Here is a 55610-nt window from a genome sequence, read left to right as displayed (position 1 = left end):
ACCTGATCAGGCTTTTGGAATGCGTTTGATCTCGTGGTCGGATATTTCAATTAGCCGGTCTTTGTACAACGCGCCAATCGTCTTTTTAAAGGCCTTTTTACTGATTTTCAATCTTTTGTAGATCTCAGTGGGAGAACTTTTATCGCCAAGGTCGAGACTACCGCCGTTTTCGTCGAGTTTAGCTAAAATGACTTCCTTTGAATCGAGAATGTGAGAATATCCTATCGGATTCAGGCTTAGATCAATTTTATTCCCTTCTCTGATCTTTTTGATATAGCCTTTCCTGATTTCACCATGGTTCAAATGTTCATAGAGTTCGTTATGGTATAACAAACCTGCGAATTTCTTATTGACAATCGCATTATACCCCAGATCACCCGGATCAGTAATATATAGCTCTACTTCATCGCCAACTTCAAAATCAACTTCACCTTCATCAATGAAAGGGGCCAGCCGCGAACTTGCTTCTATTCTGTTGTTGTGTTCGTTCAGGTAAATGTAAACTACATACTTTTCGCCTTTACGCATCGGGCGCTTCTGCTCGCGAAGCGGAACGAACACATCTTTTTCAATCCCTAAGTCCAAAAAGGAGCCATCGTCGTTTTGATCAATTACTTCGAGCACGGCAAACTCACCTACGCAGGCGAAAGGAGTTTTTAAAGTGGCCATTAAGCGACCATCGCTGTTCATATATACAAAAGCGTGAATTGGCTCAGCAGTATTTACATCGCCGGTAACTGATGGAAAAGGAAGTAAGACTTCATATCCGGGTTCGCCTAAAACAAGTCCCAGAGACGTTTTTCTAATAAATTCAAGCTCGTTAATTTTCCCAGTCTGGATCATAAATACCGTTGCCCTTTAGTGGCGAAATGAAAGGCAAAGATAGATTAAAATTTTTCAGGCACTATGATGGATTTCGATAAGTGCTGAAATCTGCCCCGTGTTTGAAGCAAACAGCCAGGCTTCACCTGAAATGACTAGCTTTTATCTATTTCCTGTTGCATCGATTATGCTAACACTTACGATGGATGCTACCAGTTTTAATCAAACACCTGCTTTCGTTACATAAAAGTTAAAAGAGTATTTTTATTTTTACAAACATTTCAAAATATATTTCCTTTACTGATTTAAACAATAATTATGAAAAAATTACAGATCCTTGCCCTGGCAACTGCAATGTTCGCTATGAGTGCCTGCGGCGAAAAAACTGATGTAGTTGAATCCGGAACGTACAGCGGCACGATTCAAGAAGTAGAAGCCGACAAATCAGAGATTTATGTAAAAACCGACGACGGAAAAGTACTGGAATTATACTTTACCGACTCGACCAGCCTTACCCAAAATGCAGAAACCGTTGCTTTTGATCAATTAGCCGAAGGCAAAAAAGTGGAAGTTGAAGTCGAAAAAGTTGGAAACAGACTAGATCCTAAAGCGGTAAGAATTTTAGAATAGATGTCCCAATCATCCATCTGGCGCGAGGAAATATGGCACCCTCTATCGGTACACTTTCCAATCGCCCTGCTGTTGTTTGCTACAATGATTAGTGCCGTGTCTCTTTTCGTAAAAAAAGAGACACGCAATACCTGGCAATTTGCTGGAAGCCTGTTACTTTTTACAGGCTCCCTGGCTGCCTGGCTTGCGATCTATACCGGCGGCATAGCTGATGGAGCAGTTGCCCGCACTATCTGTGATCCAACGATTTTGAAAGACCACGAAAATGCGTCGTACACTATGGCTTATCTTTTTTCGGCCGCGGCCTTTATTAATCTCATCCTTATTTTTATGAAGCTGCAGGAGACGTTCGCCACTTTTCTGAAATACGGAATGGTATTAGTAATGCTCACAGGCTCAGGATACCTGGTTTACACATCGCACGTGGGCGCTACCCTGGTTTACCAACAGGGAGCAGGTGTGCATAAGCCTTCTGCAGACTGTAAAGGTTTTTGAAGCATTAAACTCTTAATGCTTCTTTTTCTTATTCATTTTCGCCTTTAAGCCCGAGCTGTAATTGTAATCCTTCGCATTGCTGGCTTTCTTTTCATGAAAAGCAGCTCCGCGTTCTTCCGTTTCTTTCGGTGCCTTATGTGTTTGAACCTTCCTTTCGGGATCTCTTTGCTCCACATCAACAATTAAATCCTCTGGCAAATCGGCAACCGGCATTTTCTGCCCGATAGCCTGCTCTATCCTTCTTACCACAGGTAACTCAAAATCGGTAGAGAGGGTTATGGCAAGCACCTCTTCGCCCCCAGAATCGGAATTAATAATCCGGCTGATAAACGTTTGTTTGTCTTCCGGAAGCTCCGCATGAATAATAAAAGGAAGACCCTGAAGATCCAGGTTCCCCTGCAACTCGTCGGCAATAATTAACACACGAACGGTATCACTCTCATAAAATTCGTCAATACTCTCCAGGCCGGCAGATTCGAAGAAAACCGGGTTTAAAATAGCAATCTCTCCTTTCAACCTTACTTTCAAGTGATTATAAACTTTTTCAGCAGTTAGCCTGGTATTCACAAATACTACTGTCTTAGTAAAGATCTCGGCATCGTCCAAAAGCAGACTCAACAGATTCAATTTCGTCCGGAAATTAGGCAATTGATATAGTAACTGAGGATGAGTAGACACGGTAGTTTCGCCCAGCTCTTCAACTTCAATAAGCACCGGCTGCCGCATAAAGGGATCGATCATTTTCTCGAGCCTCTCATGTATCACTTCCGAAAATACCAGATGCTGGCATTTTTGGATACTGTTAGCCAACTCCACAACCGGTAGTTGCAGACCTTGCTTTACAATCAGCTCCGCATCGTCTACCACAAACATCAAAATCTTGTTCAGGTTCAGGGCCAGCTTCAGGTAAATAGCCCTCGCCCTGTCGGGAGTAGCCACCACAATATCACATCCATCCGCCAGAGCATTTAGCTGACTCTCTATGGCAGGGGCAGCATATAATCCCACCACACGGATAGTCTTATTTTTATTCAGGCGTTCAATTTCTGCCATTACTTCCTCTACCCTTTCCTTATCCGGAACCAGGATCAAAGCCCTGGGAGCGTCCTCAAACCCCTGTTTCAATTTATTGAGCACTCCCAAAATATAAGTACTGGTTTTACCGCAGCCCTCGGGGCCTATTCCAATAATATCCTGTCCGCCAACAATACGGGTCAGCGTTCTGGCCTGCATTTCTTTAGGACTTATGAATCCCTCATCAGTTATCGAGCGGACCAACGACTTATTAAGCTTTAATTTTTCTAACCACACAGCAGCAAAAATGAAATTTGGCGCAAATTACGGATAGATGTTCGGGAATCCAGTATTTTATTTCCGTCTGATGAAGTTTAAGCCATAAATTACGGTGCTCTGTTTTTTGAAAACCATCCGGGCTGCGGCTATCCTCTTCCGCCCTGCTGTTCGCGCCAAGCCGTCCCGAACCTAAAGCCTGGCTGCCGTCTTTCTGCTGCCATCAGGTTTAGGGTGAAAGGCCGGTGCCCTGTTGGAAGCAAAAGTCAATGGTCAAGGCCCACAAAATTTGCACGCCATAAGCATAACCTTTCTGACATGCCACCGTAAAACCTGATCTGAACAAATATTTCTGTTCACAACTTTGATTTCGAAAACCAATTCCCCCTTGTATGCCGATTAATGGTAAAATATTTCAGGTCTCGTATAAAAGGTTCAGCACAATAGTATCGGCAGCCATATATCTTCTATTATTTGTTGCAACAATACCGATAACCCTGGCTCAGGAGATGAAGTTTAATCGAAAGACCTCAAGAAACGGACTATCTCAAAGCTTTGTCAGAAGTATTACCAGCGATAAAAATGGTTTTATCTGGATCGGGACCTCAGACGGGTTAAACAAGTATGACGGGTACACCTTCAAAATTTATCAGAGCAACGCAGGGAAGAAAGGGAGCTTAAGTACAAGCACAATTTTATATACCTATACCGACAAAAAAGGTGTGCTTTATGTAGCCACAGAAAATGGTGGCTTAAATGTATATAACTCTTCGACAGACAATTTTACTGTATATAAAAACAATCCAAAGGATCCGAACAGCATCGCCAGCAATAGGGTTACCACCATATATGAAGACTCAAGGGGTATTCTATGGGTAGCCCTTGAAGATAAAGGTCTGCATATATTCGATCGCAAAACACAACGGTTCAAAAAAGGGTTTACCGCCAATTCGAATGGGAAGGGATTAGTTAGTAACTACGTCAGAGCTATTTCGGAAGATAAACAAGGCAGACTTTGGATTGGAACTGATAATGGCATCAGCGTTTTAAGCCGCGACCGGAAAACCTTTAAAAATTATTTTAGCACCTCCCAACCCAATAGTCTAAGTACCGGCGTTATCCGAAGTATTTTTACAGATTCAGATGGCGACGTCTGGATAGGAACAGCCTTCGGCGGACTGAATCTCTACGACAAGAACAACGATGGTTTTATAAAATTCAAGCACACCAGTAATCCAAATAGTCTTTTAGGCGACTACGTACCAGGAATATGCGAGGCCAAAGACGGAAAAATATGGGTGGCCACAAACTGGGGAATGAGCGTTTATAACAAGCAATCAAAAACCTTCGTAAACTACACCAATGATCCATTCGACGTTAATTCGCTGGTGGATAACGGGCTGAACACCGTGTACGCGGATAAGGAAGGAAATATCTGGATAGGAAGTATCGCGGGCTTATCGATAAAGGAAGCCCTTGACTCGAAATTTCCAAATTATGCCAACAAGCCGGGAGATACTAACAGTCTGGGCAGCAAAGAGGCGTTCAGATTTTATGAGGATTCGCAAAACCGACTCTGGATCGGGCTGAGAGAGGGTTTCGACCAGTATAACAGGCAAACCGGGACTTTTCTACATCATAGAAAACGAAAAGATGGAAAACGTATTGGCACGGTATTATCCTTTTATGAAGACAGCAGAAAAAACTTTTGGATTGGTACGTTTGATGAAGGGATTTACAAATACAACGCCGCCAATGATACCTATCAGAATTTCGAAGGTATTGATCCTCTAAACAATCAAAAAATAATTTTAAGAGACATCTGGTTCATCCAGGAAGACGCAGAGCAAAATTTATATATCGCTTCATATTCAACCGGTATCTATAAGTTCGACAATCAGCGAAATGCGTTCTACCGCTTTTTATGGGAGGGGCGGACAATTCCGCTGGCGGGCATAACGGCCTTTTATATCGACAAAGGTTCCAATCTTTGGATTGGTTCAAACGTAGAGGGCCTTATTAAAGTAAATAAAGAAAAAGGCATTTACCAAACATTTAAAAACAACCCCTCAAATAATAACACTATTACAAGCAACGATATATCGACTATTGTTGAAGACAGAAATGGAAATCTTTTAATCGGAACTAAAGGCGGTTTAAGTCACCTGAGCATTAAAAGCAACGTCTTTAGCAATTATACTGACGCCGATGGCTTAAACAGTAACCAGATCAATGCTATTTTGGAAGACGCATCCGGAAACGTCTGGCTAAGTACACACAAAGGAATTTCGAAGTATGATATAAGATCCAGATCGTTCAGAAATTATAGCATCAATAATGGCTTCGAGTTTAACGAATTCCTCCAGAGATCCGCATTGAGGCTTTCCAGCGGGGATTTGGTATTTGGCGGACTAAACGGATTTAACCTATTTAATCCTCAAAAGCTCGTTTTAAACAGCGCTATTCCGGAAGTTCATATTATCGACTTTGAACTGTTTAATAAATCGGTTTCCGTCCACGGTGAAAATACTGTTTTAAATAAGGTCATTTTAGAGACTGATGAGATCAATCTTTCATATAAGCAAAATGTATTTTCGTTTGAATTTATAGCAGGCAACCTGTCGCGGACTAAAGAAAACCAATATGCTTACAAACTTGAAGGATTTGACAAGGACTGGAACTATGTAGGAACAACCCGGAAAGCCTCGTACACGAATATCCCTCCGGGCGAATATACTTTTATCGTAAAGGCCTCTAATAATGATGGTGTCTGGAACAAAAAAGGCCGTTCTATAAAAATTTACATCAAGCCACCTTTCTGGATGACCTGGTGGTTTAGGATACTGACTGTATTAACAATTGCAGGTGGGGCCATTGCTTATTACCGGCATCGGATAAACATCATCAAAGCGCAAAAAGAGGCATTGGAAAAGGAGGTACAGCTACGTACAGCCGAAGTAGTACATCAGTCTGAGGAATTAAGGGTACAATCCGAAAACCTTATCAATGTAAATGAGGAATTACAAGTCCAATCTGAGGAACTTCAGCAGATGAATGAAGAACTTCAGGCCCAATCTGAAGAGCTTCAGTCGCAGACCGACAACCTGTTTACCCTAAATCAGGAGCTTGCCATGGAGCGCCAAAAGGCAGATAAAGCAAATCAGGCAAAGAGTGTTTTCCTTGCCACCATGAGTCATGAAATCCGCACTCCAATGAATGGCGTTATTGGTATGGCCTCACTCCTTGCCGAAACCAAGCTTTCCAATGAACAGGAAGATTATGTGAATGTGATCCGCACAAGCGGAGATGCCCTTTTAACCGTTATCAACGATATTCTTGATTTCTCGAAAATTGAATCGGGAAATCTGGAATTGGAGCACCACGACTTCGACCTTCGCCAATGTATTGAACAGGTTATGGACGTTTTTGCAGGCAGAGCCGCTGCACAAGGATTGGACCTGGTTTATCAAATTGATAATATGGTGCCCATTCAGGTGATCGGCGATAATATGCGGCTCAGACAGATTCTCCTCAACCTGGTGAGTAACGCCATGAAATTCACCCACGAAGGCGAGGTATTTTTAAATGTACAGCTCTCTAAGGCGGCAAATGACGATATAGAAATCAGCTTTGACGTGCGGGACAGCGGTATCGGGATCCCGAAAGAAAAGATTGGCCGCTTATTTAAGGCTTTCTCTCAGGTAGACTCTTCTACCACCAGAAAATACGGTGGTACAGGTTTAGGCCTCGTGATTAGCGAGCGTCTGGTAAAATTGATGGGGGGTGAAATTACGGTCGAGAGTGAAGTAGGAAGAGGTACAACCTTTAGCTTTACCATCCAGTGTAAGGTTGGTAAGGTTTCAAGGAAACAATATGCCAATTTCAATACTGCCGGTAATGAAGGAAAAAAGGTACTGATTATTGACGATAACGAAACTAACCTTTCTATCCTGAAAGCACAGCTCGAACTATGGAAACTGGTTCCAACATTAGCATCATCAGGAAAAGAAGCAATAGAACTTGTTGAATCGGGTGAAAAATTCCAGCTGATTATTACCGACATGCAAATGCCGGTGATGGATGGTGTTGGGCTCGCCGAAGCACTTAAAGCGATTATTCCGCAGGTTCCCATTATATTACTAAGCTCTGTTGGCGACGAAAGCCGGAGTAAATATCCTCATCTATTTAACTCAGTGTTAACCAAACCGGTAAAACAAGCGCAGCTCTTTAATTTGGTTCAGTCTGAACTTAAACCCGGTAAGCCTCCCGTTCAGGAAGAAAAAGTAAACCAAAACGTTTTATCCGAAGATTTCGCTAAGCTGTATCCGCTTGATATTCTTTTAGCCGAAGACAACCTCATTAACCAAAAACTTGCTATGAAAGTGCTTAGCAAGCTGGGCTACCTTCCCGAACTCGCCAATAATGGTCGAGAAGCTGTAGATATGCTCAAAATCAAAGCGTTTCATGTTATTTTAATGGATATGCTCATGCCTGAAATGGATGGACTCGAAGCCACCGCATACATCAGAAAAAATAGTATTCATCAGCCTGCAATTATTGCAATGACGGCAAATGCTTTACCAGAAGATCGCGAAGCCTGTCTCAAAGCTGGAATGAACGACTATATAACGAAACCTATCAGTCTGGAAATCCTGGTACAGGCCTTAAAACAAGTAGCCGAAAATTATTACGAAACTCAGAATATCTAGTACCCCCCGAGAGGCTTCTATTGTGGAAGTTTTTGTGTTAATGATTCTGAAAGTTCAGAATCCGGTCAGGATTTTTGCTGGCGAAAGTATGTACCAGGTTTCGGATATAATCATTTGACGGGTATGGCTGGATGACGTTTTTAAGCGAACCAAGATCTTCCAGAGGAACATTTTTCATCACGTATCCCATGCCCTGTAAATGCCCGCCCTCCATCAAAATTACACTTTGCTCCTCGTCATTACGCCCTTGATCGAGCAAGGCAAATGAAGGAAGATTGGATTTGAGTTTAGCGATAGCCTGCTGAACGCGAATATTATACAACACACGGCTCTCGCTACCTTTACAGGCGCCTTTGCAAGGCTTATTCTCAACTCCTATACACTCATCCTGGTTTCGCTGAATAAAACAAAGTTTGGGGCAAAGTTCAAATTCTTCCATCAACTGTCTTAATAAACTATGTCCCTCAAACACCTGATTAAAACTATATACCGGCACCGATCCTTTTCGCTTCTTGTCAATCAACAGCCTGAGGTAGCCTCGCTGATCCTCATAGGTAAAAAGACCATAGGCTTGTTCAAAACGCTTCAACGCCCGGTTATTCTCCGGCCACAACCGCTTTATCTCAGTAGCTTCTAAAATAAAAGCCATCAGCTCTGTGCCGCATTCCTGGAAGTTAATCGAGTGAATGTCGCGCATAAAATCCTGGCGCTGCTTATTGGCGTTGTTTCCGGTAAAGTGCGAACTGACACGCTTTTTCAGATTCTTTGCTTTTCCTACATACAAAACCTTGCCTTTCTGGTTATTGAAATAGTAAACTCCCGGTGTATTTGGCAGACGATCAAAATCGGCGCGTTTTACGTTGGGAGGTAAAAGCTGTTCTTTAGAATTGCGGTTTAGCGATTGGCTGATATGCCCTGCTTCATCATGCTCAAGCAGCATCGAAAATAAGACAGCGGTCGCCTCTGCATCGCCCCCGGCCCGGTGATGATTGCACAGGTCTATCTTTAACTGCTTGCACAATTTACCCAAGCTGTACGATATTAAACCGGGGAAAACTTTCCGGCTTAGCCGCACCGTACAAAGTTTTTTGCATTGCAGTTCATATCCGCAAGCCGACAGATGATATTTTAAAAAAGAATAATCGAAGTTAACGTTGTGCGCAATAAAAATCTTGTCGTGGAGCAGGCTGAATATTTCGGCAGCAACCTCTGAAAACAAGGGCGCCCGCGCTACCATTTCATTGCTGATACCGGTCAAGGCAGAAATGTACACCGGGATATTTCGCTGCGGGTTTATAAGTGTTTCGTACCTCCTTATTACCTTAGCGCCATCGTGAATAATAACGGCGATTTCGGTAATCCCGTTTGCAGAAGCATGCCCTCCCGTCGTTTCTATATCCACAATTGCGTACATAATACAAACTTAAGTTAAATACTAACATCTTTAGTATATTCTTTTCACAAAAATTCCGTTCTTATTTGGACTAATTATAAACAATACGTAGATTTGCAGGAGAGTTATAGATGAAGGATAATAATTGTATCAAGATAGTGGAAGTTTTTAGAACCGAAAATGGTTCTGTTTCTCAGTGCAATAAAACGAATTCGTATATATTAGAATTCGGAGGTACTACTTGCTCATTTAAAGCCAGCGACTTTATCGACTTTACAAAACGTGTAAATTCCCTCGATCTTGTGGGCATGATACTATCTTCCTCGTCGGTTACCGATGTTACTGTTTTAATGCCTCCCTATTCAGAACGCTGCTTCGTATTAACGCTTACAGACGTACTCAACTTAAAGGAATTACTTGGCGGGGCTAAATTTTCTCTGCACCTTAACAGTGTTATCTGGGAGTGTCTGCGCCCGCATCTATATAGTATTTAGATTAAATCTGTATTAGATTTACTACATTACTTTTCCTTTTAATTATTGTTATAATCGTAAATTAGAATTAAAATTTCTTTTACAGGAATTGTTTGCAGGGTGGACCACCATCGCCTTTTGTGCGATAGTTTTTACCGGCTACTGTAGTACGACTTAAATAAAAACAACATGAAAGACCTTCTCAGATTAAGGACTTCCCTTTCGGAAGAAATTGAACTCCTTTTAAACGAACAAATAAAAACCGAAGCATATTCATCTGCGGTATATTTAGCTATGGCATCTTACTGCAATCGTAATGGCTTCGATTATAGTGCAGGATATCTTGAAAATCAATCGAACGAAGAGCGTGGACATATGCTTAAGATCTTTAAATACATCAACGATCTTGGCGGAAGGGCCATCTCCCCTGAAGTTGTTAATATTCCTCAGGAGTTCGAGTCATTTAAAGGCGTTTTCGAGCTTGCACTTCAACAGGAAATTAAGGTGACAAGTCAGCTGAACCGGATCGCAGATCAGTGCATGCGACTGAAAGACTATACCACGTTCGAATTCATACAGTGGTTCCTTAAAGAGCAAATTGAAGAAGAATATGTAGCCCGCAGAATTCTTGAATTATTCGACGTAATTGGTGAAGAAGGAACCGGCCGCTGGCAAATTGACAAGCAGATCCCCAAAGTTAGCTACGGCGAGAGCGCCGGAGAAGAATAATTCTTTTAACAGTATGTCAGGCCATCCAATAATATGGGTGGCTTTTTTCGTTTAAAACTTCATGGTGGTAGCATTAACAGTCATCAGGTATTCAAAACCTAAAATTCCTTTTGCTTTTCTGGCTATGGCAATTCATCGGCTACCATTAGCACTGAACAAGGACTGCAAATTTTGGAAACTCATGGGAAGCGGCAAAAACGGAACATTTGACAAACAAGCAGATTTACAGCAATGGGCACTTTTAACCGTATGGGATTCACATGAAGGTTTTGAAAGTTTCAGGCTGAAATCTTTTGTTTCCTCCTGGTGGAAAACTTTTGCTCTTGAAACCTATACTATTCTGTGCGCGCCGTTGAGCAGCCATGGCAAGTGGGATGGTTCGGAACCCTTCGGACCTGTTCAGAATACTGTATACGACGGTCCAGTGGCCGTCCTCACCCGGGCCACTATCCGGTTTAACCGCCTTAAAAACTTTTGGGCCAATGTAGATAAAACAGCAAAGCTGATGTTAGGTTCAAAGGGCTATATCACATCATTTGGAATTGGGGAAGCCCCTTTGTACCGGCAGGCAACTTTTTCGGTGTGGGAAAGCATTGAAGATGTAAAAGCCTTCGCTTACGAATCTGCAGAGCACCGGGAAGTAATTCGTAAAACACGCGAAGAGAACTGGTACAGCGAAGAACTTTTTGCAAGATTTAAACCTATCGCTAGCTTTGGTACATTAAAAGGCTCAGACCCACTTCAACATATCTTTAAAAAGCACTGATGAGAGTAGTAGCAGAATTACCGCGTCCCGACTGTAAGATCACCATATTTTCCATGAACATGAAATACATTGTAAAATTTGAGCAAGGGATTCTTGAGCAAACATACAAGCTTTCAGAAATTGATATGCTGGATGGTGTGAATAGTGTATTTCAAATTTTGGACGAAGAATTTATCGCCACAGTAATCGCCAGGTTCAGGTTAATGTCAGAAGATTTCAGAGCAGCTTATCAGCGTCACGAATATTAGTATCTTTGCAGTCACAGGCGGTTCTATCGCTCTCCGCCAGCCGGCGGAGAGAGGAAAGTCCGGGCAACACAGAGCATCTCGCTTCCTAACGGGAAGGATTCCGGTTTAACCGGGAGACGGAAAGTGCCACAGAAAATAAACTATCCGCCAGCTGGCGGACAAAGGTGAAAACGTGAGGTAAGAGCTCACGGCCTTGTATGGCGACATGCATTGCGGTAAACCCCGGGAGTTGAAAGGCCAAATAAGTTCCGAACCAGGAGTTGCTCGCTCCTTAAAGGCGAAAGTCTTTTTTCGGAATGGGTAGGCCGTTAGATTGTGCCGGCAACGGTACAGCCAGATAAATGATAGAAACTCCGGTATTGGAGAACAGAACCCGGCTTACAAGCCTGTGAAACTTATTAGCTCTTCCTGTACGGAAGAGCTTCTTTTTTCCAAGAGCGCCTTCTCGTCATTTTCAAAACTGTATATATTTGTATACAAAATTCAAACAATTATAAGCACCTTGCGTTTGAAAGCTGAAGAATCACTATGGCAAAAATTCTAATTGTTGACGACGAGCGCGCTATACGCAATACACTGCGTGAGATACTTGAATATGAAGATTATGAGGTTGAAGATGTAGATAACGGTATCGATGGACTGGAAAAAATCAAGAACAACGATTTTGATTTAGTTCTTTGCGACATAAAAATGAATAAGATGGATGGAATGGAAGTGCTTTCTGAAGCGCTTGCAGTCAAACCAGACATCCCATTCATCATGATTTCTGGCCACGGAACGATAGAAACAGCTGTTGAGGCCAGCAAAAAGGGGGCATACGACTTTATATCGAAACCGCCAGACCTTAACAGATTATTAATCACCGTTAGAAACGCCCTTGAACGCGGAAACCTGGTTACAGAAACCAAGGTTTTAAAGCGAAAAGTGAGCAAGGTACGGGATATGCTTGGCGACTCGCCTGCTATCTCTAAAATAAAAGATACTATTGACCGGGTAGCTCCTACCGACGCCAGAGTGTTGGTAACGGGTGCTAACGGTAGCGGTAAAGAATTGGTTGCCCGCTGGTTGCATGAAAAATCGAACCGCTCCGGCGGACCAATTATCGAAGTTAACTGTGCAGCCATTCCCTCAGAACTAATAGAGAGTGAACTTTTCGGACATGAGAAAGGCTCCTTTACTTCTGCAGTAAAACAGCGGATCGGAAAATTTGAACAAGCCAATGGCGGCACTTTGTTCCTTGATGAGATTGGCGACATGAGTCTTTCGGCTCAGGCCAAAGTATTACGTGCGCTTCAGGAAAATAAAATAACACGCGTTGGCGGCGAAAAAGAAATAGATGTAGATGTACGTGTGGTTGCCGCCACCAATAAAGACCTGCTAAAAGAGATTGAAGACGGTAATTTCCGGATGGACTTGTTCCATCGCTTAAGCGTTATCCTCATTCACGTCCCGTCTCTTGCTGAACGTAAAGACGACATACCGCTTATCGCGGAAAGCTTTTGCGAGGAGATTTGCAACGAGTATGGAATGCCTACTAAAAAATTCAGTGAGGGAGCAATAGAAACATTAAAAGCTCTTCCCTGGACCGGCAATATTCGCGAGCTGCGTAATATGGTCGAACGACTTATCATATTAAGTGATAAAGTAATCACTGAAAATGACGTTCGTACCTTTGCTAATCCGTCGGCAGCGCAACCAGTTAGTCATGCTACCGGAACTACCCCTTCTCAAGCTTCAACTTCGACTAATTACGATCAGTTCGCCAGTTTTCAGGAATATAAAGATTACGCCGAGAAAGAGTATATTAAATATAAACTTGAGAAAAACAACTGGAATGTCTCAAAAACAGCTGATGACATCGATATTCAACGAAGTCACCTCTACAGCAAAATTGAGAAATACGGATTGAAAAGAAACGAACAATAACCTTTATTCCCGGCGAAGAATCTGAGACTCTGTCGCCGGGATTATATCTTCACTCTAGAACACTTTAACTAAGGTGTTTTTGTAAAAACGGTTAAAATCGTTTTCAAAATTATAGAACCCCCCGTAGCTATATTCGATTGCATCAATTGAATTATGCCCCTCTCCCATATAACTAAGCATCTGTTTCAACGTGTTAGGATTCTTTTTTATCAGATAATAAATAACAGCATAAGATATATCGTACAGGACCGGAGTTTGTGCTTTCTCGCCCCAGCGATTAGAATTAAAAAATTCCCGTAGTTTAAGCGGTTGGCCTTTTACTGTATGAACAACAGAATTAATACGGGACCTCTGAGCAGAAAAAACTATTTTATTATCCTCAATGGTTAATGTTTCGCAAAACTCTGCCATACCTTCCTGCAGCCATCTCGGGGCCCTGCTGAAGTTATGGGCTAGCATACAATGACTTATTTCATGTACCACGGTTTGAAGATATTCGGGCCGTTTATACAGAAAAGATTCGTTTAATCTATGGCTGTAAAACCCGTTGGTGCCATGGCCTTTACCCCCAGTTTCATTTAGGAATACACCTCTGTATTCATCCGGATTACCGAAAACGGTCACTTTAATATGGAGGGAGTCGTTACTCCTGGTATTGAACAGGTTGTTGTACAACGCTGATTCAAACCGTACTATCCTTTCTACATAACTTATATCTTTTGAGGATATCCGGCAACCCACATTTTTAAATTCAACAACCTGTGATACAGCCCCGGCACAGTAGAAAAGGAAGAAGAAAGAAATAAGACGGTATTTGATCATATTGTTCCGGTATCGTTAAACACACCAAAAGGGTCAAGACCCGAGTAACTCATCAACTAGTTTAGGAACGGCCTCGCCGGCTTTCTCCGGAATTATTCTCCATTTACCACTGCCTGCACTGGAGCTGTTAGGATCAACCAATACTTTTTCTGCACGGAATGGAACAAAATCAACCAATCCGGCAGCGGGATACACAGCTAGTGATGTACCAATCAAAATGAATATATCTGCAGAAGATGCAATTTTAGCGGCCGGCTCGATCATGGGGACAGCTTCGCCAAACCAGACAACATGCGGGCGAAGTTGTGAGCCATATTCACAAGTTTCTCCCATTTTTAATTCCCAGCCGTCGATATCATATACTGCCTCTGGATCTATGCAGGACTGCGATTTAGTAATGATGCCATGCAAATGAAGAATGTTTGAAGAACCAGCCCGCTCATGCAAATTGTCTACATTTTGGGTGATGATCTGCACATCAAAGCCCTTTTCGAGCTTTTTTAGTGCGATATGTGCAGCGTTGGGTGAAGCCTCGAGAACCGCCTTCCGGCGCATATTGTAAAACTCCTGAACAAGCACCGGATTACGTTGCCAGGCTTCGGGAGTGGCTACATCGTAAATATCATATCCCTCCCACAACCCGTCAGAATCTCTAAAGGTTTGCAAGCCGCTTTCAGCAGAAATTCCTGCTCCGGTTAACACCACTATCCTCTTTTTCTCAGACATTGCAGGGTAAATATACATATCAGCAACAATTACTGTCTTTTTGGTGTTTAATTAAAATGGAAGAGAGCCAACAATCACCCCAAGCCCGCAAAACCGGTCAGCCTTTTTTCGTCGAGGCAGCCATCAGCGAAAGCGGCCCCAAGTTATTGAAAATCGTTCCATCATACCATCAGTACCTTGTTTATTTAGATGATGAGATGTGTGCATGTATCCAATGCAACGAAGATGGTGAATGGGAGCAAATTGAGGGAAATTTCACAAACGGCGTAGTTGGTCTTATTGGCCTCGAAATTATAAGAAACCGGCCGTTATAATTGATCAATTTCCTGATTTTTCAATATCTTGCTGAATGAAAACTAATCAATCAGACCGGAGAGCCTTTATCAATAAAGTTGCATTAGGAGGCCTGGCAGCTATCAGCATCCCCGAAATCGTATTTTCAGCCACATCCGAAAAGCCCGGAAAAAAAATCAATCTTAACAAAAACGACACCATCCTTTTTCAGGGAGATTCTATAACCGACGCGGGCAGACTGCGCACCGATCCCGATTTCAATACTCAGAAAGGATTTGGAGGCGGATATGCCTTTCTATCGGCTGCTGAACTGCTGAATAAGTTCCCGGAGAAAGATCTCAAATTATACAACCGTGGTATCAGCGGCAATAAGGTTCATCAACTGGCCGATCGCTGGGAAGCGGACGCACTCAATTTGAGCCCGAATGTGATTAGTATTCTGATAGGCGTTAATGATTATTGGCACTTTATCAGAAATACGTATAAAGGCACGCTTGACACTTATCGCAACGATTATCGGGCGCTGCTTAATAAAACCAGAGAGAAACTTCCTAATGTGAAATTTATTATTGGCGAACCGTTTGCGATAATAGGTAAGTCTGTGGATAAAAGCTGGTTTCCTGCTTTTAGCGAATATCAAAAAGTTTCAAAGCAAATGGCAGAAGAATTTGACGCAGTATTTATCCCCTTCCAGAAAGTGTTCGATCAGGCCCTTGAAAAAGCTCCCGGCGCTTATTGGGCGCCTGATGGAGTTCATCCAAGCATTGCCGGAGCCAGGCTGATGTCTCAAGCCTGGCTTGATGCAGTGAAAGGATAACGGTCAGATTCGTTAACTCTACTGCAACTTTCTGTTATAAATGCTTTTATTGGCATCGTCTACGGTGATAAAAGTATAGGTATCCAGTATTTCTTCAAATTCATCATCATCATCCCACACGGGGATGATGTTTTTCATATGATTGAGCGTCAAGAAAGCATTTATTGCAGCTATCCTTTCCGGCTCAACTGTGGCTATGCCCGTAACTGATATGCCCACCTGTACTGCTGTGGTTGTGTCGTGTGATATTAAGAATAGTTGTTTCATGGTGTTCATCTCTAAAACGACATTTTTGTTAGAGTGTTTGAGGTTTTAATAAAGATTTCGATAACTATTTTAAACAAGCGTTGTTAATCAAATACACTATTTATGATTAATTATGCTTGAAACAATAACATCCAAAGTGAATGAATCTTTGAAAGGTTCATTTCTTGAACCTAAAAGCTCTGAAAATGTAAATACGGCCGAGCGTTTACTATCAATTGCGGCAGGTTCGTACATTTTTTATAAGGGGATTAAACAATTATTTAACCATCCGTTTATCGGCCTGCAGGAAGCTGCTGTTGGCGGCGTGCTATTATATCGCGGTGCCACGGGATTCTGTCCTGTTTACGACAAAATAGGTAAAGATACTACCGATTTGCAGCCAATCAGGATTACAGAACGTTTTATAGTTGACCGCCCGCGCGATGAGGTGTATAGCTTCTGGCGAAACCTGGAAAACCTTCCGAGATTTATGAAGCATTTGCATTCTGTAACAGAACTTGATGCCACTCAATCTCAATGGAGCGCCAATATCCCTAATGATCTGCTAAAGATCAAATGGAAAGCAGAAATCACCCGTGAAGAACAAAACAGCTATATCGGCTGGCAGTCTATTGAGGGTTCTATGATTGACAATGCGGGAAAAGTGGAATTTTCTGACGCCATTAATGGTCTTGGAACAGAACTGAATGTAGAGATCAACTACTTTCCGCCAGCCGGAAATATCGGACGGGGCGTAGCCAAACTTCTCAACGGCGTGTTCGAAAATATGGTCAGGGAAGATATCACTAACTTCAAACACTATGTAGAAGGACAGGAATATCAGACTTACCTAAGTTCGCGCGAACAGAAGGTTTAAAAAACAAAGGCCCGGATCTACCGGGCCTTTGTTAGTTTGTTGAATTTATGGTGATATGCTTCTGGTCACCATACGCTTTTATTTCGTTAACAACACTTTGAGGGGGCAACTGCAGTGCGCCATAAGACTGCTCCTTCCAGGTATTATGAAGCCATCCCTCGCCAATCATCATTATCGATTCGCCAGGAGGGATTTTATTAAGAACTAACTTAACTGAATCAATCCCCGTAACACGAATCAAAAGCATATCGCCTGCTTCGGTAGTTACTTCCGCTAAAGATTTGATCCTATTCGTCCCAGTTAAAAACGCGAATCTCCAAATATTCTTCTCCGGCCAGCTATAAAGCTCCCAACCTTTCATAGATGTTTTAACTGTCAGGGTATCAATTCTGGAGACCGCTTTGGGTGACTCATCATTTTTAACGCAGGAGTTGAAAAGCATTGCGCTGAACCAAACGCAGAACATGCTTGCATAAAAGGTTTTCATATGGCTATAGATTACAATGAGCTATGTTACAACAAGTTAAATTTAACAAGTGTTTATCACCCAGCAAAATAAACCATAAAAAATTTAACCAATAGTAAGAGTACTAGTCCTAATACTTATTGTTTCCCGCAAAATGCCCGTAACATCCAGGTATTTTTTTCTTTAAATTGCATAAAACGGTTGATCATATCGTTTGTACCATCGTCTCCCGCCTCAGCAGTGCTCTCCATTATCTCGCGCTCTATTTCAATCAGGGTTGAGAAATCTTCCAGAACGGCAGTAACCAAAGCAATGTCGTCTTTTCCAACGGTATTCATTTCCTTTATACGCGAAGTTTTAATGTATTCCTGATAAGTACTTAAAGGAGGTTTTCCCAACGTCAGGATTCGTTCAGCGAGCTCATCAATAGATTCGACAGCGTTGGTATAAAGCTCTTCGAACTTAGCGTGCAGAGTAAAAAAGCTTTTCCCCTTAACGTTCCAATGGCAGCCACGCAATTTCTGATAATGGATATGATAATTAGCGAGTAACTCGTTAAGCTGATCAACTATTGGATTTACTTTAACAGCCTCAAGGCCGATTTCTTCTGCTTTCATAATATGATTTTAGATAGAAACCGCTTGTCCCTTTTAAAGTTTTCAGCTTCCTTTTTTCCTTACAAAAACATTATAATTCTCTTGCTTGGTAATGGTAACTTCCTTGTCTTTCTCGATAAATCCATCCAATGCTACGGCATCGTACCAGGTTCCGTCGACCTCTATTTTGCCAGAAGGCCGCATATCTGTCCGGGCAATTCCGGTTTTATTCAAGAGCTCCGAATTTTGCCTGCCACTTACATAACCTAATCCCGAACGCTGTTCATCTTTGAGCACCAATCGCTGGAAAGCGGATGAACGCAGTAATGAACGGCCAAAAATCACCGATATCACTATAGACAGGACCATCGAGACAAGAACCAGAATAAAGGCACTACTTACCTTCTCCGGACCTGTAATTGTAAAATCAAACATATTATTCATAACTAAGCTTAAGGCCAACCCAGCAACTACACAAAGGATACCCAGAATCCCGGCAACGCCAAAACCCGGAATAACAAATACCTCGACCGCAAGCAGTACCAGACCGATTAAAAATAAACCAATTTCCCAGTGCGCTGCAAGGCCCTCCATGTATAAAGGGGCGAAATATAAAAGTGCTGCAACTACCGAAACCAGCAAGGCGAACCCTATCCCGGGGCTTTGCATTTCAAAATAAATGCCTCCTATAATTAAAAGGATTAACACTCCGCTGATAGCGGGGTTCATCAAAAAACCGATTGCTTTATCCATGGCACTCACATGGTGATTCACTATCTCGTAGTTCAAAACACCCTCTGCCTTCAAAACGTCTGCAATATTAGCTGCCTCCCCGTTGCAAAAGCCTGCTTTTATCGCTTCTTTGCTGGTTAATGTTAAAACTTTTCCTTTCACGATAATGTTAGGAATAGCTACATCCGGATCCACAAAGGCCTCGGCAATTTTAGGATCTCTTCCTTTTGCTTCTGCCGTCGAACGCATCAATCCACGCATATACGACTGATATTTTTCGGGCATAATCTCGCCCTGCCCATTGACCACACTCGCTGCGCCAATGCCAGCTCCTTTTTTCATGTATATTTTGTCGCATGCTATCGCGATAAGGGCGCCTGCCGATGCAGCATTATTATCAATATACACTATGGTTTTTATAGGAGAACTCAACAGCTTTGTCCGTATAGAATCGGCAAAGTCTACCATACCACCATAGGTATTCATTCTTATAAGCAAAAGGTTGGCCTTTGATCTAGAGGCGCCTTCAAAAGCTTTTTGAGTTAAGCGCCAGGCAGATGGCCCTATTTCTTCTTTCATTTCGAAGGTGTAGACTTTTACTTTTGTCTGCGCAACAGAGAACGATTGGATAAGAACAGCTAAAGTTACCAGAACTGTAACCTTTAAATGATTTAGGTACCGATTCATAAAATAGGTTAATTTTGAAAGGATGACTGCAAGTTATAAATTTAAATTCAATCCAACATTGTCCGAAATGTTCAAGGGCATAATCTGGAGAGTTGAAACCGACGACCATAATACTATAGTCGCTATCGAATCCAGGGACGTATCTAACCGGACTACCTATTTTTCGGCGTTTGACTACGTATCGGGAGAAGCCTTTTTCAAAGAGATCACCGTGCAGGAGGGTTGGTTCTGGAGCCTTGATCGGGTTCACTCGGGTATGATTTACGTGCATAGCTACGTCAATGAAGGCAGCCCCGAACATAAAGGAATAATCGCATTAAACAGTTCAGGTGAAATTGCATGGCAGCATTTTCATAAAACCCTACATGAGATAAGTGACAGCGGGCTAATAGTTTACAACCCAAAAATCCAACCCAAAATATTTGAGCTGATCTCGGCAGAGACAGGAGAAGTGCTTTCAACAAAAATATCCAGAGATACTCCCCTGCAGAGAGATATTGTGATTCCCGAAATCCTGGAAGACAGCCGGCAGTTCAGCCATCTTTTACCCGGCAACACCTATGGCCCGGTATTCTACCTGGAAATAAACCGCAAGATCATTTTGGCATTTCACACACAAAAAGAAAATTTTTACACTCAACAACTTGCTGTTTATCAAGACGGAACACCTTTAATGCAAGATATTCTTGCTGCCGACATACAAAAACTCAACCCCGAAGCGTTCTTTATCCAGCACAATCACTTGTTTTATATACGCGGCAACAAACAAGAGTTTGTGTCCTATTTAGTATAATTGCAGGGCTTAACAACAGGGGGATTTAATTAATGCGCTTTTTCTATTTCATATTTTTCGTTTTTATTTCTTTAGGAGCAACGGCTTCGAATGCTATAGACTCTATTGGTGTCGAGAATCAAAACGGAAACCAACTTATTTTACACAAGGTTCAGGCTAAAGAAACTTACTATTCTATAGCCCGCCTTTACAAGGTTTCGCCTCGAAGCATTATCGAACAAAATAATAACATCCCACTCCATATCGGAACCCTCGTAAAAGTACCCACAGAAAGACCTTTTAACAAAGCCAGATTATCCAGCCAGGCAAACAACGCAAATTCTAATTTTATCGAATATAAAGTTGGGCGCCGGGAATTTCTTTATACCATCGCAAAAAGGTTTAATACAACTGTTGAGGCCATTAAAGCGCTGAATAATCTGAGCAGCGACAAGCTTAGCGTTGGCCAGACCTTAAAGATACCTCAGGGACAAAATGCTGCAACTCCAGCGGTGGTGGAAGTGCGGCCGCAGGTTGTGAGCCCTTCTCCTCTGCCAGAAGAAGCTGACGAAAAAACCGAAGAAAAACCAAGAATCCCTACCAGCAGGCTTGGGCTTTCAGAACGTAATGAACGCGGTGTGGCAGTATGGATCACCGATGAAAACCTTGACGGATCAAAGATGCTGGCACTGCATCGTACCGCCCCGATTGGTACGGTAGTAAAAATCACTAATCCGATGACAGACAGGGCCACTTTTGTTAAAGTGGTGGGTAAGTTCACGGAAAACGAAACCACAAAGGATGTGATTATTGTAATCACAAAAGCCACAGCAGAATTGCTGGGCGCATTAGATAAAAGGTTCCAGGTAAGCATTGATTACGGAATGCCGAATGAATAAACCGTTTATTGTTGGTATCGCCGGAGGAAGCGGCTCGGGCAAAACTTTCTTTTTAAATTGCTTTCTGCAACATTTCCAAAAGAACGAAGTATCGCTGCTTTCGCAGGATGATTATTACATCCCGGTAGGCGATCTGGGCCCGGAAGAAAACAAGTTGTACAACTTCGATCTTCCCTCAACCATTGATAATCAACTTTTTCTGAATGATATTAAAACACTGATATCCGGCGAAACCGTTTATAAGAAAGAATATACCTTCAATAATCCGGCTGCAAAACCAAAACTTCTGGAGATAAAACCCGCACCTGTTTTAATTGTCGAAGGGCTATTTATTCTTCATTTTAAAGAAATTGCAGAACTGCTCGACCTGAAGATCTTCCTGGACGCAGAAGAAGAAATTGCACTTAAACGCAGATTGAAACGCGATTTAATAGAGCGTGGTTATTCTGAAGACGATATTTTGTATAAATGGCATAACCACGTTGTGCCGGCTTATAAAGAATACTTATTGCCGTTTAAAACTGATTGCCACAACATAGTAAGTAACAACACGCAGTTGGCGGAAGATATTATTTCCATTTCGAAAACGATATCGGAAGAGTTAAAAACTAAGATTCCTGTTTTTAAGAAAGGCCTTTAAATTTCCATTTCGGGAATATCCCCCTCAACAATCAATTTTCCGGCAGTTGCGGCTTTAATTTCTTCTACAGAAACGCCCGGTGCACGTTCGATCAATTTGAATCCACCCTCTGGAACAACATCAAGAACCGCTAACTCGGTCACAATTTTTTTCACACAAGCCACTCCGGTAAGCGGAAGTGTGCATTGCGGAAGGATTTTGCTTTCTCCTGCTTTATTAATATGCTGCATAGCTACTATGATATTTTTTGCTGATGCAACAAGATCCATCGCTCCTCCCATCCCCTTGACGAGTTTACCTGGAATCTTCCAGTTGGCAATGTCTCCGTTTTCAGAAACTTCCATAGCTCCCAGAATTGTGAGGTCAATTTTTTGCGCTCTGATCATGCCAAAGCTCATCGCCGAATCAAAAAAAGCCGAGCCGTTTAAGGTGGTTATAGTTTGTTTTCCGGCGTTTATCAAATCGGGGTCTTCTTCCCCTTCGTATGGAAAGGGCCCCATTCCGAGCAAACCATTTTCAGACTGTAGCACCACATTTAACTCCTGAGGAATGTAATTGGCTACCAGAGTAGGAATCCCTATGCCCAGGTTTACGTAGAACCCATCTTTAATTTCTTTTGCGATACGCTTCGCTATCCCGTTTTTATCTAACATATTACCGGCTTCTTACAGTTCTTTGCTCAATCCTTTTTTCGTAATCCTTCCCCTCAAAAATTCTTTGCACGTATACCCCCGGAGTATGAATATGATCCGGATCAAGTTCGCCGGCAGGCACCAGGTGTTCTACTTCAGCGATAGTTATTTTTCCAGCCATCGCCATCACGTGGTTAAAATTACGGGCCGTTGCTTTGTAGATCAGATTTCCGGCGGTATCCCCTTTCCAGGCTTTTACCAGGGCGAAATCGGCGTCAAAAGCCATTTCCATAAGGTATTCTTTTCCGTTAAAGTTACGCATTTCTTTTCCCTCAGCTATTTCAGTGCCTACCCCTGCCGGAGTGAATATTGCAGGCATCCCATAGCCGGCGGCCAAACAACGGGTTGCAAGTGTGCCTTGCGGGATAAGATCAACCTCGAGCTCGCCTGATAACAGTTGCCGCTCAAATTCAGCATTTTCGCCCACATACGATGCGATCATCTTTTTGAGTTGTCTTTGCTTGAGCATCAACCCCAGTCCGAAATCATCGACCCCTGCATTATTAGAAATACAGGTTAGTTCTTTGATGCCTTTTTCAACGAGGGCTGCAATACAATTTTCAGGAATCCCGCAAAGCCCGAAGCCGCCAAACATTAGCGTCATCCCATTAACGATGTCAGATACAGCAGTTTGGGCGTCGGGTACTACTTTATTAATCATAGTTTATGTTTAATACAAGATAAACTAAATCTTCAAAAAAATTGTTTAGAATAATTCTAAACAAGTATCTTTGCTGTTAATGGAGAACTTCTGCCACGTGAACTTGAATATAGACGAAAGGGTGAGTCCGACGGATCCTGAATTTGCTAAAGGAATGGCTACGCTTTTCTCCTGCTGTGATAAAAAAAAATGCTGTAAGAAATACAAAAAGGGCAAGCGCTGTAAAAAGTGTCCCGGAAGATTATAAGAGAGTGTGTCGAAAATATTCTTTCAAACACACTCAAGTATTCTGCTAAGCTCAGTTATCTACCGCCCATCTCCGTCTAAAAGATTTCCTAAACCACCTAGTAAGCTCCCTTCTTCTTTACGATTGCTGGTAGCATAAGTTAATATTCTGCTTGCCAGTCTGCTAATGGGCAACGTTTGAATCCAAACCCGCCCCGGGCCTTGCAGGGTGGCAAAGAAAACCCCTTCGCCGCCAAATAATGTATTTTTTATTCCGCCTACGAATTGTATATCATAGTTTATGCCCTGTGTAAAGGCTACGATACATCCAGTATCCACTTTCAATATTTCACCAGGATGTAAGTCCTTCATAGTTACATGGCCGCCCGCATGAACAAAGGCCATTCCATCGCCTTCCAGCTTCTGCATAATAAAGCCTTCGCCGCCAAACAGACCAGCCCCCAGTTTTCGCTGAAATTCAATGCTGATGCTCACTCCCTTTGCGGCGCACAAAAAAGAATCTTTCTGGCATGTGATTTTTCCGCCAAGTTGTGATAAATCCATCGGAATTATTTTGCCCGGATAAGGTGACGCAAAGCTCACTTTCTTCTTTCCGGCGGCCATATTGGTGAAGGCTGTCATAAACAGGCTCTCGCCGGTTAATAAGCGTTTGCCCGCACTAAACAGTTTGCCCATAAAACCGGATTGCTGCTGACTTCCGTCGCCAAAGATGGTCTGCATCTGGATGCCATCTTCCATCATCATGAAAGCTCCGGCTTCGGCTACTGCCGTCTCTTGCGGATCGAGTTCCACTTCAACGTACTGCATCTCTTCGCCATGGATGCGATAATCTATTTCGTGATTACTTATCATTTTCCGTTTCTTAAAGTAATTTGGATGAATTGCATGAGTGTCTGTTACAAATTTATTCGAAGAAAATTATCCGACAAATAATATTAATCGCCAGAGAGAACGTATTAATTACTTCTTTTGTCTATGCTAAGTTTAAAACAAGAGCTTTTACGTAAATGCTTCGAGAGTGTAGACGAACGGATAAAGTCGGCAGAGAACGCCATTGTCTCCGCGAAAGAGGCTTCGCAGGATGATACCAAGAGCAGTGCAGGCGATAAATATGAAACTACAAGGGAAATGATGCAGCAGGAAATAAGCCGCAATGAGGCTCAGCTATATGAAGCGGGAAAGCTTAAACACGCACTGTCGCAGATCAATATTGAAAAAACGTCAAAGACTATCCAAAACGGGAGTATTGTATTTACCGATAAGGGCAACTTTTTTATTTCTGTAAGTGCCGGGCAGTTTATCGTAGAGGAGCAGGTATTCTTCGCGATATCGGCAGTCTCACCTATCGGCAAGATTCTCGTTGGATTAGAAAAGGGATCGGGTTTCCGCTTTAATGGGAAAGAATATAGAATTACCCAGGTATATTAAAGCCAAAAAACCCATTGCTTTTTTAAACAATGGGTTTTAAGGTTAACCGTAATATCTTAGTGTTGTACTGAATCGATACTTGCTTCTGCAGCAGAATCAACTGTGTCTGCAACAGCACCTAATGAATCTGTAGTAACATCAGCAGTTGAATCGATAGAATCAGCAGCGTTATCTTCGGTTTGATTAGACTGACAAGCAGCAACTGATAAAGTAATTGCGAAAGCAAGGAAACCGAATTTAAATAGATTTTTCATGTTATATTTTTTAGGGTTATTTTTAAGTTAATACCGAAAAGTAGAATAGGTAACCTATAAATAAAAAATATTTTTTAAGCAGGTACAAGTTCACAGAACCAGAAACCTTTTGTTCCCTCCAGGCTGGAACATACTTTATCACTTTTTACCTCAAGAGGTTTATATACATTTTCTGCTTTTAGAAACCCGACTGGTTTGCTGAATATAGGCCCATCAAAACAGAACGTATGAAACTCGCCGTTTTCGCCGCATGGATCAACATTGGCTGGCAGCGAGTCAATAAAGGATTTATCAACGGTTTTTCCCACCATTTCCTCACCTAAATAAAGATCATTTACGCAGCAGGTAATGGTTTTAAAACCGAGTGTTATAAACTTCTCAATGAGTACGGAAGTATCCTTTTTCCATAAAGGAAAAACTGCTTTCATATTAATCTTAGCAAGATTATTCTCCCGGTACTGACGTAAGTCTTCGAGAAAAATATCTCCAAAAATAACATGATCGATCCCCTCCTTCTTCATTTCCCGCAAAAGGGCTTCCATATTGCGCTCATACTCCGCGTTATTCCCTTCGCGCACGTAAACTATTTTTAGCTCGATGCCGAGAGATTCTGCCTGGCGGCGAACCAGTTCCTCACGGACACCGTGCATCGATATGCGCTTAAAATTTTCGTTCACCGTGGTGAGTAGGTAACGAACATCGTAAACATTCTCTTTTAGTACCTCGTACAAACAAAGGGAAGAATCTTTACCGCCGCTCCAGCAGAATATGGCTTTTTTCATTGTTATAGTAATAAATGTGGCGGTAAATTCCGCCACTAGTTTTATCGCACCAAATATTTAATGCCGGCGTTAAAGTTAAAGCCGCGTGTGTTGTAACCTGCCCATTCTACATAACCGGTGTCGAGTACATTTTTGAAGTCGCCGAAAAAGGTAATGTTTTTAATTGGCTGCGATTGTAAATACACGTCCAGCAGTGTGTACGATTTTAAATCCACTGATCGTCTGTTAAAGCCTTCATAGTAAACATCAACACGATGTCCGGTATATTTATACATCATATTAAACGACAATAACTTACTAAACGAGTACCCAGCCGACCAGCCAAATGAGTTTTTCGGACGACGTAAGAAGCTTTCTATTTCTGCTCCGTTTTCATCTGTCGCCTTGCCCTTGATAAACGAGTACCATACGCTGATATTCAAGTCTTGAAGCGGATGTGCATTCAACTCAAGCTCCAAACCTTTATCATTTTGCTTTCTTCCATTTTTGTAATACATTTTCCATGGAGCAACGTTCTCTGAATAGAAGTAAATAACATCATCTTTGGTTAAACGCTGAAACACCGTTGCGTTGAAATTGAGCTTTCTTTTTATTATATCCAAGTCTAAGCCGGCATCATATGTTTGCGTAATCTCTGGCTTAAGATTACCATCCGGATTTCTATATTGAGAATGCAGCTGATATAGGGTAGGCGCTTTAAATGCAGATGACGCATTAAAGAACACTTTGTATCTGTTCCAGAATAAGTAGGATGGATTAAAGGTATAAGTGAAGTTATCGCCGTATTTAGAATGATGATTATACCGGCCGCCAAGTTCCAGGTGAAATCCACCCATATTTTTTAGAAATACAGATGTGAATACACTACTGATATCAGACTTTGCATTCTCAGACTCCAAAATCTCGGGGTCGTATGCATTGTACTGGCTAAACTGATCGGAGTTTGAACTTCTGTAATTTACACCCGAATTAAGTTCAAGGAAACTTGTAAGAGGTTTGTTTACAAATAAATCTGCCTGCCAGATTCTTCCTTTATTATTGGTTGTTAGTGCGGATGATCCATCATCCGGGCGGTTTAAAAACTTACTGGAAACGGTATTATTACTTAAATTCATTATAATAATGCCGTTTTCCAGAGCATATCTTCCGGTTATACCTCCAAAGAAATGAGTCCGATCGTAGGTATAATCTTTATCGTCGGCGAATGAGCCTCCGTCGGACATACCATTGTTATTAGACAACTGAATGTTAGTGTTTACAGAAAGCCTTTCTGAAAGCTGTTGCTTTCCGTTAAAACTGAGTGTATGTTGATCGTAACCATCTCTATCAAAATTCTTATCTCCTGCAGCATCTGTCGCCGCTGAGAACTCCTTCGAGCCGGTATGAGAATAATTAAATGCGATCCCTGTTTTTCCAACGGAGCCGTTTAAGCCGATGGCTTGTTTGTTGGCGTTATAACTTCCGGCGGTAAGAATAACATTGGCATTTAAATCCTGATTAGTTGGCTTTTTTGTGATAATGTTTATTACCCCGGCTACAGCGTCACTCCCATATAAGGTTGAATTGCCACCCTTTAATATCTCAACACGCTCAATTTGATCTATAGCGATTGATTTCAGATCATACTCGTTCGAAATGCTCTGAGCATCGTTCACCGGAATTCCGTCGATCAGAATAAGCGTATTCCCTGCCGACGCACCTCTTAGAAACAGAGAAGCTGAAGTGTTGCTTTGCGCGTTATTTGCGCCAGAATACGTGATACCGGCAACATTGTTAAGTACTTCAGGCAAAGTTCTACCTTGACTTCGCTGAATCTGTTCCGAGGTAATCACTCGTACAACTTTCCCTACTTCTGCCTTACGCTTGGCAGAACGGGTAGCGGTAACTACAACCTGTTCCAGATCGGTTTGTGAATTAATAGTTCTTGTGGTGTCTTGTGCCAGGGCGCCCGAACTGATAAGCGCCAATTGAGCAAGCCCCAGGCCAGCTGCAATTGTTGTTAATTTTTTCATTATTTGTTGTGAGTAAGGCCCACAGCAAACAGTTTTGAAGGGTATTAAATGATAAATACGCGGAAGGTATTTTCATTCAAGCTTCATTCCCCGAAAGCTATGAAATTATAATGCTCAGGCAGGTCTTCTGACTTACTCCCGGTTATTCTGCCTTCCCATCCCGACTTATCGGGACAGTGGCTTTAAGATTGAATAACCGTTGTGGAGAACACAGCAGCGGGACTGTCCGGGATTCGCACCCGGTTCCCTTTTAATCCACCAACAGGCGGAACCAAAAGCGTTGCAAATGTAGAACAAGATTTTTAATTAGCAAACACCGCCTGGAAGAATCTAGATCACGCGGCGTTCGATGGACCCCATAATCACGAGATATTGGGCAATCAGATACGTTAAAAGATATGAAATCATCATCACCTTCTCCGGGTCAACAAAGTGATAATAACCGATAGATAAATCTGATATGGCAAATGAAAAGCTACCGGTAAGTATCAGCTTAAAACTTAAGCGATTGACGCGCTGATACCTGTAGCCAGACAGAACTACCATTACCGACAACATGAAAAAGTATGCAACTGCAGGATAAATAAAATCTCCCAGGGTATTTCTGCTCATAAAAAAGGAACCCACAATGGCGATTAACATTACCAAGAGCAGAATATTTCCCACTCGTTTGGTTTTCGTAAAATCCCTTTTAAAATCTAAAAAATATGCAGCCCCATACAGGCCGTAGCTTGCCAAAGTGAGAACTAATGCGGTAAAAAAATAAAATTCAGGTTCGTCGGTAAACAATAACTGAATATCGCCCCCCATAGATAAGACCAACCCAATGAAGATCAACTTGTGAAACATCTGCTCCATTCTGGTTTTTATCAGGAGGTAAAGAATCAAAGACATTCCAATTAGCGGCATAGCTATCATCCGCAGCAGTTGATTGTCGACAGCCAATGCATAAACATTGAACAGCAATATCACCACATAAAAAAGATTGAAAATCTTATGCCTTTTAAACATCAGTCGCTAAGTTCCTTTCCTAAAGCCAGCACCCAATCATTAAACAGTCTCGACTCGATCTCAAGCGCTCTAGCGGCGTGGATCTCCCAATCGGGCGAGAACTCCTTAAGTTGCTTCAACATCTCTTCCAGGTGTCCTTCTTCTTCAAGAATAATTGATTTAACATTCACTTTGCTTTTTGCCTGATCTAATGCGTTCTGATAAACCGGATATAATTCGTCAGCTCGTACTTCAATCGCGTAGGTTACTAACAAGTACGCAGCAAACCGCAGCTCGGTTCCCTGAAGGTTTAAAGTATTTTTTAAATATCTGCTTACCTCTGTATCCAATTTGTTTAAATACAGCCGGCTGGAAGCAGGTGCAAGTAGATATTCGTAGGCATAGGTTGGGCAAAGGGCATCGTTGATTTTACCTATCTGCTTTTTCAAATAATAAGCGTGCCGGTGTTCTTCCGCTGCATGTTTTAATACAATTAAGGTAACGTTGGTAGAATGCTCGGATGCCGAGATTTTTCTGGCACCAGTATTTTCCATCAACGAAAGAGTGTTTAAAAGCCTTGCATGAACTTCAGGCTGTGATATTATTTGTTCAAAAAGCGTTTTCAACTGCATATCAAAATCTATCGAGGGCTACTTCTATTTTCGAATATATATACTCCAGTTCCTCATTGGTAATACAATACGGTGGCAGCACATAAATAATATTTCCCAAGGGCCGCAATATAATTCCTTCTTGCAGAAAGAATGAATACAAGGTATCCCTGAGGCCGCTAAAATAAGAGCTATTTCCGTCAGTTTCCCATTCTAATGCTAAAATGGTTCCGGTTTGACGAACGTCTTTAAGTTTTCTGTGTGCACGAATTTTATATGCAAAGCGATTATGTGATTCGGAAATTCTTGCTATACTTTCGAAGGTTTCGGATCTTAACAGAATATCCATACTGGCCAGGGCTGCCGAACAGGCAATGGGATTTGCCGTGAAAGAATGTCCGTGAAAGAAGGTCTTTAACTTATCATCCGACAGAAAAGCATCAAAGATCTTTTGGCTGCAAGAGGTAACTCCCAATGCCATAGTTCCGCCAGTTAAACCCTTTGAAAGGCAGACAATGTCGGGCTGATGGTTAAGATAATCAGACGCGAAAAGCTTACCGGTGCGGCCAAAGCCGGTCATCACCTCGTCGGCAATTGTAAAAACTCCATTTTCCTTGCAACAAGCTAATAATTCGTCCAGATATTGCGGCTCATACATCAGCATCCCACCCGAACCCTGAACCAATGGTTCATAAATAAATGACGAGAGCTCAGCCTTCCGCTCGGCAATCTGCAATTTCAATGAATCAATATTCCCGGCATTTGGAGTATCGATATATACCACTTCGAATAGCAAACTTTCGAATGCAGCATTAAAAGCACCTCTAGCGCTCACGGCCATTGCACCAAACGTATCGCCGTGATAGGAATTATTGAAGGCCAGTACCTTTAATCTGGGTTGCTCTTTATTCGCCCAATATTGCAGGCACATTTTTAAAGCCACTTCAACGGCTGTGGAGCCATTGTCGGAATAAAAAATCTTTGCCTGACTTTTGGGTAGAATCTTCAAAAGCCCTTCGGCAAGTTCAACAGCAGGTTTGTGGGTAAAGCCGGCAAAAATTGCGTGTTCAAGAGTCGACAACTGCTCTGAAACCTTTTGAGCGATATACGGGTGCGAGTGACCATGAATGTTCACCCACCAGGAAGAAACTCCGTCGATATATTTTTTTCCACTTTCGTCGATCAGATATACCCCCTCGCCTTTCACAATGCCAATAGGATCAGACGCTGTTTGCATCTGAGTATATGGGTGCCATATAATGGCTTTATCACGCTGAGCTAAACTACTCTCCATTTTTCTTGCAATAATTTAATGACGCGTTGATCTGTCGGAAATGTTACATCAGTTAGTTCAATTTGGTTAAGGTTGCGCCATCGAAAGGCTTGGCGGATGTCCCCTTCTTCATCAAAATCGAAAATCACGTCCTTACATTTCACCTTTAACTCGCTTAGCGCTTTCACCATGTAATAGACGCTAATTATCTGACTATCGTTAAAAGCAGATTTAACAAAAAAGTCGGTGGTATAGAAATGCTCCGTCACTTCTACTTCAAGATCACATTCTTCGATAAACTCGCGCTTCAGAGCATCGATCAAACCTTCGCCATATTCTAAACCACCACCCGGAAACTTGCTAAAGCGAACACCATACTCTTCTTCGTCGCTGAGAAGAATTTGATTATCAGAATTGATCAAAAGGCCGTACACCCGAACGTTAAATTTATACATGTTTTAAATTCAAAAGTTAAAATTCAAAACTATGCTCACCCTCTGAATGCCTAATCTCCGCTTATTCATAATGTTTATGATTTCTGGTAACATTTTCTGGTGTCCAGGCGATATCTTTCGTTTTTATTTCGCTTCGAACCGGACAAGCTTCGACCCTGCAATAGTGGCAACATTGAGGCAAGCATGGATCGGTGTGAATGAAAAATTCGGTCCTTACATACCCTTTCTGATTGATTAGCGTATCGATCTGAGAAATTTCATCGTGCACCTTGTTTAACTCGTAATAATAAGGTAAAGTAACATGACAGTCGATATGCAATTCGTGTCCATAGCTTTGAGTTCTGAAATTATGAATATCGATCCAGGCATCATGGCGGTTGGCATTTAAGATCTTAATCACCTCGTTTACTACCTTAAAGTCTGATTCATCCATTAATCCGCCTACCGACTTACGAACGAGCTTATAGCCGTTAAAAATGATATATAATCCCATGGCAATGGATAACAGACTATCGAGATAAAGCTTACCAGTATAGTGAATAGCTAACAAACCCAGTACTAATCCGGCACTGCTGTAGGCGTCGGTAAGCAGATGCTTACCGTCGGCGTATAAAACCAGAGAATTTGCGGCTTTGCTTTCCTTTATCAGCATCTTCGCGAGGAAAAAATTGATCAGTCCGGTGACAGCTATAATTACCGAGCCATCAAAAAGATCGCGTACAGAAAGCGGGAAAATGAGATTGTAACCAGATTTGAAGATAATTAAAATTCCGGCCAGCAGGATAAGTATGCCTTCCACAAACATGGAAAAAAACTCAACCTTACCATGTCCGTAAGGGTGATTAACGTCTTTCGGCTGGGCCGATAAATAGATACTATAAAAGGCAAATGCACTGGCCAATACGTTCACAATACTTTCGGCCGCATCTGTCAAAATAGCATTTGAGGATGTAATAAAATAGGCCGTAAACTTTCCGAGCATCAGTAAAAAACTGACAACCAGAGCAAAGAGAATTAATTTCTTCTGTTTTTCCAAAGCTTTGAGTGGGGTTCAAATTTACTACTATGTGCCATTAAATAACCCGCTAATTACAGAAAAGATATTTTTTTCTGCACCAATCTCTAAACGCTTCATATATTTGCGCTTATGAGTATTTTATCCGACAGAATCAACAATCTTGCCGAGTCTGCAACCATTAAGATGGCCAAACTAGGCAGAGAATTAGCAGCAAAAGGCGTTGATGTTATCAGCCTCAGCCTTGGAGAAACAGATTTTTTTACTCCTGATTTCGTAAAAGATGCTGCCAAGAAAGCAATTGATGCAAACTATTCCTACTACACTCCGGTTGCGGGTATCCCCGATTTAAGGAAGGCGATTGCAGCAAAGCTGAAGCGGGAAAATAATCTTGATTATAATTTCGACCAGATTGTGGTTTCAACAGGCGCTAAACAGTCACTTGCGAACGCCATCTTATGTTTGGTTAACCCAGGCGACGAAGTTATCATCCCTACCCCTTACTGGGTTTCGTATTCTGAATTGGTAAAGTTAGCCGAAGGCGAATCGGTGTTCATAAATACAAGCATCGACTCTGATTTTAAAATAACACCCGCAGACCTTGAAGCAGCGATAACTCCTAAATCGAAGTTATTTATGTTTTCTTCGCCAAACAACCCAACAGGAACTGTTTACACCCGCGAAGAACTTGCAGCCCTGGTAAAGGTATTCGAAAAGCATCCTGATATCTATATTATTTCTGACGAAATCTATGAGCATATCAACTTTATCGGTCAGCATACTTCCATTGCAGAATTTGAGAGTGTAAAAGACAGAGTAATTATCATCAACGGCTTATCAAAAGCTTATGCTATGACTGGCTGGCGTCTTGGCTTCTCTGCCACTAATAAAACACTAGCAGATGCTATCGACAAATTACAAAGTCAGGTAACTTCAGGAACCTGCTCTATCACTCAACACGCCGGTACAGCCGCCTATCAGGGAAGCCTTGACAGCGTTAAAGAGATGCAGGTGACGTTTTTAAGACGCAGAGATTTAGTTTATAATCTGTTAAAAAACATAGACGGGCTGAAAGTGAATCTTCCTGCCGGAGCGTTTTACTTCTTCCCTGATGTGAGCTCATTCTTTGGAAAAACAGCTCCTGATGGTTCTACCATCGCAAATGGTGATGACCTGGCTTTATATCTTTTAAATACCGGCCATGTGGCAACTGTTAGCGGAGATTCGTTCGGTGATCCAAACGGATTGCGTTTATCTTATGCAGCTGCAGACGAAAAATTAATAGAAGCAATTTCAAGAATTAAATATGCTTTAGAACAGTTGAAAGATGCAAAAGCTGTTTCAGCAGTTTAATAAGCAAAATATATTAATCATTGGCGATGTAATGATGGACTCGTACCTCTGGGGAAGTGTTGAACGCATTTCTCCGGAGGCTCCGGTTCCGGTAGTATCAGTACGCAAGCGTGAAAACCGTTTGGGTGGAGCAGCCAATGTGGTTTTAAATGTACAGGCTTTAGGCGCCACGCCGATTATCTGTGCAGTAATTGGCGAGGACAAGGAGGGTGAGGAATTTCTTGACATCCTGTGCAGTCAAAATCTCTCTACCGAAGGAATAATAAAGTTAAAAAGTCGGCCAACTACAGTTAAAACCCGGGTTATAAGCCAAAATCAACAGATGATCCGGGTTGATGCAGAAGTCGATAAGGTTATTTCATCCGAGGAATCGAAGCAATTACTCGCTGTTATCAGCGGCATCGTTAACCGGCAGAAAATTGATGCCATTATATTCGAAGATTATGATAAAGGCGTAATCTCGGAATATCTAATTCAGGAAGTGGTATCCCTGGCAAAATCAAAAAACATCATCACTGTAGTTGACCCTAAAAAGCGCAATTTTCTGAATTACAAAGGTGTAACTCTGTTTAAGCCAAATCTAAAAGAGTTAAGAGAAGGCTTGAAAATAGAAGTTGATGCCCGTAACGACACAGAACTTGAGCGGGCAGTAAAAACGCTTCAGTCTGCACTTGAGTGCGAAATGGTGATGGTGACACTTTCGGAACGTGGGGTATATATGTACGGCAGGCAGGATAAGAAAGTGATTCCTGCACACATCAGAAATATCGCAGATGTATCTGGCGCAGGCGATACAGTGATTGCCACAACCGCCGTTTGCCTTGCAGCTGGCCTGGACGAATTTACAACTGCTGCTGTTGCCAACCTGGCCGGTGGCTTGGTATGCGAATACGTTGGCGTTGTACCAATCAACAAAGAAGAATTACTCAAGGAAGCCGCAACCTTATAGTCAATTTCCCGTTCTCAAAACCAGTGGCAAAAAAAAGCGTATTTAGAAGAAAAAATAACTAAATTTGCGCCCTGAAATTTTTATAATTTTTATATGAAGTTATCGCAGTTTAAATTCAATTTACCAGAATCTTTAATAGCCCATAACCCTGCAGATCAGAGGGATGAGGCGCGCTTAATGGTATTAGACCGTCAAACCGGAGCTATTGAGCACAAGATATTTAAAGATATTCTTGGCTATTTTGATGATAAGGATGTGATGATTTTAAATAACACCAAAGTTTTTCCTGCCCGCTTATATGGCAATAAAGAGAAAACTGGTGCAACTATAGAAGTCTTCCTTTTACGCGAATTAAATAAAGAATTACGGTTATGGGATGTGCTGGTAGATCCGGCAAGAAAAATCCGGGTAGGCAACAAGCTTTATTTTGGCGATGATGACCTGCTGGTAGCCGAGGTTGTGGACAATACCACTTCAAGAGGCCGCACCATCCGCTTTTTATTTGACGGATCGGAGGAAGAGTTCCGCAGAAACATCGAAATATTAGGCGAAACACCTCTTCCTAAATATATCAAAAGAAAAGCGACTGCTGAAGATAAGGAACGTTACCAGACCATTTTTGCGAAAAATGAAGGTGCTGTAGCAGCTCCCACCGCTGGCTTACACTTTAGCAGAGAACTAATGAAACGCCTTGAATTAAAAGGAGTTGAATTTGCAGAAGTTACTTTACATGTGGGCCTTGGAACTTTTCGTGCGGTTGAGGTAGAGGACTTGACCAAGCATAAAATGGATTCTGAGCAATTTATCATTGAGCAGAAAGCCGCCGATATCGTAAACAAAGGACTGGAAGATAAACGGCGCATCTGTGCTGTTGGAACAACCAGTATGCGTGCCATAGAATCTGCTGTATCAGCTAATAAAACATTAAAGCCAATAAACGACTGGACGAGTAAGTTCATATTCCCGCCTTACGATTTCAGCATTGCAAATAGCATGATCACCAACTTCCATACTCCAGAATCGACCTTACTAATGATGGTAAGTGCATTTGGCGGTTATGAGTATGTAAGACATGCTTACGAAGTTGCTGTGAAAGAAAAATACCGCTTTTACAGTTATGGTGATGCGATGTTGATTATATAGAAGAGGGTGTGAAATTGAGGCTTTAGGCAGGAGAAGACGAATTATCTCCGTCTTAAGGCGCGGAGGCGGGCCAGCCGGCTCCCGTATATCATATCTAGTATTCTCCATCTCAAAAATGAAATACTACGCTATAATAGTTGCAGGTGGATCTGGTAGCCGGATGAACGCTACGCTTCCAAAACAATTTCTGTTGTTAAATGGAAAGCCGGTATTGATGCACACTATCGAAGCTTTTCATTATTCGGATCTGAAACCCGAAATCATCCTCGTTTTAAATCAGGACTATCATTCACTTTGGTCTGAGCTCTGCCTGAACCATCACTTTGACATTCCTTGTGCTATCGTGTCAAACGGTGTTGAGCGTTTTCATTCTGTAAAAAATGGCTTAAGTCTTGTGGACGAAGGTTCAATTGTTGCGGTACACGATGCAGTAAGACCTGTAATTTCCAACGAGCTGATCACCAAAGTTTTTAACCTGGCAGAACGCTCCGGAACTGCTATTCCAGTGGTTACCAGCAAAGATTCGGTGAGAAAAAGAGAGGGTGACGCTACTGTTTCGCTGAACCGGCAAGATGTATTATTGGTTCAAACTCCGCAAGCCTTTAAATACTCCCTTTTAAAAACTGCCTACGATCAGCAGTTTACACGGGATTTTACCGATGACGCCTGTGTAGTAGAAAAAGCGGGCGTAGAGATATCAGTAACAGAGGGTAGTTACAAAAATATTAAAATCACCTTTCCTGAAGATCTGGAGCTGGCCGAACTGTATCTGAGAAAAAAAGAATAAAAAAAATCCGGCTTTCGCCGGATTAAAATTTCGATATTATCTTTTTGTGTATGCTTAAACTGCTCCTCGTATTACGCGAAGCAATACCGCAATGATTGCTATTACTAATAGGATGTGAATGATACCACTTCCTGCATAACCTCCAAAAAAGCTCACAGCCCAGATTATAATCAGGACAACTGCGATCAAATAAAGTAAATTTCCCATAGTATTATGTTTTTGGTTTGATTGATTATTAAATTATTTATATATCAATATCTACATTAATAATGCCAAAGCCAGGAAATTTGTTTACAGTATTTGAAATATTTTATAATAAAAAAGCCCTGTCACAGGACAAGGCTCTTTTAATATTCGTCTTCGTTAAAGAAGAAATCGTCTTTTGTAGGGTAATCAGGCCATATTTCTTCAATGTTTTCATATGGCTCTCCGTCGTCTTCCAGGGCCTGAAGATTCTCTATAACTTCTACAGGTGCTCCCGAACGAATACCATAATCTATTAATTCGTCTTTAGTTGCAGGCCATGGAGCGTCTTCCAGATGTGATGCTAATTCTAATGTCCAGTACATATATTCCTAAGTTTAAGTTTTCAGTTTTTTTTGTCGCAAAAGTATAATAATAATTATAAGAATTTTAAATATTTTTTTCAAATTTTATAATCGCGGTATCCAAACAATATCATCGATTCCATCGTCATAGCACAGCTTTCTGGCTAAAACAAATAAATAATCGCTCAACCTGTTCAAGTAAATGATCACTTTCTCGTCAACAAAACTCTCTTCCGAAAGATGAACCGCAATTCGCTCGGCTCTTCTGCAAACGCAACGTGCTATATGACAATGTGATGCAGAAACCATTCCACCCGGAAGGATAAAATGCTTTAATTCCGGTAAAAAATTATTCATCCGGTCCATTTCCCTTTCGAGCAGTTCAATATCGCTAAGCTGCAGATCCGGGACTTTCATTTTAGCCTTTTCAGGATCGGATGCAAGCACAGAGCCGATTGTAAATAATCTGTCCTGAATTTCCTTTAAAATTTCTCTGTATGATTCGAGAATCTCACTATCTCTGATTAAACCAATGTAAGAGTTTAACTCATCGACAGTTCCATAAGCTTCAATCCTAAGGTGGTATTTCGGTACCCGCACCCCTCCTATTAATGAAGTATATCCTTTGTCGCCTGTTTTAGTGTAGATTTTCATAACGAGGATAAAGTAACAAATTCCCGCCTCATAAATATGATTGTTGAAAAAAGTCTGATTGTTGAAATCATTACGCTTTTTTACCTTTTGCAAACTTTTAAGGTTTCCTTAATTTTTATATTTATTAAAAAGAATAGATGAATTTTCATACTCGAAAATGGGTCAAGCCCGAAGACCTGAACCCAAACGGAAGTTTGTTTGGCGGCAGTTTATTAAAATGGATAGATGAAGAAGCTGCGATATACGCTATCGTACAATTAGAAAACAGCAGAGTTGTAACCAAATATATCTCACAAATCGATTTCGTAAGTTCTGCAAAGCAGGGCGATATTATTGAACTTGGAATAACGGCGACTCATTTCGGACGCACATCAATAACATTATGCTGCGAGGTGCGCAATAAAATTACGAGGAAGAGCATCCTGACTATTGATAAATTAGTATTTGTCAACATGGATAGAGATGGAAATCCGATCCCGCATGGCAAAACGAAGATTAAATATATCGAAGAGCAATTCGAAAAGGAGGACGACAACGACCCACGTAAAAACTAACTATCCTTTGTCGATCACCTTTGCAACCTGGAAATAAGTTCCGTCTTGCATCGGAGCGTTTTTCAGTGCATCAGCCGGTGAAACTTCTGTCTGTACTTCATCCTCCCTGAAAACATTAACCTCGTCTGTCAGATAGATCAGGGGCTCTACAGTGCTTGTATCCAGCTCATTCAGCTTTTCCATAAAATGGAGAATATTGTTCATGTCTTTCAATAACGAGGCTTGTTCGTTAGGGTTAACATCCAGCCTGGCCAGATGAGCCATCTTGGCAATCGTTTCGTTATCTATATTCATTTTACCTGAGTTCTGAACTTATAATCTTGTAAACATTCTCTTTTAAATCGTCCGCATCTTCCGGGTTTAAGCCCGATGTGTCGACTGGTTGATGGATGCAAATATCGCAAATTCCTGGTCTTGTACCATACTTCGAGCCATCATCCCACATTTTCGTCCACATATTGGTCATAGATACTGGAATGATCGGTATTTTTTGTTCTATGGCCAACCTGAACGGTCCGTTTTTAAATTCATGCAAAACCGGAGGATAGTCGTCTCCAATCTTACCTTCCGGGAAGATAACCAGGCTCATTCCCTGCTTCAAATACTCCTCCCCTCTTTTAAAAGCTCTAAAGGCAGATATCTTGCTATCCCGGTTTAAGGGAATATCGATCGTTTCGAAAAATATTTTCAACAGAGGGTTGGTCAGCAAGTCATCTTTCCCCATAAATGCGAAATTGGATTTTACAGCTAGTGTAATGGCTGGGATATCGAGGTTCGAAGTGTGATTGGCACAAACAATATATGTTTTTGACCAGTCGATAGGACTTACTACACGATACCGAAAGAAAAATCCGGCCGCAATAGAACTTATAAAAGAATAAAAACGTCGAACGTGATTTAGCGTCTTAAAGCGGGGTGCCTTGCGTGAAAAAAAATATAAAAAGGGATAGAGCAGAACAAAAAACAGTATTACGATTGCCAGATAAAAAAATCTATGGCCCTTTTTCAATGTCAGCATCATCAGGCTCAAAAATATAAAAATTCCTTACTTTCGCCCATGTATGGAAACTGTTGTTAGTGGTATCAGAAGTACCGGAAAATTACACTTAGGAAATTATTACGGAGCGGTGCAGAACTTTGTGAAGATGCAGCATGAATACAATTGCTTTTTTTTTATTGCCGATTATCATTCACTAACAACGCATCCCACACCGGAAAACCTTCATTCTAATGTCAGACAAGTGGTTATCGAATATCTTGCCGCGGGCATTGATCCCGAAAAGGCCACCATTTATGTACAGTCTGATGTACCAGCCGTTACCGAATTATATCTTTATCTTAACATGAACGCCTATATGGGCGAGCTTGAAAGAAGCACTTCTTTTAAAGACAAAGTGCGGGCTCAACCGGATAATGTAAATGCAGGACTCCTGACTTATCCCGTTTTAATGGCTGCGGATATTTTGCTTCACCGTGCTACTAAAGTTCCTGTGGGTAAAGATCAGGAACAACATCTGGAAATGGCCAGAACATTTGGAAACCGCTTTAACCGCATGTACAAAAATGAATACTTTCCAGAACCTTACGCATTCAACTTTAGCGATAAATTGGTAAAAATACCCGGTTTAGACGGAAGAGGTAAGATGGGTAAGTCAGAAGGGGAAGCCAACGCAGTATACTTATCCGATCCTGCTGAAGTTACCCGCAAAAAAGTAATGAGGGCCGTAACAGACAGCGGCCCCACCGAACCTAACTCTGAAAAGCCCGACGCTATCCAAAACTTATTCGATTTAATGAATGTGGTATCATCACCTGATACCTATACGCACTTTGAGAACCTCTATAATTCTTGCCAGATCCGTTATGGCGATTTAAAAAAACAACTGGCGGAAGATATCGTGCTGGCTACTGCTCCGGTACGTGAGCGGATAGAGGAGATTGCAGCAAATACCCGTTACCTTCGCGAAGTGATTGACTATGGGGCCGAAAAGGCCAATAAAAGTGCTCAGCAAACAGTAAAAGAAGTTCGCGATATTATTGGCATCAAAAGTTTTTAGCAGAATAATCGCAGCTTTTTGAATTTCATTTTTAACTTTATCAGATGCACATTGCCATTGTAGGAAATATAGGAGCAGGGAAAACAACGCTTACTGAATTATTATCAAAACATCTGGGCTGGGAAGCACAGTACGAAGCTGTTGATAATAATCCCTATCTCGAAGATTTTTATAATGATATGAAACGCTGGAGCTTCAATCTGCAAATTTACTTTTTAAATAGCCGGTTCCAGCAGATAAGAGACATTCAAAAGGCAACACATAATATTGTTCAGGACAGAACTATCTACGAAGACGCTTATATTTTCGCAGAGAACCTACACGACATGGGGTTAATGACCACCCGTGATTATGAAAATTACCGGGCCATTTTTGACAATATGACCTCTTTTATCCGTGCCCCAGATTTACTCATTTTTCTTAAAGCTTCAGTACCTACACTTGTAAACAATATACAGCGAAGAGGAAGAGAATACGAAGCGGGCATTCGCCTGGATTATTTATCCAAATTAAATGATAAATACCTGAAGTGGATTAACAGTTACAACGAAGGTAAACTCCTGATTCTGGATAAGGATAACCTCGATTTTGCGAACAAGCCAGAAGATTTGGGCGCGATCATCGAAAAAGTGCAAAGAGAAACCAACGGACTTTTCTAGAAACCTCATGCGAATTTTAGGAATCATACCTGCACGTTACGCTTCTACCCGTTTTCCGGGAAAGCCGCTGATTGACATTAAAGGAAAATCGATGATCCGGCGGGTGTACGAACAAGCGCTTCAGTCGGCAAGCCTGAATGAAGTGGTTGTTGCAACAGACGACGAGCGCATCTTAATGCATGTAAGCGAGTTTGGAGGCCGCGCCCTGCTAACCTCATCCGAACACCAAAGCGGTACAGACAGATGCGCTGAGGTGGCCGAAAAGCTGCCTGGGTTTGATCTTATTATTAACATTCAAGGCGACGAACCTTTTATAGACCCGAAGCAGATCGATCTTCTATGCAGCTGCTTCGATGAAGCAGACACCCAGCTTGCCACACTCGTAAAAAAGATAAACAGCGTGGAGGAACTTCAGAATGCAAACTCGCCTAAAGTTGTGCTGAACTCAAAATCTGAAGCCATTTATTTTAGCAGGGCTGCTATTCCAACCGTCAGGGGGCTTGAGATTTCTGAATGGTTAAGTGCGCATACTTTTTATAAACACATTGGCATATATGCCTACAAAGCCGAAACTCTTAAAGCTATTACTAAACTACCCATCTCTCCGCTTGAAAAAGCAGAAGCACTGGAGCAGCTTCGCTGGATAGAAAACGGTTATAAAATCAAAGTTGCAGTTACCGAGGTAGAGACCGTAGCTATCGACACACCAGAAGACCTGAACAGAGCCTTAAGGCCTAACATTCCTGGCAATACCGAAAACCAATAAAACGCTGTAAGGTTACATTTTATATTACCGGCTGATATGAAATGTAATAACAAGCTTTTACTCTGGCTTCTTTGTGTAACTTTTTTAAACTCATGTACAACCAGCGGGCCTGGTGGTTTATTCGGCAAAAGGAGTCCACATGAGCAATATGCCCAAAGTTTGCAGGATGCAGGCTTGAAATCAACCGCCCTGGGTCGCTCTTGGTTTTCTGCAGCCGAACGGAGTCTTTCAAAGCCTTTAAACGTGAACATCCCTTACAAAGAAAGCGGATACTTCCCGGCAGAAAAAGCCGAAGCTCTCTCCATTCGCTTTGAAGCAAAGAGAGGTGAAAAACTCAGCATTAGCCTGCAAAAAAGACCGGCTACAAACTTTACTTTATATGTTGACCTTTGGGAGGTTAAAGCCAATCAGAACAAAAAGTTGGTTGCTTATGCAGACACAGGCGGAAAGGCATTTAGTTACGAAATAGACGATACAGGATATTATATTCTGCGCGTTCAGCCTGAACTATTGACTACGGGTAATTTCACGCTGACTGTTGTAAACGGGCCATCACTGGCGTTTCCGGTAAAAAACGGCAGAATAGGAAGCTTTTGGGGCGCCGATAGAGATGATGGCAGACGACGTCATGAGGGAATCGATATTTTTGCACCCAGACGCACTCCCGCACTCGCCGCAGCGAATGGAACTATAAGCCGCGTTACAACAAATCAACTCGGCGGGAAAGTGATTTTCATGCGACCATCCGACAAAAATTATAGTTTATATTACGCACATCTTGATGAGCAACTGGTATCGCCCGGCCAGAAGATCAATTCCGGCGACACCATTGGACTGGTGGGCAATACCGGAAATGCCATTTCTACCTCACCTCATTTACACTTTGGAATATACACTATGGGCGGGGCAATCGACCCTTTAGAGTTCGTGAACCCTGCTGTGAAGCCTGTCCCCTCCATAACTTCAGCATTAGAAAATCTCGGAAAACCAATGAGAACAAGCCGGAGTTCTGTGAACTTAAAAGAAGGTATTGCGGAAAATTCAAAGAGTATCACAAATCTTGCGATCAACACCTTGTTAACGATACAATCAGCAACGACCAATTTCTACCGCATTTCTCTGCCTGACGGGCGGTTTGGCTTTATCCCGGGTTCATCTGTCAACACAACTTTAAAACCACTCAAACAATTAAAACTCAGCGCAAATCAGCCACTTCTGGATCAGCCGGATAAATCAGCGGCAAGAAAAACACATTTAACAGAGGGCAGCACAGTAAGTATATTAGGAAATTTCGGAGAGTTTATGTTTGTAGAAGCCGGACAAGCGTCGGGATGGATAAGCAGGGAGTAAATGCGTTTCCTGTGCCGGGTGCGGGCACAGGAAACGGCATCTATTTTTCTGGAAACAAATTTATGAACGGAACTTGTTTCTCTGTCAGCATTTTATCCTGATAAATAAATTCTAACTCACTTTCGTCAAAATTTTCAAAAAAATCCTCCAACTGATTTCTTCGAAGCGATCGTCATGGTCGCTTTTTTCCGGAAAATGAATTCTCAGCTCCCCATCATTATCGGCTTTGCCCGTATTTTTTATTTTAGCAGGCACGCCACCACGTTCTTCGGCCCAGTCCGGATCTCTTCGTGGCCATTTGTTCGTTCTGATGAGCTTTATAGCAGATGTTGTATATTATAATATTAGAATTAAAATCAAAAGAATGATGATAATTGCACCAACGGATAAATAAACGCCGCCACCAGCAATTGCGTTAGCCTGACCTTTCATTTCGCGTAGCTCCTGTCTTAATTCCTTGCGCTCCTGACGGGTCAAATCAGACTTATCCATTGCCTTGATTTCTTCCACTCTTCGCTGAATTTGCTGTAGCTGAACTTGTTGCTGTTCGGTTAGCTCTTTTGCAGGGGCTTTAGAAGCTGCACTTGATGTGTTTACCGATAAACTCAGCATGATAACTGCGGTCAGGGTATAAATTAATTTCTTCATGATATTATATTTAAGTTATTTATGGGTGTAACATCACATAGGGCAAACTGTTTGCTTTAATAGAAAAAGAGAGAAGGTGTGGGTACTGTATAAATGAGAAATGAAATTATCTTTGCGGAATGGACAAATCCCTAATTCTGATCCAGTGTAAAGATGAAGTGGGGCTGGTAGCCCTGATTACCCGGGTGCTTGCTCAACATCAATTGAACATCACCGCTATGCGGGAGTTTGTTGATGAAGCTTCAGAGCGCTTTTTTGCAAGGATAGATCTTTCCGGAAAAGTTATGGAGGAAGCCCGTCTGAAAGAAGAACTTCTGGAGGGCTTGCCGCAACATGCAGAAATTCAAATAAATCCGAGAGCGGAAAAACGGATTGCTGTATTAGTTACCAAAGAGTATCACTGCTTAGGAGATACGTTGGTTCGACATTTTTTCAATACCCTGGGTGCCAAAGTAAATTGTGTTGCAGGAAACTACGAAGTACTCAGATCTTTCACCGAACGCTTCGATATCCCTTTTCATTTTATTTCACATGAGAATAAAACGAAAGAACAATTCGAGGCCGAGCTGACCACAGCGCTCGACAAGTATGATTTAGATTTTATCGTTCTGGCGAAGTTTATGCGAATTTTATCGCCTGCCTTTGTCGAACGGTATAAAAATAAAATCATCAATATTCACCATTCTTTCCTGCCTGCATTTATCGGCGCAAGCCCCTACCGCCAGGCATATGAAAGAGGAGTCAAATTACTAGGTGCAACCGCACATTTTGTTACTAACGATCTGGACGAAGGTCCGATTATTGTCCAACAAACAATTCCCGTGAATCATACGTTCGACGCTGCCCAAATGGTGATTGCTGGTAAAGAAATTGAGAAGTCTGCGTTAAGCAAAGCTATGCGGCTGGTGTTTCAGGATCGGGTTTTTATATCGGGTAACCGGACAATAATATTCGAGTAACATAAAACTTTATCACCTTTCAATTTTTATCCATCTAAAAATCAATGATGGACGAACAGAATTTTGGTGGTCTTATTCCGGAAAATCATACAGGTAAAAAAACCGACGCCTCCTTTACTGAAGATTATAAAAGCAAAGAAGAAGCCTATACTGCATACAAGGCAGCGAAAGAACGACTTCTGAATATTTCCCAATGGCATAGTTACGCCGGCAGCGGCACCGCCGATTTTAAACTTACAGACGCTCGGGGCGCTCCGGTAAACAGGCTCGCCCGAGAAGGAGATCATTTCAGGATCAATATTCCGGGGCCAGGTTCAGATACAGGCGATGGATATGATTGGGTTCAAATACAAGCCATACAAGAAAGCAGTAATCCGGAGCTGGATCAGGAACTTGTAGCTATAACCGTACAACCAGCCAGCAATCCTCAAAACGAAAAGAGAGATGTTGCACATTTTTTCAAGGATATCGCGAGCAGCACGTTCATAGTACAACGCAGAGCACTACAGGTAAGTGCCGAAGTTCATGGAAGAAACGAACAACCTAACACAAACACCGAAAAAATAATCGACAAAGCCAGAAATATGCTGGTAGCAGCGGGGGCGATACTTGGTTTGTCGGAAATACAGTGGAAATCACTGACTAAAGGATTAATAAAACCATAAAATTCTTGTTAAAATCAATAATAAAACGATTAAACATCAAGAACTTCGGAAATTATTATTATTTAAAATATATTTGCCGCCCGAACCAACGATCAAATGGCGAAAACTTTATCCAAAATTCCCTTTTTTATTTTACTGGCTATTTTAGGGCTATGTTTTATTTTCCCTTCCGTTCCTGCAAAGGAAGTTGTATACGAGAGTATCAACTCTACTGATACGGCCTGGATGCTCACCGCAACAGCATTAGTGTTTATTATGACACCAGGGCTTGCTTTTTTTTATGGTGGGATGGTGAATAAGAAAAACGTAATTTCTACCATGTTGCAAAGCTTTATTTGCCTGGCAATTGTTACGGTGATATGGTTTGTATTCGGGTTCAGCCTCGCCTTTGGCACCAGCTTGGGTGGTATTATTGGAAACCCTGCAGATTTCTTCATGATGGGTGGAGTAATAGACGGCGCACCATGGAAACTTGCACCCACTATTCCATTCGCGCTTTTCGCGATGTACCAATTAAAATTTGCAATTATTACCCCAGCTTTAATAACAGGCGCTTTTGCGGAACGAATACGCTTTATCTCCTACGTCTTATTTATTTGCTTATTCTTCGTGTTTATTTACTCCCCATTGGCTCATGCCACCTGGCATCCTGATGGTATTTTAGCTAAATTAGGAGTACTGGACTTTGCCGGCGGAACGGTAGTTCACATGTCGGCAGGCTGGGCCGCGCTGGCATCGGCTATTTATTTAAAACGCCGAAGCGAGCCTAGTCACAATCCAGCGAGGATTACATACGTTCTGTTGGGCACGGGTTTGCTCTGGTTCGGATGGTTCGGATTTAATGCCGGCTCTGCCTTTGGCTCAGGTAAACTGTCTGTCATCGCATTGAGTACAACAATGGCTGCTTCGTCGGCAGCGGCTTTGGCCTGGATCTTTTTTGATGCGTTTAAAGGCCGTAAGCCATCTGCTATGGGAACCTGTATCGGCGCAGTAGTCGGATTGGTAGCCATTACACCGGCAGCAGGCTTTGTTACGATACCTCATTCTCTAGCCATAGGGGTTATCGCATCGGTTGTAAGTAATATCGTGGTTGATTGGCGTACCCGCACCACCATAGACGATACATTGGACGTATTTCCCTGCCATGGTGTAGGCGGGATGGTAGGAATGCTTTTAACAGGTGTTTTTGCCTCAAAGGCCATAAATCCGGATGTGGTTACCGTGAACGGGCTTGTATTCGGAGAATTTAGATTATTTGCGGTACAATCACTTGCACTGATATGTGTTTCTATCTTTGCTTTCTTTGGCTCATGGTTACTTTTAAAAATAACCGACATGATTTCGCCGCTTAGAGTTTCAGAAGACGAAGAGCGCATCGGGCTGGACATGAGTCAGCATGGTGAAAAACTTTAAAACATTATATGCATAAGTTGTACGTCAAAAACATGGTTTGCAATCGTTGCATTTCAGCGGTTCAGCAGGCCCTGGAGAAGGAAGGCCTGACCTTTGCTCATATTCAGTTAGGAGAGGTTGTTTTAACAAGCACTCCCGACAACAAACAACTCTCTGCCTTAAAAAATCGGTTAAATGACCTCGGATTTGATTTGCTCGATGATCAAAGACAGCAAATCATTGAGAGGATTAAAAATATTATAGTAACGCAGGTTCATCATTCAGAAGAAACTCCAAAGCTGAAGCTTTCAGAAATATTAAGTCAGAGCCTCAACAAGGATTATTCATACCTCAGTAATCTTTTTTCTGAAGTTGAAGGAATCACTATTGAGAAATATCTTATTAATCAAAGAATTGAGCGGGTAAAGGAAATGTTGATATACGATGAGCTAAGTCTTAGCGAAATAGCCTATAAAAATGGTTACAGCAGCGTGTCTCACTTATCCTCTCAGTTTAAAAAAACCACCGGATTGACTCCGAAACACTTCAAAAGCACCGGAATTAGCCAACGGAAATCACTCGACAGCTTATAACCTTTGTTGAGCAGACACTCAACAAAAAAACACCCTAAACTAATTAACTGAATCAAAACCTCCCTTAAAAAGTAACACTAACAAACTCATCTCAAAGCGATTAAAGTGCACTTTGTATAAATAGTTATAAATTATCTCATCAGGGTCAGTTTTGGAATCAAAATTGAGGATATTAGCCATATGAGCTATCCAATACATAACGCGATTGTATGTTAAACCTATACCGCCAGTTAATTAGCATCAACCTTAATAACACTATTTTTGAAGAACTTTCTGAAGAATGGCTGGACAGGTTATCTTCAGACGTAAGAGGCGAATTAATAAGCGGTTTTTTTAATGCCGGCATCCTAACCATAAACATGTCCGACTTTAACCGTAACGACTTCTACGACAATGTCTTAAAAAAAGACTTCCCTCATTATTGCGAAGTACTGAGCACCCTCCTCACTCCTATTTTAAAAAGATGTTTCAGAAGAATGTTTCTGGGATTCAACGATAATCTTACCGAATATAAGGTGGTGTTGTTTATGGAAGGCCGGGAGGATGATCATCTTGAAGCCGTGAAATACAATATAGATATTTTTTAAAAAGCCCCCTCCATTAAATTATACAAACCGTGGATTATTTTCTACACCAAGACCACTAACGGGGACATATTGCCACTAACAGTTATTAGACCTTAAACACTTACACGCACTCGATAGAGACACCACCAGACATGGAAACAGTTTGCATTATAGATGATGATAAAATCCATCATTTCACCATCGAAAAAACCATCAAATTACAGGGCCTTTCGAAGCATTTGCTCTCTTTTCATGATGGTCTCGAAGCCATCGAATTCTTCAATGAAAATCTCAACAATACCAATATACTTCCAGACGTCATTTTTCTTGATTTGAATATGCCGGTTATTAATGGATGGCAGTTCCTGAAGCAGTACGCTACATTTAAAGCCAAAATCTCTAAGAGGATCCGAATTTATGTAGTTTCCTCTTCAATAAATGAAAGCGAGATAAGCAGGGCAATTGCTATTGATGACGTTTCGGGATACCTCGAAAAGCCCCTCAGACCTGAAGAAATAAGACAGGTTTTCCTGAACCACAATTAAACCGAACAAGTGTAGCTATAGTAACTCGTTCGCGAGATTTGCTAATTCACTTCTTTCGCCTTTCTTCAAGGTAATATGAGCATATAGGGGATGCGATTTAGCCTTATCAATGAGATACGACAAGCCATTACTCTCAGAATCAAGATACGGTGTATCAATCTGAAAAATATCTCCGGTAAAAATCACTTTAGTACCCTCGCCTGCCCGCGAGATAATAGTTTTAACTTCGTGAGGAGTAAGGTTTTGAGCCTCATCAATAATAAAAAATACTTTAGTTAATGTTCTTCCCCGAATAAAAGCCAAAGGTGAAATGGCGATCTTCTCATTATTCACCAATTCATCCAGCTTCGCCTGGATTTTTGGATCATCAGCAAACTGATCACGGATATATTTAAGATTATCCCAAATGGGCGTCATATAGGGATCTACCTTCGATTTAATGTCACCAGGTAAAAACCCAATATCTTTATTGCTTAGAGGAACTATAGGTCTTGTTACCAATATTTGACGATAATCGCGCCTTTGTTCAAGAGCGCAGGCCAACGCTAGCAGTGTTTTTCCGGTCCCCGCATTGCCTTGAATAGTTACAAGCTGTATTTCCGGATTAAGCAAGGCATGCATTGCAAAAGACTGTTCCGGATTGAGGCTGGATATCCGGAATGCTTCTTGAGCCGGTATGCTAAACAGTTTATCTTCCTTTTTACTATAATAAGCTGATAAGTCCTTGTACTTCTTACTTTTCAGGAACAAAAAATGATTTCCGGGCAGCGAATCGATCCCCAGTTTGCTGATACTTAAATTACCGCGTTTAAATTCGGTAAGCTGTTTTTCCGCAATATTATCCAGCATGGTACTGCCGGTGTACAGTTTTTCAAGATTTTTAACTTTGCCGGTCTCATAATCCTCAGCATAGATATTAAGCGCTTTTGCTTTTAAGCGCAGGCAGATATCCTTCGATACCAGAATCACCTTTTTATCGGGATGCTGATGCTTTAAAGTCAGGGCTGCATTTAAAATCCGGTGATCAAATTTCCCCTCGCCAAAAATAGCTTCAGCATCAGCATCCCCCAGTTTTTCATCCAATACGATTTTAAACTTTCCGGCGCTGCTTCCGCCTATCGGCAACCAGTCGCTCACCAAATCGTTATTCGAGATTTCGTCGATTATCCTGATAAAACTTCTGGCTTCGAAATTTTTATTCTCATTGCCATTCTTAAAGTTATCCAGTTCTTCAAGCACCTGGATCGGAATTGCCACATCATGTTCCTGGAAATTTCTGAAAGCTGCATGATCATGCAGTATTACTGATGTATCTAATACAAAGATCTTATTTTGAACTGCGCTTTTCTCTTTATCCTGCATAATGGCAATTTAGAGAAAAATGTAAAAACTGCGAGAAAAATGAGGAAAAACAAAACGGGAACCCGCCTCGTTCGATTTGGATTCCCGTTTTAACCTTATAAAACCATAATTCTATAAAGCTATCAAAACCCGTTTCTCTGACTGCTTCTTGTTTGCTTTTAAGGGCAAATTTCCGCTTTACGTTTCTATCAATTTATCTTCGTAAAGATTAATTAATTTCTGGATGCCTTCTCAAAGCTTTCGCTCGTTCATAAGTAAAAAGCCGAAGCTATCATCTTATTTCTGAGGCTATCAAAGTACGTTGTGCTTGATGATATCTAAGTTAGCAATAATTGCTACTCTTTCAAAGAAAAATAATTTGTTTTTATAAACAGCTTATACACAACAACTAACAGGTTTATCAACAAAAAGCTGCGCGCGATAAAAAAAAACGGGAACCTCGTTTTAGCGATAAGTTCCCGTTTGCAATTTTTAATCGCCATAGCAATTAAAAAAGGTTCAAGCCTTAATTTTCTTTGATTTACATTTCTGAAATCTGTTATTATCAGCGTTGTGTTCCGAAGAACAGCTTACACTTTTAATTGCCTGTGGTGATCAGGGTACCGAGACGTATCTCAGTGTTTCTGCACCTTTTAACTCCGTGAAATCCTTTTGAGCGACAAGGCCAGGATATCTTTCATTATAAACTACGGATATCCATTTTAGCTACTCGGCTCCGGAAATCCTTTGTTTTTTTCAGGCTGTTAAAGAACGTTGTACTTGATGATACTAAGTTAGGCATAAGTGAAATGTTTGTCAAGGGGATCATGATTAAAAGTTATCGACATATCCCAAAGTAAATTCCACTGATTATGAACATCTTACCACGTGAAATCCAGTCCTGCGACACCGCTAAGCTATCATATCTTTTGTTTTAAAAAATTGCTAACATTCTAATCAACAGACACTTGGGCAAACCCATAAAAAAGAATTTAAGAAAAGCGCAGGTGATGTGCGCATTTATACAATTTCGCATGAAAATGATCAAGCTTTTTTTGGGCTTTTTATAACTTAGCGAAAAGCGAGTGCAGATGCAGCAAACTAAAGAAATAAGGAAATTTCTTTTCAGTCAGTATTTTTCAGATGGGCTTAGAATTACATTCGGGGTAATACTTCCTCCCCTAATTCTGGCACAAATGGGCCATCTGGAAACTGGTATCGCTATTTCGCTTGGTGCGATTACAACAAGCATTCCGGATAATCCCGGGCCGGTAGCACATAAAAGGAATGCGATGCTGGCATGTATCTTTTTTATGCTCTTTACGGCCTTCCTTACCGGGGTAATTAACCAGTATCCGGCACTAATCGCGATTGAGATATTTTTCCTGTGTTTTTTCTTCTCCATGTTTAACATTTATGGCAATCGTGCGTCGGCTATATCCACGGCTGTGTTGATTATCATGATCTTAACCATCGATCAGAGATTTAGCTTAAGAACGTTGCTGGAATATGTCGGATATCTCGCCGGAGGCGGAGCCTGGTATTTGTCACTGAGTCTTCTATTCTCTCAATTACGGCCCTACCGGATTGCTCAGCATGCCTTGGGCGAATGTGTAATTCACGTTGGACAATATCTTAAACTGAAATCTAACTTCTATAAACTGAACAAAGATCCTGATGATAACTACAAAAAGTTAGTGGAGCAGCAAATAGTTGTCCATGAGCAACAGGATAATGTTCGTGAGGTACTATTTAAAAACAAGATGATTGTGCGGTATCAAACTAATACAGCCAGGCTGTTAGTTCTTATCTTTTCGGATATCAATGACATCTTTGAGCAGAGCATGGCCACGCATTATGATTATAAAGTGATTCGCTCGGAATATGGACCTACGCAGATCCTGGACAGTTTCCATAAAATCATTTTTGAGATAGGTGATGAGCTGGAAAACATGGGCGTAGATATCAATGCTAATGAAAGATTAAAGCCTCTGCATGATTTTCAACCGCGCCTGGAGGAGTTAAAAGCAAAGATTGATGATATCAGTAACAACCTGGTACTGAAGAAAATCCTGATCAATATCAAGAATATTATCAGCAGAATCCAAACCATTTACAGCTATTTTAAAGAAAGAAAACTGAATAAGGTTACTCTTAGTTCGGAAAAGGACCTTGGAAGATTTGTAACTCACCAGCACCTCGATCTGAAGCTGTTTTATGAAAACTTAACCTTTAAATCCTCTATCTTCCGGCACTCTGTCCGCGTTGCTATAGTTTGTGTGATTGGCTACCTGATTTCGCAGCTTACCGCCGGCGCACATAGTTACTGGATACTGTTAACAATTCTGGTAATATTAAAGCCCGCGTACAGCCTTACAAAACAGCGAAACTATCAGCGCCTGGTTGGAACTTTTGTGGGTGGAATTGCAGGGGCTCTGATTATTTTTTACGTGAAAGATGAAACCGCCAGGTTTGCATTTCTTCTGATTTTTATGGTTGGCGCCTATAGCTTCCAACGACTCAACTATGTTGTAAGCGTACTGTTTATGACTCCGTTTATTCTCATTATGTTCAGTTTCATCGGTTATGGGAATCTTAATATTGTCCAGGAAAGGATTATCGACACATTTATAGGATCATTTATCGCCTTAATCGCCAGCTATTTCATTTTTCCTTCATGGGAATACCCACAGTTAAAAGGATACATGAAAAAACTATTGCTGGCAAACTACAATTACCTCCATGATGTTGCTGAAGGGCTAACCGGGAAAGGCTTTAACATCACAGAATACAAATTAATCCGTAAAGAGCTTTATCTCAGCTCTGCAAATATGGCTTCGGCTCTGCAGCGAATGCTTTCGGAACCTAAGAACAAACAAAAGCACGTAAGGGAGGTCAACAAGTTCATTGTTCTTAACCATGTGCTATCGTCGTATATTGCCACCCTGGTTGCGACAATCAAACAGGGGGAGAACAGACAGGTGAACCCAATCCATGTAAAAACTATCAGAAAAGCACTTTACCAGCTCTATGAAGCCATCCATCTTTTAAATGATGGGGTGGATAAACTAGAAGTGCCTGAAATCCGTGTGCCTGAGCCAGCCATAAAACTAGTAGAGGACACGGTTGACAGCCATTTGATAACGGAGCAATTGGGTTTTGTAAATAAAGTGGCAGGAGATCTCTTAAAGATTTGCGGCAAAATAAACGAAACGGAGAAGTAAACGAGAGTCATCAATAACAATATACCACTTTAATTTAGGTAGTTATCTCCTTCCACACGTTTTCAATCCTCGCTTCCAGATCTTCCAGACGGGTAAAACCTTTGGCAATCATATAAAATTGGTTGTCTGCAGCCTGTACAAATGCCGCCGGGTATCCCGAAACCTGGAGTTGCTTAGCTAAAGCAAATTCGTAATATGCAGCCTGTTTAAATTCTTCCTCATGCATTTTTCGAACAAACTCGTCGGGGTCTATTCCAAAGTTAACCGCAATAAGGCGATAAATTTCTTCATCATTAGGGCCCTTCCCATCAAAATTTATGCAATTCTGAATATCGTGAGCGAAAAGGATAGCTTTATCAGGATGATAAGATTTAAAGACACATAGGCCTATTGCAGGCTTTTCGGAGTCGAGTATCATATCCCCTTTTTCAACTTCCCGAAGGAACCCTTCACCAAAAACCACTCCTGTCACCTCTTCTACCGTATGGTAGGCAGTCTTAATAAACGGCGCTACAACCTCTATCGGACCGGTTCTCGAGCCCAGCATCATCCCCCCGCTCAATACATCGAAATCAAAACGGTCCTGATAGCGTTCGTAGACAGATTTTATCACCGGACTAAATCCGTAGCACCAGCCGCAGAGAGCATCGTAAACGTAAATTATTTTCGGTTTCATATTTAGTGGCACCAGGTATTAGGGCATTGAACGATAAGAAGACAATTTTGAACTGTAAAAGTTCTGGTTATTGCTGCTACGAAGGCGCGGAGGCACAAAGAAAAAAGTGTAAAAAGAGACAAAAACCCCATTTTGAGCCTTTGTGCCTTTGTATCTATTGAATATTGAACAGCCTTAAGCCGAAACCTCTTCCTGCTTTCCTACCGGACGCCCGTTTTTAAAAGCCTCACGCGGTTTCAAGCCAAGCAACTCGAACATCTGCATGTCTGCGTTAAATTCCGGGTTAGGGGTAGTAAGCAACTTATCGCCGGCAAAAATTGAGTTTGCACCCGCCATAAAGCAAAATGCCTGATCGGTTAGACTCATTTCTGTTCGGCCTGCAGAAAGGCGCACAACGGTTCCAGGCATGATAATTCTCGCGGTTGCAATCATACGTATCATATCCCAAATGGGGACGCGCGGTTGATTTTCCATTGGTGTGCCCTTTACTGGAACCAGCGCGTTGATGGGAACGGATTCAGGATGTTGCGGCATGTTAGACAGTGTTTTCAGCATAGAGATTCTGTCTTCAACGGTTTCACCTAAACCTATAATACCACCGCTGCACACACTAATCTTCGCTTTGCGGACATTATCAATAGTTTTTAATCGATCGTCGTATGTGCGGGTAGTTATGATTCGTTTATAATCCTCTTCGGATGTATCTAAGTTATGGTTGTATGCATACAGACCGGCTTCTGCAAGACGATTCGCCTGAGACTCCGTCAACATTCCCAAGGTACAGCACACTTCCATGTCGAGGCTATTAACAGCCTTCACCATATCTATTACCTTATCGAAATCACGGTTATCACGAACTTCACGCCAGGCAGCACCCATGCACAACCGTGACGCGCCACCATCCTTGGCTTTTTGAGCAGCGCTCGTTACCTGGTCAATTGACATCAGGGCATGCACATCAACACCTGTGTTATAACGTGCCGCCTGAGGGCAATAAGAACAATCTTCTGAACAGCCGCCGGTTTTGATAGACAACAAACTGCTTATCTGAACTTCAGAATAATCTTTATTTAAGCGGTGTATGGTGGCCGCACGATAAATTAAGTCAAGTAAAGGACTGTGATATATTTCTGATATTTCTTCCTTTGTCCAATCGTGTCTAGTCTCCGTCATATAAAATTTCTTTCCGATGTATAACGCACAAATTTAGGATAAAAATTGAATGAAGGAATGACGATTATGCCAGATTATAAAAGCAATTCGCTGGCAAGGCCAAGGAGCAGCAAGAAGCCGAACACGTCGGTAAAGGTGGTAATAATGATAGATGATGCAATTGCCGGGTCAATGCCTATCCTTTTCAACACTAATGGAATACTGGAACCCGCTACACCAGCAATGATAAGGTTACCTGTCATGGCCGAAAAGATCACAAACCCGAGCATGGGGTTTGCATCGTACAACAAGGCGAAAAGAAAAACGATAAAGCCATTGACGGCTCCGTTTATCATGCCCACCATAAACTCTTTTAATACGGTACTATAAGCCTGACTATCTGTTAAATCATTCAACGAAATCCGCCTTACCGTTACAGCAAGAGCCTGGGTGGCGGCGTTCCCCCCCATACCCGCGATCATGGCCATGTAGCCTGCAAGAATAGGGATTTGTCCGAGAGTTGGTTCGAAATGCCTGATCACAGATGCTGCAAGA

Annotated in this window: 62 protein-coding genes, 1 other RNA gene and 1 riboswitch (2 of these 64 cut by a window edge); of the genes, 33 read left to right on the top strand and 30 right to left on the bottom strand. The window is 41.7% G+C overall.

Annotated elements, in window-relative coordinates:
• Window positions 1-6, top strand: partial view of a SemiSWEET transporter gene (locus J3P43_RS16005; RefSeq protein ID WP_255904299.1) — the final stretch only. It extends 258 nt beyond the left edge of the window; the window shows 6 of its 264 coding nt (coding positions 259-264); its start codon lies beyond the left edge, outside the window; its stop codon occupies window positions 4-6.
• Here the strand turns inward: J3P43_RS16005 and J3P43_RS16000 are convergent, their stop codons facing one another.
• Entirely contained in the window at window positions 7-843 is an 837-nt protein-coding gene (locus J3P43_RS16000; protein ID WP_255904297.1) for a CvfB family protein, read from the bottom strand.
• A 297-nt stretch (window positions 844-1140) separates the two neighbouring features.
• Here J3P43_RS16000 and J3P43_RS15995 point away from each other — a divergent pair, with 297 nt between their 5' ends.
• Both J3P43_RS15995 and J3P43_RS15990 read left to right on the top strand, forming a co-directional pair.
• Window positions 1141-1452 carry a hypothetical protein gene (locus J3P43_RS15995; protein ID WP_255904295.1) on the top strand — a complete coding sequence of 104 codons (312 nt, stop codon included), beginning with the start codon at window positions 1141-1143 and terminating at the stop codon, window positions 1450-1452.
• The gene (locus J3P43_RS15990) at window positions 1453-1947 is read left to right on the top strand and encodes a DUF2231 domain-containing protein (protein WP_255904293.1); all 495 of its coding nucleotides are present in this window, start codon (window positions 1453-1455) and stop codon (window positions 1945-1947) included.
• Between the two features lie 12 nt (window positions 1948-1959).
• Here the strand turns inward: J3P43_RS15990 and J3P43_RS15985 are convergent, their stop codons facing one another.
• Complete coding sequence (locus J3P43_RS15985) at window positions 1960-3258, bottom strand: DEAD/DEAH box helicase (protein WP_255904291.1); 1299 nt, start codon at window positions 3256-3258, stop codon at window positions 1960-1962.
• A gap of 488 nt (window positions 3259-3746) precedes the next feature.
• Between J3P43_RS15985 and J3P43_RS15980 the strand changes: the two genes are divergently transcribed.
• Window positions 3747-7946 carry a hybrid sensor histidine kinase/response regulator gene (locus J3P43_RS15980; protein WP_255904289.1) on the top strand — a complete coding sequence of 1400 codons (4200 nt, stop codon included), beginning with the start codon at window positions 3747-3749 and terminating at the stop codon, window positions 7944-7946.
• Window positions 7947-7983: 37 nt separating this feature from the next.
• Here the strand turns inward: J3P43_RS15980 and J3P43_RS15975 are convergent, their stop codons facing one another.
• Window positions 7984-9360 (bottom strand): exonuclease domain-containing protein, encoded by a 1377-nt coding sequence (locus J3P43_RS15975; protein ID WP_255904287.1) that lies wholly within the window; start codon window positions 9358-9360, stop codon window positions 7984-7986.
• Between the two features lie 110 nt (window positions 9361-9470).
• Here J3P43_RS15975 and J3P43_RS15970 point away from each other — a divergent pair, with 110 nt between their 5' ends.
• The 6 genes from J3P43_RS15970 to J3P43_RS15945 all read left to right on the top strand — a co-directional run bounded on the left by J3P43_RS15970 (window position 9471) and on the right by J3P43_RS15945 (window position 13481).
• Window positions 9471-9833 carry a DUF6686 family protein gene (locus tag J3P43_RS15970; protein ID WP_255904285.1) on the top strand — a complete coding sequence of 121 codons (363 nt, stop codon included), beginning with the start codon at window positions 9471-9473 and terminating at the stop codon, window positions 9831-9833.
• 168 nt (window positions 9834-10001) lie between these two features.
• Complete coding sequence (locus J3P43_RS15965) at window positions 10002-10541, top strand: ferritin (RefSeq protein ID WP_255904283.1); 540 nt, start codon at window positions 10002-10004, stop codon at window positions 10539-10541.
• Between the two features lie 61 nt (window positions 10542-10602).
• A complete protein-coding gene (locus J3P43_RS15960) occupies window positions 10603-11307 on the top strand; it encodes a DUF3291 domain-containing protein (protein WP_255904281.1) in 705 nt (234 codons plus the stop codon).
• Entirely contained in the window at window positions 11307-11555 is a 249-nt protein-coding gene (locus J3P43_RS15955; protein ID WP_255904279.1) for a hypothetical protein, read from the top strand. Before J3P43_RS15960 ends, J3P43_RS15955 begins: the two co-directional genes overlap by 1 nt.
• 10 nt (window positions 11556-11565) lie before the next feature.
• Window positions 11566-11952: RNase P RNA component class A (rnpB, locus tag J3P43_RS15950), an RNA gene on the top strand.
• A 131-nt stretch (window positions 11953-12083) separates the two neighbouring features.
• Window positions 12084-13481: a sigma-54-dependent transcriptional regulator gene (locus tag J3P43_RS15945; RefSeq protein ID WP_255904277.1), complete on the top strand. Its 1398-nt coding sequence runs from the start codon at window positions 12084-12086 to the stop codon at window positions 13479-13481.
• 54 nt (window positions 13482-13535) lie between these two features.
• Here J3P43_RS15945 and J3P43_RS15940 read toward each other — a convergent pair whose 3' ends face one another.
• Window positions 13536-14303, bottom strand: coding sequence for a DUF1570 domain-containing protein (locus J3P43_RS15940; RefSeq protein WP_255904275.1), 768 nt, complete (start codon window positions 14301-14303; stop codon window positions 13536-13538).
• Between the two features lie 33 nt (window positions 14304-14336).
• Entirely contained in the window at window positions 14337-15047 is a 711-nt protein-coding gene (locus J3P43_RS15935; RefSeq protein ID WP_255904273.1) for an SIR2 family NAD-dependent protein deacylase, read from the bottom strand.
• A 38-nt stretch (window positions 15048-15085) separates the two neighbouring features.
• On the opposite strand from J3P43_RS15935, the gene J3P43_RS15930 reads away from it, so the two are divergent.
• Complete coding sequence (locus J3P43_RS15930; protein WP_255904271.1) at window positions 15086-15343, top strand: hypothetical protein; 258 nt, start codon at window positions 15086-15088, stop codon at window positions 15341-15343.
• A gap of 35 nt (window positions 15344-15378) precedes the next feature.
• Entirely contained in the window at window positions 15379-16140 is a 762-nt protein-coding gene (locus tag J3P43_RS15925; RefSeq protein ID WP_255904269.1) for an SGNH/GDSL hydrolase family protein, read from the top strand.
• An 18-nt stretch (window positions 16141-16158) separates the two neighbouring features.
• On the opposite strand, the gene J3P43_RS15920 is transcribed toward J3P43_RS15925, so the two are convergent.
• A complete protein-coding gene (locus tag J3P43_RS15920; RefSeq protein ID WP_255904267.1) occupies window positions 16159-16407 on the bottom strand; it encodes a hypothetical protein in 249 nt (82 codons plus the stop codon).
• Window positions 16408-16519: 112 nt separating this feature from the next.
• On the opposite strand from J3P43_RS15920, the gene J3P43_RS15915 reads away from it, so the two are divergent.
• Entirely contained in the window at window positions 16520-17263 is a 744-nt protein-coding gene (locus tag J3P43_RS15915; protein WP_255904265.1) for an SRPBCC family protein, read from the top strand.
• A 31-nt stretch (window positions 17264-17294) separates the two neighbouring features.
• On the opposite strand, the gene J3P43_RS15910 is transcribed toward J3P43_RS15915, so the two are convergent.
• The 3 genes from J3P43_RS15910 to J3P43_RS15900 all read right to left on the bottom strand — a co-directional run bounded on the left by J3P43_RS15910 (window position 17295) and on the right by J3P43_RS15900 (window position 19744).
• Entirely contained in the window at window positions 17295-17750 is a 456-nt protein-coding gene (locus tag J3P43_RS15910; protein ID WP_255904260.1) for a hypothetical protein, read from the bottom strand.
• Between the two features lie 116 nt (window positions 17751-17866).
• A complete protein-coding gene (locus J3P43_RS15905; protein ID WP_255904258.1) occupies window positions 17867-18346 on the bottom strand; it encodes a Dps family protein in 480 nt (159 codons plus the stop codon).
• A 42-nt stretch (window positions 18347-18388) separates the two neighbouring features.
• On the bottom strand, window positions 18389-19744 hold the full coding sequence (locus J3P43_RS15900) for an NfeD family protein (protein WP_255904256.1): 1356 nt from the start codon (window positions 19742-19744) through the stop codon (window positions 18389-18391).
• Between the two features lie 67 nt (window positions 19745-19811).
• On the opposite strand from J3P43_RS15900, the gene J3P43_RS15895 reads away from it, so the two are divergent.
• From J3P43_RS15895 to J3P43_RS15885, 3 genes are read left to right on the top strand one after another with little or no spacing between them, the layout of a single operon-like run.
• Window positions 19812-20537 carry a DUF4905 domain-containing protein gene (locus J3P43_RS15895; RefSeq protein ID WP_255904254.1) on the top strand — a complete coding sequence of 242 codons (726 nt, stop codon included), beginning with the start codon at window positions 19812-19814 and terminating at the stop codon, window positions 20535-20537.
• A gap of 32 nt (window positions 20538-20569) precedes the next feature.
• The gene (locus tag J3P43_RS15890; protein ID WP_255904252.1) at window positions 20570-21415 is read left to right on the top strand and encodes a septal ring lytic transglycosylase RlpA family protein; all 846 of its coding nucleotides are present in this window, start codon (window positions 20570-20572) and stop codon (window positions 21413-21415) included.
• On the top strand, window positions 21408-22055 hold the full coding sequence (locus tag J3P43_RS15885) for a uridine kinase family protein (protein ID WP_255904250.1): 648 nt from the start codon (window positions 21408-21410) through the stop codon (window positions 22053-22055). The genes J3P43_RS15890 and J3P43_RS15885 overlap by 8 nt, the downstream gene beginning before the upstream one ends.
• Here the strand turns inward: J3P43_RS15885 and J3P43_RS15880 are convergent.
• The 3 genes from J3P43_RS15880 to J3P43_RS15870 form a co-directional block, all read right to left on the bottom strand.
• Complete coding sequence (locus J3P43_RS15880) at window positions 22052-22708, bottom strand: CoA transferase subunit B (protein WP_255904248.1); 657 nt, start codon at window positions 22706-22708, stop codon at window positions 22052-22054. The genes J3P43_RS15885 and J3P43_RS15880 overlap by 4 nt on opposite strands.
• A 1-nt stretch (window position 22709) precedes the next feature.
• Window positions 22710-23408: a CoA transferase subunit A gene (locus tag J3P43_RS15875; protein WP_255904246.1), complete on the bottom strand. Its 699-nt coding sequence runs from the start codon at window positions 23406-23408 to the stop codon at window positions 22710-22712.
• Between the two features lie 306 nt (window positions 23409-23714).
• On the bottom strand, window positions 23715-24506 hold the full coding sequence (locus J3P43_RS15870; RefSeq protein ID WP_305121790.1) for a TIGR00266 family protein: 792 nt from the start codon (window positions 24504-24506) through the stop codon (window positions 23715-23717).
• 123 nt (window positions 24507-24629) lie between these two features.
• Here J3P43_RS15870 and J3P43_RS15865 point away from each other — a divergent pair, with 123 nt between their 5' ends.
• The gene (locus J3P43_RS15865) at window positions 24630-25082 is read left to right on the top strand and encodes a 3-oxoacyl-ACP synthase (protein ID WP_255904244.1); all 453 of its coding nucleotides are present in this window, start codon (window positions 24630-24632) and stop codon (window positions 25080-25082) included.
• A gap of 56 nt (window positions 25083-25138) precedes the next feature.
• On the opposite strand, the gene J3P43_RS15860 is transcribed toward J3P43_RS15865, so the two are convergent.
• The 8 genes from J3P43_RS15860 to J3P43_RS15825 form a co-directional block, all read right to left on the bottom strand.
• Window positions 25139-25336: a hypothetical protein gene (locus tag J3P43_RS15860; protein WP_255904242.1), complete on the bottom strand. Its 198-nt coding sequence runs from the start codon at window positions 25334-25336 to the stop codon at window positions 25139-25141.
• A 74-nt stretch (window positions 25337-25410) separates the two neighbouring features.
• Window positions 25411-26118: a Dph6-related ATP pyrophosphatase gene (locus tag J3P43_RS15855; protein ID WP_255904240.1), complete on the bottom strand. Its 708-nt coding sequence runs from the start codon at window positions 26116-26118 to the stop codon at window positions 25411-25413.
• 41 nt (window positions 26119-26159) lie between these two features.
• Entirely contained in the window at window positions 26160-28130 is a 1971-nt protein-coding gene (locus tag J3P43_RS15850) for a TonB-dependent receptor plug domain-containing protein (RefSeq protein ID WP_255904238.1), read from the bottom strand.
• Window positions 28131-28230: 100 nt separating this feature from the next.
• A riboswitch (cobalamin riboswitch) is annotated at window positions 28231-28422 on the bottom strand.
• 38 nt (window positions 28423-28460) lie between these two features.
• Window positions 28461-29141, bottom strand: a complete 681-nt coding sequence (locus J3P43_RS15845; protein WP_255904236.1) for a lysoplasmalogenase — start codon at window positions 29139-29141, stop codon at window positions 28461-28463.
• Window positions 29141-29674 carry a hypothetical protein gene (locus J3P43_RS15840; RefSeq protein ID WP_369414808.1) on the bottom strand — a complete coding sequence of 178 codons (534 nt, stop codon included), beginning with the start codon at window positions 29672-29674 and terminating at the stop codon, window positions 29141-29143. Before J3P43_RS15840 ends, J3P43_RS15845 begins: the two co-directional genes overlap by 1 nt.
• Window positions 29675-29753: 79 nt before the next feature.
• A complete protein-coding gene (bioA, locus tag J3P43_RS15835) occupies window positions 29754-31025 on the bottom strand; it encodes an adenosylmethionine--8-amino-7-oxononanoate transaminase (protein WP_255904232.1) in 1272 nt (423 codons plus the stop codon).
• Window positions 31010-31459, bottom strand: coding sequence for an NUDIX domain-containing protein (locus tag J3P43_RS15830; protein WP_255904230.1), 450 nt, complete (start codon window positions 31457-31459; stop codon window positions 31010-31012). Before J3P43_RS15830 ends, bioA begins: the two co-directional genes overlap by 16 nt.
• Before the next feature lie 61 nt (window positions 31460-31520).
• Window positions 31521-32495 carry a cation diffusion facilitator family transporter gene (locus J3P43_RS15825; RefSeq protein WP_255904228.1) on the bottom strand — a complete coding sequence of 325 codons (975 nt, stop codon included), beginning with the start codon at window positions 32493-32495 and terminating at the stop codon, window positions 31521-31523.
• Between the two features lie 111 nt (window positions 32496-32606).
• Between J3P43_RS15825 and J3P43_RS15820 the strand changes: the two genes are divergently transcribed.
• The 4 genes from J3P43_RS15820 to J3P43_RS15805 all read left to right on the top strand — a co-directional run bounded on the left by J3P43_RS15820 (window position 32607) and on the right by J3P43_RS15805 (window position 36706).
• Window positions 32607-33827 (top strand): pyridoxal phosphate-dependent aminotransferase, encoded by a 1221-nt coding sequence (locus tag J3P43_RS15820; protein ID WP_255904226.1) that lies wholly within the window; start codon window positions 32607-32609, stop codon window positions 33825-33827.
• Window positions 33802-34776 (top strand): D-glycero-beta-D-manno-heptose-7-phosphate kinase, encoded by a 975-nt coding sequence (rfaE1, locus tag J3P43_RS15815; protein WP_255904224.1) that lies wholly within the window; start codon window positions 33802-33804, stop codon window positions 34774-34776. The genes J3P43_RS15820 and rfaE1 overlap by 26 nt, the downstream gene beginning before the upstream one ends.
• 93 nt (window positions 34777-34869) lie before the next feature.
• Window positions 34870-35919, top strand: a complete 1050-nt coding sequence (gene queA, locus J3P43_RS15810) for a tRNA preQ1(34) S-adenosylmethionine ribosyltransferase-isomerase QueA (RefSeq protein ID WP_255904222.1) — start codon at window positions 34870-34872, stop codon at window positions 35917-35919.
• Window positions 35920-36034: 115 nt separating this feature from the next.
• The gene (locus tag J3P43_RS15805; protein ID WP_255904219.1) at window positions 36035-36706 is read left to right on the top strand and encodes a 2-C-methyl-D-erythritol 4-phosphate cytidylyltransferase; all 672 of its coding nucleotides are present in this window, start codon (window positions 36035-36037) and stop codon (window positions 36704-36706) included.
• Between the two features lie 54 nt (window positions 36707-36760).
• Here J3P43_RS15805 and J3P43_RS15800 read toward each other — a convergent pair whose 3' ends face one another.
• From J3P43_RS15800 to J3P43_RS15790, 3 genes are all read right to left on the bottom strand, one after another.
• Window positions 36761-36913, bottom strand: coding sequence for a lmo0937 family membrane protein (locus J3P43_RS15800; protein ID WP_255904217.1), 153 nt, complete (start codon window positions 36911-36913; stop codon window positions 36761-36763).
• A 140-nt stretch (window positions 36914-37053) separates the two neighbouring features.
• Entirely contained in the window at window positions 37054-37275 is a 222-nt protein-coding gene (locus J3P43_RS15795; protein ID WP_017258669.1) for a DUF2795 domain-containing protein, read from the bottom strand.
• A gap of 84 nt (window positions 37276-37359) precedes the next feature.
• A complete protein-coding gene (locus J3P43_RS15790) occupies window positions 37360-37908 on the bottom strand; it encodes a cob(I)yrinic acid a,c-diamide adenosyltransferase (RefSeq protein ID WP_255904201.1) in 549 nt (182 codons plus the stop codon).
• A 137-nt stretch (window positions 37909-38045) separates the two neighbouring features.
• Between J3P43_RS15790 and J3P43_RS15785 the strand changes: the two genes are divergently transcribed.
• Complete coding sequence (locus J3P43_RS15785; RefSeq protein WP_255904199.1) at window positions 38046-38462, top strand: acyl-CoA thioesterase; 417 nt, start codon at window positions 38046-38048, stop codon at window positions 38460-38462.
• Here the strand turns inward: J3P43_RS15785 and gatC are convergent, their stop codons facing one another.
• Window positions 38463-38756, bottom strand: coding sequence for an Asp-tRNA(Asn)/Glu-tRNA(Gln) amidotransferase subunit GatC (gatC, locus tag J3P43_RS15780; RefSeq protein ID WP_255904197.1), 294 nt, complete (start codon window positions 38754-38756; stop codon window positions 38463-38465).
• A 1-nt stretch (window position 38757) separates the two neighbouring features.
• Complete coding sequence (locus J3P43_RS15775; protein ID WP_369414810.1) at window positions 38758-39480, bottom strand: lysophospholipid acyltransferase family protein; 723 nt, start codon at window positions 39478-39480, stop codon at window positions 38758-38760.
• Window positions 39481-39523: 43 nt separating this feature from the next.
• Between J3P43_RS15775 and trpS the strand changes: the two genes are divergently transcribed.
• Genes trpS through J3P43_RS15755 form a run of 4 tightly spaced genes read left to right on the top strand, consistent with a single transcriptional unit; the run spans window position 39524 to window position 43294 of the window.
• Entirely contained in the window at window positions 39524-40519 is a 996-nt protein-coding gene (trpS, locus tag J3P43_RS15770) for a tryptophan--tRNA ligase (protein WP_255904193.1), read from the top strand.
• A gap of 44 nt (window positions 40520-40563) precedes the next feature.
• Window positions 40564-41178, top strand: coding sequence for a deoxynucleoside kinase (locus J3P43_RS15765; protein ID WP_255904191.1), 615 nt, complete (start codon window positions 40564-40566; stop codon window positions 41176-41178).
• A 7-nt stretch (window positions 41179-41185) separates the two neighbouring features.
• On the top strand, window positions 41186-41944 hold the full coding sequence (gene kdsB, locus J3P43_RS15760) for a 3-deoxy-manno-octulosonate cytidylyltransferase (protein ID WP_255904189.1): 759 nt from the start codon (window positions 41186-41188) through the stop codon (window positions 41942-41944).
• Between the two features lie 36 nt (window positions 41945-41980).
• Window positions 41981-43294, top strand: a complete 1314-nt coding sequence (locus tag J3P43_RS15755; protein WP_255904187.1) for a M23 family metallopeptidase — start codon at window positions 41981-41983, stop codon at window positions 43292-43294.
• Window positions 43295-43630: 336 nt separating this feature from the next.
• Here J3P43_RS15755 and J3P43_RS15750 read toward each other — a convergent pair whose 3' ends face one another.
• Window positions 43631-43942 (bottom strand): hypothetical protein, encoded by a 312-nt coding sequence (locus J3P43_RS15750; protein WP_255904185.1) that lies wholly within the window; start codon window positions 43940-43942, stop codon window positions 43631-43633.
• 119 nt (window positions 43943-44061) lie between these two features.
• Between J3P43_RS15750 and purU the strand changes: the two genes are divergently transcribed.
• From purU to J3P43_RS15720, 6 genes are all read left to right on the top strand, one after another.
• Window positions 44062-44901: a formyltetrahydrofolate deformylase gene (gene purU / locus J3P43_RS15745; protein ID WP_255904183.1), complete on the top strand. Its 840-nt coding sequence runs from the start codon at window positions 44062-44064 to the stop codon at window positions 44899-44901.
• A 44-nt stretch (window positions 44902-44945) separates the two neighbouring features.
• Window positions 44946-45566, top strand: coding sequence for a hypothetical protein (locus J3P43_RS15740; RefSeq protein ID WP_255904181.1), 621 nt, complete (start codon window positions 44946-44948; stop codon window positions 45564-45566).
• Window positions 45567-45662: 96 nt separating this feature from the next.
• Window positions 45663-46979 carry an ammonium transporter gene (locus J3P43_RS15735; RefSeq protein WP_255904179.1) on the top strand — a complete coding sequence of 439 codons (1317 nt, stop codon included), beginning with the start codon at window positions 45663-45665 and terminating at the stop codon, window positions 46977-46979.
• 8 nt (window positions 46980-46987) lie between these two features.
• Entirely contained in the window at window positions 46988-47551 is a 564-nt protein-coding gene (locus J3P43_RS15730) for an AraC family transcriptional regulator (RefSeq protein WP_255904177.1), read from the top strand.
• A gap of 209 nt (window positions 47552-47760) precedes the next feature.
• Window positions 47761-48138, top strand: a complete 378-nt coding sequence (locus J3P43_RS15725) for a hypothetical protein (protein ID WP_255904175.1) — start codon at window positions 47761-47763, stop codon at window positions 48136-48138.
• A 131-nt stretch (window positions 48139-48269) separates the two neighbouring features.
• A complete protein-coding gene (locus J3P43_RS15720) occupies window positions 48270-48662 on the top strand; it encodes a response regulator (RefSeq protein ID WP_255904173.1) in 393 nt (130 codons plus the stop codon).
• Window positions 48663-48677: 15 nt separating this feature from the next.
• Here the strand turns inward: J3P43_RS15720 and J3P43_RS15715 are convergent, their stop codons facing one another.
• Window positions 48678-50024, bottom strand: a complete 1347-nt coding sequence (locus J3P43_RS15715; RefSeq protein WP_255904171.1) for a PhoH family protein — start codon at window positions 50022-50024, stop codon at window positions 48678-48680.
• A 1070-nt stretch (window positions 50025-51094) separates the two neighbouring features.
• On the opposite strand from J3P43_RS15715, the gene J3P43_RS15710 reads away from it, so the two are divergent.
• A complete protein-coding gene (locus J3P43_RS15710; RefSeq protein ID WP_255904169.1) occupies window positions 51095-53227 on the top strand; it encodes an FUSC family protein in 2133 nt (710 codons plus the stop codon).
• Window positions 53228-53261: 34 nt separating this feature from the next.
• Here the strand turns inward: J3P43_RS15710 and J3P43_RS15705 are convergent, their stop codons facing one another.
• The 3 genes from J3P43_RS15705 to mgtE all read right to left on the bottom strand — a co-directional run.
• Window positions 53262-53903, bottom strand: coding sequence for a DsbA family protein (locus J3P43_RS15705; protein WP_255904167.1), 642 nt, complete (start codon window positions 53901-53903; stop codon window positions 53262-53264).
• A gap of 174 nt (window positions 53904-54077) precedes the next feature.
• Complete coding sequence (bioB, locus tag J3P43_RS15700; RefSeq protein WP_255904165.1) at window positions 54078-55076, bottom strand: biotin synthase BioB; 999 nt, start codon at window positions 55074-55076, stop codon at window positions 54078-54080.
• A 74-nt stretch (window positions 55077-55150) separates the two neighbouring features.
• A protein-coding gene (mgtE, locus tag J3P43_RS15695; RefSeq protein WP_255904163.1) for a magnesium transporter crosses the window boundary here: on the bottom strand, window positions 55151-55610 show its 3' portion. It continues 890 nt past the right edge of the window; 460 of the gene's 1350 nt are visible here — the last part of the coding sequence; the start codon falls outside the window, past its right edge; it ends in the stop codon at window positions 55151-55153.

It is taken from the genome of Paradesertivirga mongoliensis, from assembly GCF_024436395.1.
GTDB classification, from domain to species: domain Bacteria; phylum Bacteroidota; class Bacteroidia; order Sphingobacteriales; family Sphingobacteriaceae; genus Paradesertivirga; species Paradesertivirga mongoliensis.
The sequence above is the reverse complement of the archived record's forward strand: the minus strand, read 5'-3'. Positions and strand labels throughout refer to the sequence as shown.

Bases quoted from the DNA above. Each gene is read 5' to 3' on its own strand.
- J3P43_RS16000 (WP_255904297.1), bottom strand. From the start codon at position 843: ATGATCCAGACTGGGAAAATTAACGAGCTTGAATTTATTAGAAAAACG.
- J3P43_RS15995 (WP_255904295.1), top strand. From the start codon at position 1,141: ATGAAAAAATTACAGATCCTTGCCCTGGCAACTGCAATGTTCGCTATG.
- J3P43_RS15990 (WP_255904293.1), top strand. From the start codon at position 1,453: ATGTCCCAATCATCCATCTGGCGCGAGGAAATATGGCACCCTCTATCG.
- J3P43_RS15980 (WP_255904289.1), top strand. From the start codon at position 3,747: ATGAAGTTTAATCGAAAGACCTCAAGAAACGGACTATCTCAAAGCTTT.
- J3P43_RS15975 (WP_255904287.1), bottom strand. From the start codon at position 9,360: ATGTACGCAATTGTGGATATAGAAACGACGGGAGGGCATGCTTCTGCA.
- J3P43_RS15970 (WP_255904285.1), top strand. From the start codon at position 9,471: ATGAAGGATAATAATTGTATCAAGATAGTGGAAGTTTTTAGAACCGAA.
- J3P43_RS15965 (WP_255904283.1), top strand. From the start codon at position 10,002: ATGAAAGACCTTCTCAGATTAAGGACTTCCCTTTCGGAAGAAATTGAA.
- J3P43_RS15960 (WP_255904281.1), top strand. From the start codon at position 10,603: ATGGTGGTAGCATTAACAGTCATCAGGTATTCAAAACCTAAAATTCCT.
- J3P43_RS15955 (WP_255904279.1), top strand. From the start codon at position 11,307: ATGAGAGTAGTAGCAGAATTACCGCGTCCCGACTGTAAGATCACCATA.
- J3P43_RS15945 (WP_255904277.1), top strand. From the start codon at position 12,084: ATGGCAAAAATTCTAATTGTTGACGACGAGCGCGCTATACGCAATACA.
- J3P43_RS15940 (WP_255904275.1), bottom strand. From the start codon at position 14,303: ATGATCAAATACCGTCTTATTTCTTTCTTCTTCCTTTTCTACTGTGCC.
- J3P43_RS15935 (WP_255904273.1), bottom strand. From the start codon at position 15,047: ATGTATATTTACCCTGCAATGTCTGAGAAAAAGAGGATAGTGGTGTTA.
- J3P43_RS15930 (WP_255904271.1), top strand. From the start codon at position 15,086: ATGGAAGAGAGCCAACAATCACCCCAAGCCCGCAAAACCGGTCAGCCT.
- J3P43_RS15925 (WP_255904269.1), top strand. From the start codon at position 15,379: ATGAAAACTAATCAATCAGACCGGAGAGCCTTTATCAATAAAGTTGCA.
- J3P43_RS15920 (WP_255904267.1), bottom strand. From the start codon at position 16,407: ATGAAACAACTATTCTTAATATCACACGACACAACCACAGCAGTACAG.
- J3P43_RS15915 (WP_255904265.1), top strand. From the start codon at position 16,520: ATGCTTGAAACAATAACATCCAAAGTGAATGAATCTTTGAAAGGTTCA.
- J3P43_RS15910 (WP_255904260.1), bottom strand. From the start codon at position 17,750: ATGAAAACCTTTTATGCAAGCATGTTCTGCGTTTGGTTCAGCGCAATG.
- J3P43_RS15905 (WP_255904258.1), bottom strand. From the start codon at position 18,346: ATGAAAGCAGAAGAAATCGGCCTTGAGGCTGTTAAAGTAAATCCAATA.
- J3P43_RS15900 (WP_255904256.1), bottom strand. From the start codon at position 19,744: ATGAATCGGTACCTAAATCATTTAAAGGTTACAGTTCTGGTAACTTTA.
- J3P43_RS15895 (WP_255904254.1), top strand. From the start codon at position 19,812: ATGTTCAAGGGCATAATCTGGAGAGTTGAAACCGACGACCATAATACT.
- J3P43_RS15890 (WP_255904252.1), top strand. From the start codon at position 20,570: ATGCGCTTTTTCTATTTCATATTTTTCGTTTTTATTTCTTTAGGAGCA.
- J3P43_RS15885 (WP_255904250.1), top strand. From the start codon at position 21,408: ATGAATAAACCGTTTATTGTTGGTATCGCCGGAGGAAGCGGCTCGGGC.
- J3P43_RS15880 (WP_255904248.1), bottom strand. From the start codon at position 22,708: ATGTTAGATAAAAACGGGATAGCGAAGCGTATCGCAAAAGAAATTAAA.
- J3P43_RS15875 (WP_255904246.1), bottom strand. From the start codon at position 23,408: ATGATTAATAAAGTAGTACCCGACGCCCAAACTGCTGTATCTGACATC.
- J3P43_RS15870 (WP_305121790.1), bottom strand. From the start codon at position 24,506: ATGATAAGTAATCACGAAATAGATTATCGCATCCATGGCGAAGAGATG.
- J3P43_RS15865 (WP_255904244.1), top strand. From the start codon at position 24,630: ATGCTAAGTTTAAAACAAGAGCTTTTACGTAAATGCTTCGAGAGTGTA.
- J3P43_RS15860 (WP_255904242.1), bottom strand. From the start codon at position 25,336: ATGAAAAATCTATTTAAATTCGGTTTCCTTGCTTTCGCAATTACTTTA.
- J3P43_RS15855 (WP_255904240.1), bottom strand. From the start codon at position 26,118: ATGAAAAAAGCCATATTCTGCTGGAGCGGCGGTAAAGATTCTTCCCTT.
- J3P43_RS15850 (WP_255904238.1), bottom strand. From the start codon at position 28,130: ATGAAAAAATTAACAACAATTGCAGCTGGCCTGGGGCTTGCTCAATTG.
- J3P43_RS15845 (WP_255904236.1), bottom strand. From the start codon at position 29,141: ATGTTTAAAAGGCATAAGATTTTCAATCTTTTTTATGTGGTGATATTG.
- J3P43_RS15840 (WP_369414808.1), bottom strand. From the start codon at position 29,674: ATGGAAAATACTGGTGCCAGAAAAATCTCGGCATCCGAGCATTCTACC.
- bioA (WP_255904232.1), bottom strand. From the start codon at position 31,025: ATGGAGAGTAGTTTAGCTCAGCGTGATAAAGCCATTATATGGCACCCA.
- J3P43_RS15830 (WP_255904230.1), bottom strand. From the start codon at position 31,459: ATGTATAAATTTAACGTTCGGGTGTACGGCCTTTTGATCAATTCTGAT.
- J3P43_RS15820 (WP_255904226.1), top strand. From the start codon at position 32,607: ATGAGTATTTTATCCGACAGAATCAACAATCTTGCCGAGTCTGCAACC.
- rfaE1 (WP_255904224.1), top strand. From the start codon at position 33,802: ATGCAAAAGCTGTTTCAGCAGTTTAATAAGCAAAATATATTAATCATT.
- queA (WP_255904222.1), top strand. From the start codon at position 34,870: ATGAAGTTATCGCAGTTTAAATTCAATTTACCAGAATCTTTAATAGCC.
- J3P43_RS15805 (WP_255904219.1), top strand. From the start codon at position 36,035: ATGAAATACTACGCTATAATAGTTGCAGGTGGATCTGGTAGCCGGATG.
- J3P43_RS15800 (WP_255904217.1), bottom strand. From the start codon at position 36,913: ATGGGAAATTTACTTTATTTGATCGCAGTTGTCCTGATTATAATCTGG.
- J3P43_RS15795 (WP_017258669.1), bottom strand. From the start codon at position 37,275: ATGTACTGGACATTAGAATTAGCATCACATCTGGAAGACGCTCCATGG.
- J3P43_RS15790 (WP_255904201.1), bottom strand. From the start codon at position 37,908: ATGAAAATCTACACTAAAACAGGCGACAAAGGATATACTTCATTAATA.
- J3P43_RS15785 (WP_255904199.1), top strand. From the start codon at position 38,046: ATGAATTTTCATACTCGAAAATGGGTCAAGCCCGAAGACCTGAACCCA.
- gatC (WP_255904197.1), bottom strand. From the start codon at position 38,756: ATGAATATAGATAACGAAACGATTGCCAAGATGGCTCATCTGGCCAGG.
- J3P43_RS15775 (WP_369414810.1), bottom strand. From the start codon at position 39,480: ATGCTGACATTGAAAAAGGGCCATAGATTTTTTTATCTGGCAATCGTA.
- trpS (WP_255904193.1), top strand. From the start codon at position 39,524: ATGGAAACTGTTGTTAGTGGTATCAGAAGTACCGGAAAATTACACTTA.
- J3P43_RS15765 (WP_255904191.1), top strand. From the start codon at position 40,564: ATGCACATTGCCATTGTAGGAAATATAGGAGCAGGGAAAACAACGCTT.
- kdsB (WP_255904189.1), top strand. From the start codon at position 41,186: ATGCGAATTTTAGGAATCATACCTGCACGTTACGCTTCTACCCGTTTT.
- J3P43_RS15755 (WP_255904187.1), top strand. From the start codon at position 41,981: ATGAAATGTAATAACAAGCTTTTACTCTGGCTTCTTTGTGTAACTTTT.
- J3P43_RS15750 (WP_255904185.1), bottom strand. From the start codon at position 43,942: ATGAAGAAATTAATTTATACCCTGACCGCAGTTATCATGCTGAGTTTA.
- purU (WP_255904183.1), top strand. From the start codon at position 44,062: ATGGACAAATCCCTAATTCTGATCCAGTGTAAAGATGAAGTGGGGCTG.
- J3P43_RS15740 (WP_255904181.1), top strand. From the start codon at position 44,946: ATGATGGACGAACAGAATTTTGGTGGTCTTATTCCGGAAAATCATACA.
- J3P43_RS15735 (WP_255904179.1), top strand. From the start codon at position 45,663: ATGGCGAAAACTTTATCCAAAATTCCCTTTTTTATTTTACTGGCTATT.
- J3P43_RS15730 (WP_255904177.1), top strand. From the start codon at position 46,988: ATGCATAAGTTGTACGTCAAAAACATGGTTTGCAATCGTTGCATTTCA.
- J3P43_RS15725 (WP_255904175.1), top strand. From the start codon at position 47,761: ATGTTAAACCTATACCGCCAGTTAATTAGCATCAACCTTAATAACACT.
- J3P43_RS15720 (WP_255904173.1), top strand. From the start codon at position 48,270: ATGGAAACAGTTTGCATTATAGATGATGATAAAATCCATCATTTCACC.
- J3P43_RS15715 (WP_255904171.1), bottom strand. From the start codon at position 50,024: ATGCAGGATAAAGAGAAAAGCGCAGTTCAAAATAAGATCTTTGTATTA.
- J3P43_RS15710 (WP_255904169.1), top strand. From the start codon at position 51,095: ATGCAGCAAACTAAAGAAATAAGGAAATTTCTTTTCAGTCAGTATTTT.
- J3P43_RS15705 (WP_255904167.1), bottom strand. From the start codon at position 53,903: ATGAAACCGAAAATAATTTACGTTTACGATGCTCTCTGCGGCTGGTGC.
- bioB (WP_255904165.1), bottom strand. From the start codon at position 55,076: ATGACGGAGACTAGACACGATTGGACAAAGGAAGAAATATCAGAAATA.